The sequence below is a fragment of the Vogesella alkaliphila genome, assembly GCF_014652475.1.
Classification (GTDB): domain Bacteria; phylum Pseudomonadota; class Gammaproteobacteria; order Burkholderiales; family Chromobacteriaceae; genus Vogesella; species Vogesella alkaliphila.
This window is the reverse complement of sequence record NZ_BMYW01000007.1, coordinates 113,363-155,600: the sequence shown is the minus strand read 5'-3', so window position 1 is coordinate 155,600 and position 42,238 is coordinate 113,363. Positions and strand designations below refer to the sequence as shown.

Below are 42,238 nucleotides of genomic sequence, written 5' to 3'. Positions count from 1 at the left end.
GAATCTACAAGTCGTTGATTTCACAAGCATCCCGCCAGCAACAAAAATGAAAAAGGTTGGCCGCAATGCTTGCGGCCAACCTTGGGCGAGTCAAAACACAGTGGATTACGAAGTACGGCGGCGGCGAGGAGGACGCTTTACCCACTCCTCGGCAACCACATCCTGATTCGGCACTGTCGCGGGCACTGGAATCGACTCCGGAATTTCAGCTGGCGGCACCACAAGCTCCGGTGCAATGACGGGTGTTGCCCTGCGCCGGCGAGCTGGCACCGATGGTGGCACCTCGATCGGCGCCACTTCTTCCGCAAGAGGAGACACTTCCTCTACCGCCGTGGCCGTCACTGCCAGCGGCTTTGCCTTTGAGCGGCGGCGAGACGGCTTACGCTTGGGCGGCGTTTTCTCCTCGCCACCAGCCAGCTCACCACGAGTTGCCAGCGCAAACTCGACCTGCACCGTTTCCAGGTTCGCCCGCACCACCCGCACCTGTACCGCATCCCCCAGCCGGTAGTGCAAGCCGCTCTTCTCGCCGACGATGGCTTGCTGCTCTTTCTTGAAGTGGAAGTAGTCCTTGCCCAACTCGGAAATGTGCAACAGACCTTCCACATAAAGATCGTCCAGCAATACGAACACACCAAAACCGGTTACGGCACTGATCTTGCCGCTGAACACCTCTCCTACCTTGTCCTGCATATAGTAGGTTTTCAGCCAGGCCTGCACTTCGCGACTGGCGTCATCGGCGCGGCGCTCCGTCATCGAACAATGCTCGCCCAACGCCTGCCACTTGCCCGGCTTGTACTTCTCACCGGCCAGCACTGCCTTGATGGCACGATGCACCAGCAAGTCAGGATAGCGGCGAATCGGAGAGGTAAAGTGGGTATAGGCGTCGTACGCCAGACCGAAGTGACCGATATTGTCCGGCGCATATACCGCCTGCTGCATCGAACGCAGCATCATGGTCTGCACTACCGGTGCATCCGGGCGCAAGGCAACCTTCTCTGCCAGCTCGGCATAGTCCTTGGGCGTCGGCTTGTCTTCGCCCCCCAGCGTGAGCCCCAACAGGCGCAGGTAATTGCGCAGGTTGAGCAGTTTTTCCGGCGTCGGCCCCTCGTGAATGCGGAACAGGCATTTGTGCCGGTTCTTGAGCAGGATGTCGGCCGCACAAACGTTGGCCGCAAGCATGCACTCCTCGATCAGACGGTGGGCCTCATTACGGGATACCGGCACAATCTTGTCGATCTTGCCGTGCTCATTGAACACCATCTCCGTCTCGACACTCTCAAACTCGATGGCACCGCGCCGAGTACGCGCCCCCAACAACACCTGGAACAGCTGGTGCAGGGTCTGCAATTGCGGCAGCAATGGGCTGTCACTCCCCTGCTGCAACCAATCCCACACCTGGTTGTAGGTTAGTCGCGCCTTGGAGTTCATCACCGCAGGATAGAAGCGGTAAGCCTTGATCTTGCCTTTCGCCGAAATCTGCATATCGGCCACCATGCACAGACGATCGACATTGGCGTTCAGCGAGCAAATGCCGTTCGACAGCGCCTCCGGCAGCATCGGGATCACCCGCCGCGGGAAATACACCGAGGTACCACGTACCACGGCATCGCCATCCAGCGCATCGCCCGGCCTCACGTAGTGACTGACATCGGCAATGGCCACCACCAAGCGGAAGCCCTTACCCTGACGTTCGGCAAAAACGGCATCATCGAAGTCGCGCGCCGTTTCGCCGTCGATGGTTACCAGCGGCAAGGAGCGCAGGTCGACCCGTGATTTGTCCAGGTCCTTTTTGCGCACCTTGGTCGGCGTTGCCGCCGCTTGCGCCAGCGCGACATCGGAGAACACATGCGGTAGGTCATGCTTGCGCAGCGCCACCTCGATCTCCATGCCAGGGTCGGCGTAGTTGCCCAGCACCTCGATAACCTTGGCGATTGCCGGGCGGTGTTCGTCGGGATAGGAAACGATTTCCAGCATCACGACCTGGCCATGCCCGGCACCACCGTGCCCCTCCGGCTCCAGCAGCAACTCCTGACCGATGCGACGATCCTCGGCCTTGGCCACGCCAACACCGTGCTCGAAGTAGACGCGAGCGACCAGCGTCGTCTGCGCCCGCTCCAGCACCTCGACAATGCGCCCTTCGCGACGACCACGTCGATCGGTGCCGGCCAGCCGCACCATGACGTGATCGCCATGCATCGCCTTGCGCATCTCGCGCTCGGGCAGATAGATATCCTCACCGGTAACGCCGTCCGGCACCGCGAAGCCAAAGCCGTCCTTGTGACCGCTGACGCGGCACGGCAGCAGATCCAGCTTGTCGGCAACACAGACCTCGCCCTTGCGATTGATCAGCACTTGCCCGGCCCGCTCCATCGCGCGCAAGCGGCGCTCGAATAAGGGCTGCTCTTCTGCGGTAATCTCCAGCACGGCGGCAAGCTCGCCGAATTGCATTGGCACCCCCTGCTGCGCAAGAATTTGCAGAACAAACTCCCGACTAGGCAAGGGATTGTTATATTGGCTCTTTTCCCGCTCCAGGAACGGATCGGAGAGGCGAATTGCCGATTCAGATGAAGATTTTTTAGTAGCGACCATTGACACGTCCAGAAACTTCCTTATAATGCAGGGCTTCGTCGCAATCACTGCAACACAGTGGAAACGATGATACAGCAAATGCATAGCCCAGGTGGCGGAATTGGTAGACGCACTAGGTTCAGGTCCTAGCGCCCGCAAGGGTGTGGAAGTTCGAGTCTTCTCTTGGGCACCATTCAACTGTAGTTGATTGATGCAATATGTATAGCTGAAAATCTGGTTGGCCCAGGTGGCGGAATTGGTAGACGCACTAGGTTCAGGTCCTAGCGCCCGCAAGGGTGTGGAAGTTCGAGTCTTCTCTTGGGCACCAACACGATTTATGTAGCGCCTGTAAACGGCGCTATTGTTTGAAGCAGTAAAAGGTTTGCCCAGGTGGCGGAATTGGTAGACGCACTAGGTTCAGGTCCTAGCGCCCGCAAGGGTGTGGAAGTTCGAGTCTTCTCTTGGGCACCAACAGAATTGATACAGCACGTGTAAACGGGCTGTTGCTTGAAGCAGTAAAAGTTTTAGCCCAGGTGGCGGAATTGGTAGACGCACTAGGTTCAGGTCCTAGCGCCCGCAAGGGTGTGGAAGTTCGAGTCTTCTCTTGGGCACCAAAACAAAAACACCGTTGAGACATCTCAACGGTGTTTTTGCGTCTACTCGGCAAAAACTGCCGCAATTCGTACCTCCCTCTTCCGCCTGCACCGGCCAGCTTGCCACGCCCCTTAACTGCACCGGCGTCATACCACCAGCCTGCAACACAAGCCTGCCTCACCCCGACCATCACGTGGATATCGGCCATCACGCCGCTCTGCGACATAGCGGCACAGCAGTGGCAGTGCTGCGGCCAACCTTTGTCAGTCGCCATCCATAGCTGCAGACGCAAAAAAGCCCGCCAAAGCGGGCTTTTGCTTGAAGCAGACAACCTTACAGACCGTAAGGATGACGCAGCACGATGGTTTCCTCGCGATCCGGACCGGTCGACACGATATCCACCGGTGCGCCGCACACTTCGGCGATACGGGTCAGGTAGGCTTGCGCATTGGCAGGCAGATCTTCCCAGCGCTTGGCACCGAAGGTGGATTCGCTCCAGCCTGGCAGCGTCTCGTACACCGGCTGGCACTTGGTTACCGCATCGGAGCCGAATGGCAGGATATCAACCTGTTGGCCATCCAGGGTGTAACCGACACACAGCTTGATCTCTTCCAGGCCATCCATCACGTCCAGCTTGGTCACGCACAGGCCGGAGACGCCGTTGATCTGGATCGAGCGCTTCAGCGCTGCGGCATCGAACCAGCCGCAGCGACGCGGACGGCCGGTGACCGAACCGAACTCGTTACCACGCTTGGCCAGGAAGGCACCGATTTCGTTGTCCTGCTCGGTCGGGAACGGGCCGGAACCGACGCGGGTGGTGTAGCCCTTCACGATACCCAGCACGTAGTTGAGCATCTGCGGTGCCACACCGGCGCCCGGTGCAGCAGCACCGGCCACACAGTTGGACGAGGTGACGAACGGGTAGGTGCCGTGGTCGATGTCCAGCAGCGTGCCCTGCGCGCCTTCGAACAGCAGCGGCACGTCGGCCTGGCTCAGGTCGTACAGCGTGCGCGACACGTCGGCCACCATCGGCTTGATGCGCTCGGCCAGCAGCATGGTCTGCTCCAGGATCGCGTCGTAGCTTACCGGCTCGACCTTGAAGTACTCGGTCAGCTGGAAATTGTAGTAGTCGACGTTTTCCTTCAGCTTGGCGGCGAAGGCTTCGCGATCGAACAGGTCGATCACGCGCAGTGCGCGGCGCGCCACCTTGTCTTCGTAAGCCGGGCCGATGCCGCGACCGGTGGTACCGATCTTGCCGGCACCCTTGGCCGCTTCGCGGGCCAGATCCAGAGCCACGTGGTACGGCAGGATCAGCGGGCAGGCTTCGGCGATCTTCAGGCGGCTGGCAACATCGACGCCAGCGGTTTCCAGCTCGTCGATTTCCTTGAGCAGCGCCTCCGGCGACAGCACCACGCCGTTGCCGATGAAGCACTCGACGCCGGCACGCAGAATGCCCGACGGGATCAGGCGCAACACGGTCTTTTTGCCATTCACAACCAGAGTATGACCAGCGTTGTGACCACCCTGGAAGCGGACGACACCGCGAGCATGGTCCGTCAGCCAGTCAACAATCTTGCCCTTGCCCTCGTCACCCCACTGGGTGCCGATTACGACGACATTCTTGGACATTGGTAAACCTCTTCTCTTCAGAAATCAAATTACTTAAACGGTACAAGCTGCCAGTTTTCGCCAGCCTTGACCAGTTCACGATCACAATTCAGGGCGGCAGCAGACTCGCCCAGATAATCCACAATGACCTTCTCGCCGCGCGCACGCAGTTCGGCCACTTTTATTGTCGCTTGCGGCAACAGGTTGGCCGCAAGCTTGATTCCCTTGGCACTTTCGTTCTGCGGCAGGATACGGATCAGGTCGCGCAGATCGAGACTGAAACCGGTCGCCGGCCGGGCGCGACCGAAGCGGCGGCCAACGTTGTCGTAACGACCGCCACGGGCCAGCTCTTCCGCCCAGCCTGGGGCGTAGGCGGCAAACATCAGGCCGTTGTGGTAGTGGGTGCCACGCAATTCGGTGAGGTCAAAGTTGAGCTCGACCTCGCCTTCCAGCGAGCTGGCCACCGCGGCCAGCTGCATCAGGCCGAGTTCGACTTCCGGCAGCGACGGTAAGCGGGTACGCGCCTTGTCCAGCACCGCGCGCGAACCGTACAGCTCCGGCAGCGCGAGGAAGGCGCTGCGATACGGCTCGGCAACATCGACCAGCAACTCGCGCAGCGTCGATTGATCCTTGGCCTGCAGGACCGAGAACACCTCGGCCGACAGCTCGGCGCCAAGGCCCGCAGCCTGCACCAGACCGCGGAACAGCCCCATATGACCGACATCCAGACGCAGACCGTCAACGCCGATCTGGCGCAGCGAGGTCAGCATCAGGCGGATGATTTCCAGGTCGGCCTCGATGCCGGCGTAACCGTACAGTTCGGCCCCGACCTGCAGCGGCTCGCGCGAGCTCATCAGGCCGTCCGGACGCGAGTGCACCACGCTGCCGGCGTAGCACAGACGGGTCACACCGGTGCGCTGTGACAGCAGGTGGGCATCGATACGCGCCACCTGCGGCGTGATGTCGGCACGCAGCCCCAGCTGACGACCGGAAAAATGGTCATCCAGCTTGAAGGTCTTGATCGCCAGCGCGCCGTCTTCCGGCGTCACCAGTGCGTCGTAGTATTCAATCAGCGGCGGCAGGACCAGTTCGTAGCCGGAGGTACGAAACAGCTCAAGCATCGATGCCTTGGCAGACTCAACCTGACGGGCGGTGGCCGGCAGGATGTCCGCAACATATTCGGGTAACAGCCAATTACGCATCTATCTCTACACACAATAAAAGGCGGGATTCGCGATCCCGCCTTGTTGATAAGCTTGCCGTCTCTCCCCGGCTCGTTGCCCGCGCTTACTTGGCCGCGGGCTTGGTGCTCTTGAAGTACTTGAAGAACTCGGAGCTTGGGTCCAGCACCAGCACATCGCTCTTGTTGCGCATCGTCTGCTTGTAGGCATCCATGCTGCGCCAGAAAGCGTAGAACTCCGGATTCTTGCCGTAGGCTTGCGCGTAAATCGCACCAGCCTTGGCATCGCCCTCACCCTTCATCGTCTGCGCCTTGCGATAGGCTTCGGCCAGCAGCACTTCGCGCTGACGGTCGGCATCGGCACGGATACGTTCGGCTTCGGCCGCGCCCTCACTGCGCAACTGGCTGGCCACGGTGCGACGCTCGGAGTTCATCCGTTCAAAAACCGAAGCACTGATTTTATCCGGAAAGTCGACTCTTTTTAAGCGCACATCCAGAATTTCCATACCAATTTTTTGCGCGTCGAGGTTGGCCTTCTTGCGGACATCCTCCATGACTTGGTCGCGCTGGCCGGATACGACATCGGCAACACTCTTCTGGCCGAATTCGGCGCGCAGGCCGTCGTTGATGGTCTGCTTTAGACGCGCCACCGCGGCCAGCTCGTTGCCACCCACGCTCTTGTAGAACTGCTCGACATCACGCACGCGCCACTTGACGAAGCTGTCCACCAGCACGTTTTTCTTTTCGCGGGTGTTGAACAGCTCCGGCTCTTCCGGGTCGATCGTCTGGATGCGGCGATCGTAGTAACGCACGTTCTGCAGCACCGGCACCTTGAACTGGATGCCAGGCTGCTCGATGACCCGTACCACCTCGCCAAACTGGAACACCATCGCGAACTGGCGCTGGTCTACGGTAAACAGCGACGATGAGGCGATCAGCAACAGCACGGCCACACCGATCAAAGAAGGAAGAAGTCGTTCCATGGGGGGGCTCCTGTTATTAGTTACGCCCGCGAGTCACATCGCGGCTGGTGGAACCGGACGAAGACGGCGCGACGGGGGCCACCACCGGTGGCACCTCGGCAGGCTGTGCGGCGCTACCCGACGGGAGCGACGGTGCGGCGACACTGGATTGCTGGATCAGCTTGTCCAGCGGCAGGTACAGCAGGTTGTTGCCCCCCTTCTGGTCGACCAGCACCTTGGTGGTATTGCTCATCACCTGCTGCATCATGTCGAAGTACAGGCGGTCACGCATCACCTTCGGCGCCTTCGCATACTCGGACAGCACGCTGTTGAAACGTGCGGCGTCACCCTCGGCGGTAGCCACCACATTCTGGCGATAACCCTCGGCCTCTTCCAGCAGACGCGCTGCCATACCCTTGGCCTTCGGTACCACGTCATTGGCGTAAGCGACACCGTCGTTACGCAGCTTTTCCTTGTCCTGGCCAGCCTTTACCGCGTCATCGAACGCCGCCAGCACCGGCTCCGGCGGCTGCACGCCGTTGATGTTGACCTTGGCCACCCGCACGCCCAGCTTGTAGCGGTCCAGGATCGCCTGGATGATGCGCTGGGTATCGGCCGCGATCTGGGCCCGCCCCTCGTTCAGCACGAAATCGACCTTGTTGCGGCCAACCACTTCACGAATCGCCGTTTCCGTCGCCTGCTTCACCACGTCGCGGGCATCCGCCTCGGTGGCCAGGTTGTTGAACAGGAAGTCGCGCGCGTCCTTGACGTCGTACTGCACCGACAGCTGCACGTCGATGATGTTCTGGTCTTCGGTGAGCATCAGCGACTCTTCGTTGATGCGGTTCTTGGCACTGCCGCGGTAGCCGACCTCGATGCTGCGCACCTCGGTCAGGTTGACGATCTCCACCGTTTCGAACGGATACGGTGCGCGCCATTGCAGGCCGGAATCGGTCGTGCGGTTGAAGCTGCCCATGCGCAGCACCACCCCCTGCTCGCGGGCATCGACGATGTAGAAACCGCTCAGCAGCCACAGGCCGGTCAGTGCCGCCAGCACGCCGGCAGCGCCGAAGCGCATGCCGCGTGGCGACTCGCCACTGCCGCCGCCATTACCAACCGGCGGCTCCTCATCCGGGCCACGGTTACCCAGCAGGCGCGACAGGCGCTGATTCAGCTTGCGGAAAATTTCGTCCAGATCCGGCGGGCCATCGTTCGGACGTTTACCACCCCAGTTAGGATCATTCTGTGCCATAGCGGTCTCGATCTTCTATGTTATGGTCATTATTAAAGCCGTGCAGCCGTTCGGCAATCGCCTGCCGCAAGAGTTCCAGCCCTTCCCCGGTCAGCGCCGATACGCGGACCGCGACCGGCTCGCCATGTTCGCCGCGTTCGATCTGCGGCGGCAAGCCGCGCAGGTCGGTCTTGTTCCACACCAGTAGCTGCGGGGTGCCGCTGGCACCGATCTCGGCCAGCACCTTGTCCACCTCCTCGATCTGGCGGTCCTTGTCCGGCGATGCGGAGTCGACCACATGCAGCAGCATGTCGGCCTGGATCGTTTCTTCCAGCGTGGCGCGGAACGCCGCCACCAGCGAGTGTGGCAGGTCGCGGATGAAGCCCACGGTATCGGACAGCACGATGGACAGCTCCGGGCTGAGGTACAGCTTGCGGCTGGTGGTATCCAGTGTCGCGAACAGCTGATCCGCGGCGTAGGCCTGCGCCTTGGTCATCGCATTGAACAGGGTGGACTTGCCTGCATTGGTATAGCCGACAATCGATACCGACTGCAATCCGGAGCGTTCGCGGCTGCGGCGCTGCGTCTTGCGCTGGCGGGCAACCGCGGCCAGGCGATCTTTCAGCATCTTCACGCGCAAGCCGAGCAAGCGGCGGTCGGTTTCCAGCTGGGTCTCGCCCGGTCCGCGCAGGCCGATACCCCCCTTTTGCCGCTCCAAGTGAGTCCAGCCGCGCACGAGACGGGTAGACAAGTGGGACAACTGCGCCAGCTCGACCTGCAACTTGCCCTCGTGGCTGCGGGCGCGCTGGGCAAAGATATCCAGGATCAGGGTGACACGATCGACGACGCGGCACTGCAGCACGCGCTCCAGATTGCGCTCCTGCCCGGGCCCGAGGGCGTGATTGAAGATCACCACGTTGGCCGCCACCGCCTTGACCAAGGCCGCGATCTCCTCGACCTTGCCTTTGCCAGCGAACAGCGCGGCATCGGGACGCTGGCGTTTGCCATGGATGGTCCCGGCAACGGTGACACCGGCACTGCGCACCAGGTCCACGCATTCCTGCACGCCCTCGTCATAGTCGGGCGCGCCAAAGTCGAGACAGACCAGTACGGCGATGTCTCCTAGATCCGGGCGATCAAACACGAAAGATCTTTCTGAGAGGGGAAACCGGTCGGCAATCGCTTGCCGGACCGGCATTCAGGCGGAACAGGCAGTGACTCAAGCGTCGGCAGCGTCGGACTTGGCGCCGTGATTGTCATGCGGGATGTTTACTGGGCGCGCTGGTACCACGGTAGAAATGGCATGCTTGTAAACCATCTGGGTGACCGTGTTTTTCAGCAGCACCACATACTGGTCGAACGACTCGATCTGCCCTTGCAACTTGATGCCGTTGACGAGGTAGATGGAAACCGGCACATGCTCCTTACGCAGGATATTAAGGAACGGGTCTTGTAACATTTGCCCTTTAGAGCTCATTTTGTTCTCCGATTTCATGGAATTGTAATTTCGTTACTAGCAAGCGGCGCTAAGACTCTTTTTAGCATAAAAAAAACCGCCGTACTATTTTCGGCCCTTGTGAACCAGCAAACTCGGCTTGGTGCCTGTTGCTTCCTTCTCAAAGGGGTTGGTATTGGACTTGTATTGTACCCGCAGCGGCGTGCCTTGCAGCTGAAAAGCTTTACGGAACATGTTTTCCAGATAACGGGTGTAGCTGTCCGGAATCTTGCTCAGCGCATTGCCGTGCACCACGATGATGGGCGGGTTCATGCCGCCCTGGTGGGCGTAGCGCAGCTTCGGACGGATCGGACCGGTCCGCGGCGGCAGCTGGCGCTCGACGGCCAGTTGCAGGATGCGGGTCAGCTTCGGCGTCTGCAGCTTGGTCATCGCCGCGCGGTAGGCTTCGTCGATCGACTTGAACAGGTCGGCCACGCCCTTGCGCTCCAGCGCCGAGATGTAGTGGAACTTGGCGAAATCAAGGAAACCGAGCTTGCGCGCGATCTCGTGCTTGATGGTTTCCTTCTGGTGATTGTCGAGGTTGTCCCACTTGTTCACCGCGACCACCAGCGCCCGGCCGGCCTCCAGCGCAAAACCGGCGATGGTGGCGTCCTGCTCGGAAATGTCGAGCTGCGCGTCCAGCACCAGCACGGCCACGTTGGCGTCTTCGATCGCCTGCATGGTCTTGATCACCGAGAATTTCTCGATCGCCTCGTCCACCTTGCCGCGACGACGCACGCCGGCGGTGTCGATGATGGTGTACTGGCGACCTTCGCGCTCGAAATCGATGTAGATGCTGTCGCGGGTGGTGCCGGCCTGATCGAAGGCGATCACGCGGTCCTCACCCAGCACCGCATTCACCAGCGTCGACTTGCCGACGTTGGGGCGGCCGATGATGACGAACTTGGGATGGTTGACCTTCGGCTCTTCCTCGGCATCCGGGAAGTGCTCCAGCACCATCTCCATCAGTTCGCGCACGCCGTCGCCGTGCGAGGCGGAGATCGACAGCGGCTCGCCCAGCGCCAGCTCGTGGAACTCGGCGGTCGCCACGGCGCTGCGCATGCCTTCGGCCTTGTTCACCACCAGGTAAACCGGCTGGTTGCTGCGGCGCAGGCGGTTGGCGATGATCTTGTCCTGCGGTGTGATGCCGGTACGGCCATCCACCAGGAACACGATGGCGTCGGCCTCGTCCACTGCCTGCAGCGTCTGCTTGGCCATTTCGAACAGGATACCCTCGTCCACCACTGGCTCGAAGCCACCGGTGTCGATCACCAGGTACGGCTTGCTGCCGACACGGCCGTGGCCGTAGTGACGGTCACGGGTAAGACCCGGCTGATCCGCTACCAGCGCATCGCGCGAACGGGTCAGACGGTTGAACAGGGTCGATTTGCCCACATTGGGGCGCCCTACCAGGGCAATAGTCGGTTTCATTCAGCACTGCTTTTAGAGTGTGACCGCCGACAAGGTGCCGTTGGTGTCGAGAACGTAGGCAATATTGCCGAGCACGAGCGGGCGTGCAATGGTTCCTTCCACCTTCAGCTGGCTGCGGCCAACGATTTGTCCATCAACAGGCGAGAGCAAATGTGCATAGCCCTCGCCATCTACTGCCAGTAAGTTATTACCCAGCTTGACCGGGGCGGTCACGTTGCGATAACGCAGTGCGTCCTGTTTCCACAGGTTGCGGCCGGTATCCGGGTCGAACGCCCAGATCGAGCCGTCATCGGCCGTGGAATACACGCCCTTGGCATCCATCGACAGGCCGCGGCTGCTGGCCAGCTCGCGCGCCCAGGCTTGCTCACCGCCACGGGCCTCGAAGCAGCCGATCCGCCCCTGATAGGCCACGGCGCAAACGCGGCGGCCATCAAAGACCGGCTGACTGACCACGTCCGTCACCCGTTCCAGTTCACTTGCGCCACGCGGTGAAGCGACAACCGCCTCCCACAGCATGCGCCCCTGCTCCAGTGCATACACCGCCAGCTTGCCGGAGGCGGAGCCGACCAGCAGCACGTCGTCACCTTCCACCTTCAGCTGCGGCGTGGTCTGTTTGACGGTCAGCGCCGGCAATGGTTGCCACTCGGTCCACAACTGGCGACCGCTCTGGATATCAAAGGCACTGATGCGACCGTCGTTGCTGCGCGTCACCACCGCCTTGCCGCCGACCTGCGGCGGCTCGGCCAGCACGCTGGTCAGCGTCTGTTCCCATACGATCTTGCCGGTATCAAGGTTGGCCGCAATCAGCTTGCCCTGGTCGTTGCCGGCAAAAATCAGCTTGTCGGCGATGGCGACGCCGGCACTGAGCTTCTGTTCGAAGTCGAACCAGCGGCTCTCGTTGCCGTTCAGCACGTTGATGGCGCTGACCTTGCCGTCGCCACCGGCCACCCACAGCAAGCCCTGGTCGTAGAACGGCGTGAACAGGCCGCCCTCCGCCGCCGGCACGCTGGCCTGCCACTGCACCTTCAGCGTGCTTTGCTGCGCAATCGCCTGCAAGGGCGTCGGCTCGAAACCGACCGAACCTTCAAACCAGCTGGCGCAGCCGCCGAGCAACGGCAAGACAAGGGCGGCACAAATGAGACGTCGCTTCATGATCAATTTCCCAGGGAGTCGAGCTTGGTCTGGATAAAGTCGCGCAAAGTTGCATCCGGCGACGCCTTGGCCAGAGCGGCCTTGTAGCTGTCACGGGCGCCGGACGCATCGCCACGTGCCACCAGCACATCGCCCTTCAGGTCCAGGAACAGCGTATCGAAGCTGGCCGGATGCGCCTGTGCCAGCTCGGCCAGTGCCGCATCGTACTGCTTCTCGTCGAGCAGCACGGTCGCCAGACGCAGGCGGGCGACCGCCTGCAACGACTCGTCCTGCTGGCCGCTGGCCAGCAACCACTTCAGCTGGGCTCGGGCAAAGGCGAGGTCGCCCTTGTCGAAGGCAGCCTTGGCCGCCACCAGCGCCGCATTGGCGGCATAGGCGGAGCCAGGATGCGCGCTTTGCAGCGCGGCAGCGGTGGCCTTGACCTTGTCGAGGCTACCGGTCTGCACCTGCTGTTCCAGCTGCGAGTAGATGGTGGCCGCCTTGGCGCTTTCCGCCGCGCGGTACATCTGCCAACCCTTGTAACCGAGATAGGACAGCAACACCGCCAGCACGACAGCGGACAGCAGCTTGCCCCACTGTGCCCAGAAGGCCTTGATCCAGTCTATCTGTTCCTGCTCCTGCAAATCGAAAGCCATGCATCCCCCTCGTCAAGACTTGAAGCGGGAAACCGCCGCAACCACGTCGGCCGCGGCAACGATTTCCTGCGCGGCGTCGGCACGCAGTGGCTTGATCACCGCCTGCGCCGTCGCCACTTCGTTTTCTCCGATGATCAGTGCCACGGCGGCGCCGCAGCCATCGGCCTTTTTCATTTGCGACTTGAAGCTGGCATCGCCCATGTGCTGGATCACGCTCAGGCCAGCCTGGCGCAGCGACTGGGCCAGCTGCATGGCGTAGGCGGTGGCGCCCTGCCCCTGGTTGACGATGAACACGTCGACACTGCGACGCGCCGGCAGCAGGTCCTTCTCGGCCAGCAACAGCAGCACGCGCTCCATGCCCATGCCGAAACCGATGCCCGGCGCCGGCTTGCCGCCCAGCTGCTCGATCAGGCCGTCGTAGCGGCCGCCGGCACACACAGTGCCCTGCGCGCCCAGCTCGGTGGTCACCCACTCGAATACCGACTGGTTGTAGTAGTCGAGGCCGCGCACCAGGCGCGGGTTTTCCACGTAAGGGATGCCCAGCGCGTCGATCAGCGCCTTCCAGCCCTCGTAGTGCTCGCGCGACGTGTCACCCAGGTAGTCGCTCAGCCGCGGCGCGGCATTGGCCATCTCCTGCAGCGCCGGATTCTTGGTGTCCAGCACCCGCAGCGGGTTGCTGTACAGGCGGCGCTTGCCGTCCTCGTCCAGGATGGCGACGTGCTGCTCCAGGTAGGCGATCAGCGCCTCGCGATGCGCGGCGCGTTCTTCCTTGTTGCCCAGGGTGTTGATTTCCAGCTGCACGCTACCGGCCAGGCCCAGGCGGCGCCACAGCTCGGCGGTCATCGCGATGATCTCGGCGTCGATGTCCGGTCCGTTCATGCCCAGCGCTTCCACGCCGATCTGGTGGAACTGGCGGTAGCGGCCCTTCTGCGGGCGCTCGTGGCGGAACATCGGGCCCATGTACCACAGCTTCTGCGTGGTGTTGTACAGCAGGTTGTGCTCCACCACCGCGCGCAGGGTGCCGGCGGTGCCTTCCGGACGCAGCGTCAGCGAGTCGCCGTTCAGGCTGTCGGTGAAGGAGTACATTTCCTTCTCGACGATGTCGGTCACTTCGCCGATGGAGCGCACGAACAGCGGCGTGGACTCCACGATCGGGGTGCGGATGTTCTGGTAGCCGTAGTCCGCCAGCCAGCCGCGCAGCGTGTTTTCAAAATACTCCCACTGGTGCGACTCGGCCGGCAGCACATCATTCATGCCGCGTATCGCTTGCAACTTTTGAGCCATTACGATTGTTCTTCCGGAATTCTGTGGATTCGATTCTAAGGTTGGCCGCAAGCCCTACACGGACTTGATCGGGATGGTGCGCGCCACCACTTCGCGGCGCTTGGCACCACCCTCGCCGTATCGGGTTTGCACGTAGTTGTCGACGATGGCCTTGAACTCGGTGGCGATATTGTCGCCCTTCAGCGTCACGTCCTTGTGGCCATCGACATAGACCGGCGCCACCGGTACCTCACCGGTGCCCGGCAGGCTGATGCCGATGTCGGCGAGCTTGGACTCGCCCGGGCCGTTGACCACGCAGCCCATCACCGCCACCTTCATGTCCTCCACCCCCGGATACTGCAGACGCCAGATCGGCATCTGCTCGCGCAGATAGGTCTGGATGCTGTCCGCCAGCTCCTGGAAAAAGGTGCTGGTGGTGCGGCCACAGCCGGGACAGGCGGTCACCAGCGGCGTGAACGAGCGCAGGCCCATGGTCTGCAGTAGCTCCTGCGCCACCACCACTTCCTTGGTGCGCGCCTCGCCCGGCTGCGGGGTCAGCGAGATGCGGATGGTGTCGCCGATGCCTTCCTGCAGCAGCACCGCCAGCGCGGCGCTGGAGGCGACGATGCCCTTGCTGCCCATGCCGGCCTCGGTCAGGCCCAGGTGCAGCGGAAAATCGCAGCGGCTGCCCAGGTCGCGGTACACGGTGATCAGGTCCTGCACGTTGCTGACCTTGCACGACAGCAGGATATGGTCGGCCGGCAGCCCCAGCTCCATCGCCTTGTCGGCCGATTCCAGCGCCGACACGATCAGCGCCTCGCGCATCACCACGTCCAGCGTCTTGGGCTTGGCCGCACGGTTGTTGGCGTCCAGCATACGTGCCAGCAGCGCCTGGTCCAGACTGCCCCAGTTGACGCCGATACGCACCGGTTTGTCGTACTCGACGGCGGTACGGATCATGAACGCGAACTTGTCGTCGCCCTTGGCACCCTTGCCGACGTTGCCGGGGTTGATGCGGTACTTGCCGAGTGCACGCGCGCAGTCGGGGTAGTCTTTCAGCAGACGGTCGCCGTTGAAGTGGAAGTCGCCGACCAGCGGCACGTCGCAACCGAGGTCGTCCAGGCGCTGGCGGATTTCCGCCACGCGGGCGGCCGCCTCCGGACTATTGACGGTAATGCGCACCACCTCGGAGCCGGCCTGCGCCAGCGCCTGCACCTGCTGCACGGTGGCAGCGGCGTCGGCGGTGTCGGTATTGGTCATCGACTGCACCATCACCGGGTGCGCGGAGCCCACCATCACGTGGCCGATGGCCACCTGGCGGGTTTGACGACGTTTGATCGTTGCGTCCATCTGCGTGTTAGTTCAATTCCAGTTTGGCGGTAGTCCCGCGAATCTTGCCGGCCAGATCGACCGGCTGGCCGTTATAGGACAGCTCGGCGTTGGCCGCATTGCCGATCACCACGCGGAATGGTGGCCGGCCCTGCAGCTGGCGGCTGTCGTTGGCGGCCAGCGTGGCGTACACCAGTTTCTTGCCGTCGGCATCGGTGATCGACACCCAAGCCTCCTGGCGCACGCGCAATTCGATGCGCCCCTGCCCGGCGACCGGCGCGGCGGCACTTGGAGCCGAGGCCGCCACGGCGACCGGCGCCGTCACCGCCGGTGCGGCCGGCTGCGGCGCCGATGCAGCCACCAGCGGTGGCGTGACCGCCACCACGTCGGAGGTCGTCGGCTGCATGGCGCTGGCGTCGGGATCGGCCACCGTCGGCACCAGGGCCAGCGGCACCGAGGACTGCACCTCCGGCTCGGCGGCACCCGGCAGCAGGAACCAGCCGCCGGCAATCACCAGCAGCGCGCCCAGCGACAGCGGCAAGGCCAGCGAGGCCTTGGCCGGCTCCTCGTTCACCGGCACCAGCGCCGCCGGCGGCGTATCCAGCGGCACGCACTGGTCCAGACGCGCCACCAGTGCATCGGCATCCACTTCCATGTAACGGGCATAGCTGCGCACGAAGCCGCGGGCAAAGGTGGCCCCCGGCAGGCTGGCGAAATCGCCGCGCTCGATGGCGTTCAGCTGCTTGACCGACAGTTTCAGGCGATCAGCCACCTCGCCAATGCTCAGGCCCTTGCCCTCTCGGGCAGCACGCAACTCCTGCCCGATAGCCACGGCAGTGCTGTCTTGTTGTTGGTTATCCGCTTCCATGCTTTTCAGTTTCCGCTAAGCAACATCTGGGCTTCCCCGGTATCGGGAAAACGCGTTTTCAGATAATCGGCCAGGCGTGTCTCCATCGCCCGATCCTGTTTTAAACGTGCCAGACGAATCCCCATCATCAATTCCGCTGGCGACATGCGACGCTCGTCAAACTTCAGGCGTTCGTAATAAAAGGTCGCCAGCGTGACATTTTTATCCAACAAAGACAAGTTCAGCAGTTCGCGCAACGCGGCGCCGTCATTCGGCGCCCGGCGCAGCGCGGCCAGCAGCCACTGGTTGGCCAGCGGGCGCTGGTCCATGCGCACCAGGCAGGCCGCCTTGTTCACCATCGCCGATTGCGGCGACTGGTACAGCGGGTCGGCCAGCGCGCGATCGAAGCGCGTGATCGCCTCTTCGTAACGGCCGCGGCTGCACAGGTACCAGCCGAAATTATTGTTGACCTCGGGGTTGGTCGCATCCAGCTTCAGCGCGCGATTGAAGGCGGCTTCCGCCTCGGCATCGACCCCCAGCTGCATGTAGATCAGGGCGCGGGCGAGGTAGCCAGCCTGAAAGGTAGGATCAAACTTGATGGACTGATCGGCGTTTTCCAGCGCCACGCGCATGTTGCCGATCTTCATGTACTCGATTGCCAACAGGGCCCGTGTCTGTGCCAGTTCGCGCGGGGTAGCGCCGTCGGCGAAAGTCAGCGTACTGGCCAGCAGGGCGGCCAACAGGATGACGACACGGGTTCGCTTCATTGGTCTTTTTCCTCGGCGATGCGTATCCACTTCTCCTGGCGCCGGGTCTTGTCCTGCACCTGGCCGGCCAGCTGGCCGCAGGCGGCGTCGATGTCGTCGCCGCGCGTCTTGCGCACGGTGACGATGAAGCCGGCTTCCTGCAGGATTTCGCGGAAATTGCGGATCGCGTTGTTGCTGGAACGCTCGTAACCGGAATTCGGGAACGGGTTAAACGGAATCAGGTTGAACTTGCACGGCACGTCGCGCACCAGCGCGATCAGCTCCCGCGCATGTTCCGGTCTGTCGTTGACCCCGTCAAGCATCACGTATTCGAAGGTGATGAAGTCGCGCGGCGCCTTCACCAGGTAGCGCTGGCAGGCGGCCATCAGCTCCTTCAGCGGGTATTTCTTGTTCAGCGGTACGATCTCGTCGCGGATGCGATCATTGGAGGCGTGCAGGCTCACCGCCAGCGCCACCGGACAGGCCTCTTTCAGGCGGTCCATCTGCGGCACCATGCCCGAGGTGGACACCGTCACGCGACGGCGGGACAGGCCGTAGCCGTGGTCGTCCAGCATGATCTGCAGCGCCGACACCACGTTGTCGAAGTTGGCCAGCGGCTCGCCCATGCCCATCATCACCACGTTGGAGATCACGCGCTCGTTCTTCGGCGTCACGCCCATCGCCTTGTTCGCCCACCACAGCTGGCCGATGATCTCGGCGGTGCTGAGATTGCGGTTGAAGCCCTGGCGACCGGTGGAGCAGAAGGTGCACTCCAGCGCACAGCCGACCTGAGATGATATGCACAAGGTGCCGCGGTCATCCTCGGGGATGAATACGGTCTCCACACCGTTGCCGGTGCCGACGTCCAGCAGCCACTTGCGGGTACCATCTTCCGATTCCTGCGACACCATCAGGTCCGGCACGCCGACAATGGCCGTATCGTGCAGCTTGGCACGCAGGCTCTTGGCGATGTCGGTCATGGCGTCGAAGTCGGCTTCGCCCATCTGATGCATCCAGCGCATGATCTGCTTGGCGCGGAACGGCTTTTCGCCCATCGCGGCAAAGTGGTCGGTGAGCTGGGGAAGGTTGAAGTCGAGCAGGTTGGTCTTCATGTCAATCTCTGGAAATGGCGGCCGCCACAGGCAGCCGCCGGGTACAACTTAGCGTGCGCAGATCTCGGTCGCGGCGAAGAAGTAGGCTACTTCGATCGCGGCGTTTTCGAGGCTGTCGGAGCCGTGAACGGCGTTGGCATCGATGGAATCAGCGAAATCGGCACGGATGGTACCGGCTTCGGCTTTCTTCGGATCGGTCGCGCCCATCAGTTCGCGGTTTTTCAGGACGGCGTTTTCGCCTTCCAGCGCCTGGATCATCACCGGACCGGAGATCATGAAGCTCACCAGGTCGTTGAAGAAAGGACGCTCTTTGTGCACGGCGTAGAAGCCTTCGGCTTCGGCGCGCGACAGTTGCTTCAGCTTGGCGGCCACGACTTTCAGGCCGGCGGATTCGAAGCGGTCGTAGATCTTGCCGATAACGTTCTTGGCGACTGCGTCCGGTTTGATGATGGACAGCGTACGTTCGATTGCCATATAAATTCTCCCTGTTTACAAGCGAAATGGTTACACTTGCCAAGCTATTTTCAAGCTTGACGGGTTACCCAATTTTGAGGAACCCGGTATTTTACCAGTGTTCACCAGCGTTTGCTGCACAGAATGTAAACCGAGATGAATCCAACGCCACAACAGCGCCCCCCCGACGGCGACAGCGGGCTGTCGCCCCAGATCAAGAAACGGATTGCGATTGCCAGCGGCCTGGTTCTGGTGGCCCTGGCGGCGATACCGATCATCGACAGTTTCAATACACCGGCCACTCCGCCGACCCCGGCCAGCACCCCGATCAGCTCCGGTCGCATCATCCAGAAAGACAGCAGCGACAGCGCCTCGCTGAGCCTCAGCGCCATCGACAGCAGCGCGCCGCTGGACGCCAGTGCCGCCAGCGCCAGCGAGCCCGCCGGCAGCTCGCCGCTGGCGCCGGCGCCCGGCAGCCCGGCCAGCGTCACCCCTCTCAGCCCGCCGCAGATCCAGGCGCCCCAGCCGCGTGCACCGGCCGTCGCCATCACGACGACACCGCCGCTCAGCAACGGCAAGAGCGTCACGAGCGTCGCGCCGCGCAGCGAACCGCCACGCCGTGACGGCGCCGTGACGGCGCCGGCCATCACGGCGACACCGGCTCCCACGCCCGCCATCCGCGTGCCACTGGCCGAAAAACCGCCCGCGCCGCCGCGCCTGCCGGCCCCCGGCATCGCCCCGCAAGGCAGCTCCTTCGGCTACCAGGTGCAGCTGGGCCTGTTCTCCAGCCCGGACAATGCCGAGAAACTGGTGACCGACCTGAAAAGACACGGCATCACCGCGCACACCGAAACCCGCGTCCAGCTGGGTCCGTTCCGCACCCGCGCCGAAGCCGAGGAAGCAATGCAGCGCCTGCGTGCCCTGGGCTACCAGCCGCTGCTGATTCCGGCCGGCCAGCGCTAACCTCTCGCCAGACAAACAAAAGGTTGGCCGCAACACTGCGGCCAACCTTTTTTCATGACACACGATAACGACTGCTCAGGTCTCGGTAATGCCGTCGGCGATTCTGAAGTCGTCCACCAGGTGCGGCAGTTCCAGATAGGTGCGCGACTGCATCTCGGTCAGGCGGCTGGCGGTGCGGAAAAACTCGCTGGCCTGCGGCCCCTCGGTATAGATCAATTCCGGCGCCACCGCGCAGGACGCCACCAGCTTGACGCGGTGGTCGTAGAACACGTCCACCAGCCAGGTGAAGCGCCGCGCCATCGACGCATCGCGCACCGCCAGCTGCGGAATGCCGGACACGAACACGGTGTGGTATTCGCTGGCGATCTCCAAGTAGTCGGTCTGCGCGCGCGGGCCGTCGCAGATGGCGCGGAAATCGAACCAGATCACCCCCGGCGCGTGGCGCTTGAGCGGAATGTCGCGCCCCAGTACCGCCAGCGAGTGCTCCAGCTCGCCGGAGGCACCGGCCAGCCGCTCGAACATGTCCTGCATCTTCGTCTCGGCATCGGCATCGGCCGGCACGTGGAACAGCGGCTCGCGCGTCAGCTCGCGCAGACGGTAGTCGTTGCCGCCATCGACATTCAACACCTCCAGATGCTGCTGCAGCAAGGCGATGGTGGGCAGGAAGTTGCTGCGCATCAGGCCGTTCGGATACAGGTTTTCCGGCGGATAGTTGGAAGTCATCACGCAGATGATGCCCTGCTCGAACAAGGCGGCGAACAGGCGGCCGAGGATCATCGCATCGGCAATGTCGCTGACGTGGAACTCGTCGAAACACAGCAGGCGCACATCCTTGGCAATACGCGCCGCCACCGTTTTCAGCGGATCGGCCTCGTTGGACACCGTGCGCAGCTGCTTGTGGATTTCCGCCATGAAGTGGTGAAAGTGCACGCGGCGCTTGCGGTTATAGGGCACGCAGCCGAAGAAGGCGTCCATCAGGAAGCTCTTGCCGCGGCCGACGCCACCCCAGAAATACAGGCCGCGCGGCACTTCCGGCTTGCGCAGGCTGCGGCCGAGGAAGCGGTTGCGCTTGTCCTTGAACTCCACCAGCGTCTGCCACAGCTCGTCCAGCCGCTCGATGGCGGCGGCCTGGGCCGCGTCGTGGATAAAACCCGGCTGCTGGCTGGCCGCCTGGTACCAGGTCTTGGGGCTCATCGAGCCGTCGCTCGGCGGCGAAAAAACGTGTTGGGACATAATCGCTTCGGTTCGGGGTTGGCCGCAGCGTGCGGCCAACGTTGACTCAGGAAAACAGGCCGGTGGACAGGTAGCGGTCGCCACGGTCGCAGACGATGGACACGATCACCGCGTTCTCCAGCTGCTGGTTCAGGCGCAGCGCCACCGCCAGCGCGCCGCCGGACGACGGGCCGGCGAGGATGCCCTCCTCGCGCGCCAGCTGGCGCGCGGTGTCTTCCGCCGTCTGCTGGTCGACCAGCAGCAGCTCGTCGATGCGCGAGAAGTCGCAGATCTTGGGCAGGTATTCGTCTTCCCACTTGCGGATACCGGGAATCTGGCTGCCGGGCTGCGGCTGCACGCCGATGATCTGGATGGCCGGGTTTTGCTGCTTCAGGTAGGCGCTGGTACCCATGATGGTGCCGGTGGTGCCCATGCTGGACACGAAGTGGGTGACCGTACCGGCGGTATCGCGCCAGATCTCCGGCCCTGTACCTTCGAGGTGGGCCAGCGGATTGTCCGGGTTGCCGAACTGGTCGAGGATGCGACCGACGCCCAGCGCCTCCATGCGTCGCGCCTCGTCGATGGCGCCGGGCATCGACGCCGCCTTCGGCGTCAGGATCACCTCGGCACCGTAGGCGCGCATGGTGTCGATGCGTTCCTGGCTGGAGTTTTCCGGCATCACCAGGATCATCTTGTAGCCCATCATGGTCGCCGCCATCGCCAGCGCGATGCCGGTGTTGCCGCTGGTCGGCTCGATCAGGGTGTCGCCGGGCTTGATCTCGCCGCGCGCCTCGGCGTGGCGGATCATCGACAGTGCCGGCCTGTCCTTCACCGAGCCGGCCGGGTTGTTGCCCTCCAGCTTGACCAGCACCACGTTGCTGCTGTTACCCGGCATGCGCTTGAGGCGCACCAGCGGGGTGTTACCGACGAAATCTTCGAGATGTTTGAATACGGGCAGGGTCATTGGCGTCTCCTAGTGCGCCGCATTATACCGGCTTGCACCCCGCTGTCGCCGCCCCGCGGCCAGGCGCGCGGCGGCACGGCAAAACAAATCCATCATAATCAACGACTTGAAATCACACCGCCCTTTGGAATTTTACATGCCTTGAATATAACCGGATGTCGCAGCCGTCGCTCGGCCACACCTCACGAGGCAAAGACAAAGCCCCGTTCAAGGAACGGGGCTTGCTGTTGGCAAAGCGCGGGGCTCAGCCCTGGCGCGCGACCAGCCAGTCCACGTAACGGTCGACGCCCTGCTCCACGGTCAGCATCGGCGCGTCGTAACCCGCTTCGCGCAGCTTGCCGATGTCGGCCCGGGTGAAGCTCTGGTACTTGCCCTTCAGCGCCTCCGGGAAGTCTATGTATTCCAGGATGCCGTACTCAACCATATCCGCCAAAGACAATGCATCTTTACCTTCGTGGCGGCGGCAGGCGTTGACGGTGGCCACCGCCACGTCGTTGAACGGCTGCGCGCGGCCGGAGCCGAGGTTGAAGATGCCGGACTGGTCCGGATTGTCGAGGAAGTACAGGTTGACGTTGACCACGTCCTCCACCGACACGAAGTCGCGGCTCTGGGTGCCGTCGGCGTAGCCGTCGTAGCCGCCGAACAGCTTGACCTTGCCGGTTTCGCGGTACTGGTTGAAGTTGTGGAAGGCGACCGAGGCCATGCGCCCCTTGTGCTGCTCCTGCGGGCCGTAGACGTTGAAGTAGCGGAAGCCGGCCACCTGCGCGGTGAGGCCCTCCTTCATGCGGCGGCGCAGCACCTGGTCGAACAGGAACTTGGAGTAGCCGTAGACGTTGAGCGGGCCCTCAAACTGGCGCTCTTCCTTGAATACTGATCCCTTGCCGTAGGTGGCGGCGCTGGAGGCGTACAGGAAGGGGATTTCCTCGGCCTGGCAGAATTCGAACAGCTCCAGCGTGTACTGGTAGTTGTTCTCCATCATGTACTTGCCGTCGTGGTTCATGGTGTCCGAGCAGGCACCCTGGTGCAGGATGGCGCGGATCTCGCCGTCGAAGTCGCCGCTGCCGATCAGGCTGATGAAGTCCTGCTTGTCGAGGTAGTCGCTGATCTCGCAGTCCACCAGGTTGACGAACTTGTCGCCGCGGGTGAGGTTGTCGACGGCGATGATGTCGGTTTCGCCGCGGGCGTTGAGCGCCTTGACGATGTTGGAGCCGATAAAGCCGGCAGCGCCGGTAACGACGATGGTCATATGTATTCCTCGCTGGACGGGCCGGCCTGCGGCCAACCCATAGTCAAATTCGTTAAAAGCTGCTGCCCGGCTGCTGCAGAAAGGCGGTTTCTTCCGCGGTGTTGTCGCGTCCCAGCGCCGCGTTGCGGTGCGGGAAGCGGCCAAAGCGGGCAATGATGTCGCGGTGGCGCTGCGCGTAGTCCAGCACGCCGGCGTAGCCGGGACTGTCCGCCGGCAGCGCGGAAAAGCAGTGCACGCAGTCGTCCTGGTCGCTCAGTCGCTCGCTGTGTTCCAGTGGCAGGTAGCAAAACCAGCGCGCTACCGGCGGCAGCTGCGCGTCCAGCCCAGCCGCCAGCATCGCGTGTGCCACGTCACGCGCCTGCGCATCGCTGGCAAAGGCGCGCGCCTCGCCACGGAACAGGTTGCGCGGAAACTGGTCGGCCACGATCAGCCAGGCCAGAGTCTGGCGTGCATCGTGCAGCGGCGGATCCAGCCTGTCGGCCTGCAGCCCGTCCACCAGCGGCAGGAAACGCTCGCGGATGATGGTGTCGAAGGCCTCGTCCTTCCTGAACCAGGCTTCACGCGGAATGGCCAGCATCTCGTCGCTGTCGCCACCGAACCAGAACTGCAGGACTTCCTGGTGCCACAACATGCCGGCCTCGCTTTCTGCGACGGTTACAGTGCAAACAGTTCGCGCTGGTGGCACACCGCGGTGCCCAGCTTGGCCACCACGATGCCGGCGGCGGCATTGGCCAGGCGCATCGCCACAGGCAGCTCCAGCCCGGCAGCCAGCATCAGCCCCAGGGTGCCGATCACGGTATCGCCGGCACCGGATACGTCGTACACCTCCTGCGCCAGCGTCGGCTCGTGCACTGCGCCGTCGGCACGGTACAGCGTCATGCCCTCTTCGCTGCGCGTCACCAGCAAGGCGTCGAGATTCAGCTCGCCGCGCAAGGCTTCGGCCTTGGCGCTGAGCTGCGCCTCGTTCTGCCAGCTGCCGGCGACCTGCTTGAATTCGCTGCGATTCGGGGTCAGCAGCGTGGCGCCGGCGTACTTGCTGTAGTCGTCGCCCTTGGGGTCGATCAGCACCGGCTTGCCGGCGGCACGCGCCAGTTCGATCATCCGCGCCACGTGGGTGAGGCCGCCCTTGCCGTAGTCGGACAGGATCACCACGTCATGGGCGGCGACAATGGCGGCGTACTCGTCCAGCTTGTCGGCCAGAATCTCGTGGCTGGGCGCATCTTCGAAATCCAGGCGGATCAGCTGCTGCTGCCGCGCCACCACGCGCAGTTTCACGGTAGTGGCAATTTCCGGGTCGCGCTTGAGCGAGGCGCGGATGCCGTCCTTGACCAGCAGCCGCTCCAGCGCGGTCGCGGCCTCGTCGTCGCCGACCACCGACAGAATGGTGGCCTGGCCACCCAGGCTGGCGATATTGCGTGCCACGTTGGCCGCACCGCCGGCACGCTCTTCCATGCGGCTGATCCTGGCCACCGGCACCGGCGCCTCCGGCGAGATGCGACTGACGTCGCCGAACCAGTAGCGGTCCAGCATCACGTCACCGACCACCAGAACTTTGGCTTCGGCCAACCGTGCGGCCAACGTTGCGGGCACGAGGCCCAGCGTGTTCAACAGGTTCATGCTCACCTCAACGGCCGATGGCGTGGTATTCGAAGCCCTGCGCGCGCAGCCAGGCCGGATCGTACATATTGCGACCGTCGAAAATCAGCGGCTGCAGCAGCAGGCGTTTCAGTTCGCTGAAGTCCGGGCTGCGGAACGCCTTCCACTCGGTGGCGATCAGCAGCGCATCGGCGCCGTGCAGCGGGCTCATCATGTCGTCGGCGAAGGCAAAACCGGCGATGCCGGCCATGGTGCGCGACGCTTCGTGCATCGCCACCGGATCGAAGGCGACCACTTGCGCGCCGCGACGGGTCAGCTCGTCGACAATCACGCGGCTCGGCGCCTCGCGCATGTCGTCGGTGTTGGGCTTGAACGCCAGCCCCCACAGCGCGAAGCGGCGGCCGGAGAGGTCGGCGCCGAACTTGGCGACCACCTTTTCCACCAGTCGCAGCTTCTGCGCGTCGTTGGCGGCCTCCACTGCGGTCAGCACCCGCATCGCGTGGCCGTTGTCGCGGCCGGTGGCCACCAGCGCCTTCACGTCTTTCGGGAAGCAGGAACCGCCGTAGCCGGTACCCGGATACAGGAAGTGGTAGCCGATGCGCGGATCGGAGCCGATGCCCTTGCGCACCAGCTCGATGTCGGCGCCCAGCGTTTCCGCGAGGTTGGCCAGCTCGTTCATGAACGAGATGCGAGTCGCCAGCATCGCGTTGGCGGCGTACTTGGTCAGCTCGGCGGAGCGCACGTCCATGAACAGGATGCGCTCGTGGCTGCGCTGGAACGGCGCGTACAGGCGGCGCATCATGTCGATGGCGCGCTCTTCCCCGGCGCCGACCACGATGCGGTCCGGCTTCATGAAGTCCTCGATCGCGGCGCCCTCTTTCAGGAATTCCGGATTGGACACCACGCTGTAGTCGAGGCTGACGCCGCGTGCGGCCAACGTTGCCGCGATCGCGGCGTTGACCTTGTCGGCGGTGCCGACCGGCACCGTCGACTTGTCGACGATGACCTTGTAACCGTCCATGTGCTGGCCGATATTGCGCGCGGCGGCCAGTACGTACTGCAGGTCGGCGGAGCCATCCTCGTCCGGCGGCGTGCCGACGGCGATGAACTGGATGTCGCCGAACGCGACCGACGCGGCCACGTCGGTGGTGAAGCTGAGGCGGCCGGCGGCGACGTTGCGCTTGACCATCTCCTCCAGCCCCGGCTCGTAGATCGGGATACCGCCAGCCTGCAGCATGGCGATCTTGGCCGGATCCACGTCCAGGCACAGTACGTGATTACCCACTTCGGCAAGGCAGGTGCCGGTGACCAGGCCGACATAGCCCGATCCGATTACGGTGATGTTCATGCTTTTGTCGCCAGATAGGATTGAATGTCGACATTGATCGCCGCCAGTGCGGCCAGCGGATCGGCGGCCTGGGTGATCGGGCGGCCGATCACCAGGTAATCGGCGCCGGCCTGCAGCGCGGCGACCGGCGTCATCACCCGGCGCTGGTCGTCGGCGGCGCTGTCGGCAAGGCGGATGCCCGGCGTCACCAGCTTGAAGTCGCGGCCCAGTTCGGTTTTCAGCAGCGACGCTTCCTGCGCCGAGCACACCACGCCGTCCAGACCACTGTCTTTTGTCAGGTGCGCCAGACGCAGCACCTGTTCCTGCGGCGGCACGGTGATGCCGATTTCGGCCAGATCGCTGGCCTCCATGCTGGTCAGCACCGTGACCGCGATCAGCAGCGGGCGCTGGCTGTACTGCGCCAGCGCCTCGGCGGCGGCGGTCATCATGCGGCGGCCGCCGGAGGCGTGCACGTTGACCATCCACACCCCGGCTTCGGCCGCCATCTTGCAGGCGTGGGCCACGGTATTGGGAATGTCGTGGAATTTCAGGTCCAGGAACACCTGGAAGCCGCGCGCCTGCAACTGCTGCAGCAGCTGCGGGCCGGCAGCGGTAAACAGCTCCTTGCCAACCTTCAGCCGGCACTGCAGCGGGTCAAGACGGGAGGCAAAGGCCAGCGCGGCATCGGCGGTGGCAAAATCCAGTGCCACCAGCACCGGCGAGGTAACGTTGGCCGCAAGGCCGGGCGCCATCAGGGGATTCATGTTGTTCCAGTCTTCAATGCTTGAAATCAATGGGTTTCCGAGCGGTTGGGGGTGAAGCTCTCCCACTCGCCGCAGGCCGGGCAGTGCCAGAAGAAGGCCCGCGAGCGGAAATTGCAGCGTTTGCAGCGGTGCACGGTCAGGCGCTGCGCGTGCTTCATGATCAGCGCGCGCGCCACTTCGGCGTCCATGCGCCCTTCCGGGCTCAGCTCGTCCATCTGCGCTTCCACCAGGCGGTAGACGCCGAGCAGGTTCGGGCGCGCGTGTACCGCCTCGCGCACCGCCTCCAGCGCCTTGGCCTCGCCTTCGTAGGTGGCCACCTTCTGGTACAGCAGGTCGGTCAGTTCCAGCTGCGAAAAGGTGCGCTGGTAGCCGCGCAGCAGCGCAATGCCTTCCGCCGCCTTGCCCAGCGACTCGTAGGCGTCGAACAGGCGCTCGGCGACCATCGCCAGGTATTCGTAGTTCTGCTTCTCGATCGCCTGCCACGCGGCGATGGCGGCTTCCGGCTGGCCGGTGGCGACCTCGATGTCGCCGAGCAGGATGCTGGCGCGCACGCACTTGCGGTTGGCCGCAAACGCTTCCTGCACGTAACGGCGTGCCTTGTCGTAGTCGGACTGGTATAGCGCGCCCTGCGCCAGCTCGCAGAAAAACTGCGCCACTTCGTGCTGGAAGGAGTGGGCGTCGCTGCGCAGCTCGCGCGCGGTGGCGACCGCCTTCTCCCAGTCGCGGTCCTGCTGGTAGATGCTCAGCAGCTGTTCGCGCGCGGCGCGGCCCATGGTCTGACTGGGCAGCAGCTTGACCAGGATTTCCTCGGCGCGATCGACCAACCCGGCCTTGTGAAAGTCCTGCGACAGCTCGAAACGCACCAGCGCCTTTTGCTCGTTGCTGAGGTCGGGCAGCTCCAGCACCTGCTGGTGCAGGCGGATGGCGCGGTCGTTTTCGCCGCGGCGACGGTACAGCTTGCCCAGGCTCAGTTGCACTTCCAGCGCGTGCGGATGGGCGCGGGCCACTTCTGCCAGCGAGCGGGCGGCGACATCGGTCCTGTCATCGACCAGCGCATCCAGCCCCTTGTAAAAACCGGCCGGCACTTCGCGCGCCTGTTTCAGTACGGCGCGCATGTCGACGCGCGCGGCCAGCCAGCCCAGACCGAAAAACGCCGGGAACAGCAACAGCCACCACAGATCAATATCCAAAATCCAACCTCGGTACGGGAATGCCGGCAAACGGCAGATGCAAATCAGTCAGCCAGCGCGTCGCTCGGGTCCTTGGTGACCCGGCTGCTGGCCTGTCTGGAGCGCAGTTCCTTCTTGAGCTGCGACAGCTCGCGACGGACACGCAGGGAATAGGTAAAGGTGGCCAGCATCGCGATCAGCACGCCGACAACAAAGAACACCAGCAGCAGCAGGATCAGTGGCGCATTCCAGCTTTGTCCAAAAAACAGCTTGAACTCGACGATGGCACTGTTCTGTACGGTTACCGCCACCAGCAGCACCAGCAGCAGCAGTTCCAGCAAGCGAACGAGGTAACGCATAACGACTCCGGCCTGGGCAAAAATTATGGCAAGTTTAAACGAAAGCGTGCGCCCCCCCAAGCCGGAAGGGTAATAAAAAACGCTGCGGTAAACCGCAGCGTTTTGCAGACAGGCACATCGGAAGCTTACTCGGAAGCCCCCGGGGCAAGATCCACGCGTTCGCGCAGCTCCTTGCCTGCCTTGAAGTGAGGCACGTATTTCTCAGGAACGACAACGCTGGAGCCTGACTTGGGGTTGCGGCCAACCCGCGGCGGACGGTAGTTCAGATCGAAACTGCCGAAGCCGCGAATCTCGATTCGCTGCCCTTTTGCCAGGCTGCCGGCCATCGCATCCAGAATGGTTTTGACGGCCAGTTCAGCATCTTTGGCGACCAACTGAGGATAACGCTCGGCAAGCCTCGCAATAAGCTCAGATTTGGTCATATCCATCACTTATTCGTTGCCGCCGGACAGTTTAGCCTTGAGCAGGGCGCCCAGGCTGGTAGTACCGGCAGACACGTTCGCGCTGGCATCAGCAGAGATCGCGCCCAGGGCCGCTTTCTCTTCCTGCAGGTCCTTCGCCTTGATCGACAGGCTGATGGAGCGTGCCTTGCGGTCAACGGCGATGATCACGGTTTCAACTTCGTCACCCTCTTTAACGTGGGTGCGGATGTCTTCAACGCGGTCACGCGACACTTCGGAAGCACGCAGGTAGCCTTCAACGTCGTTATCCAGCTGGATCACGGCGCCTTTGGCGTCAGCAGACTTCACCACGCCCTTAACCAGCGCGCCCTTGTCGTTCATGGCAACGTAGTTGTTGAACGGATCACCTTCCAGCTGCTTGATGCCGAGGGAGATACGCTCTTTCTCAACGTCGATGGACATAACCACGGCTTCAACTTCGTCGCCCTTCTTGAAGCGGCGAACGGCGTCTTCACCGGTCTCGTTCCAGGACAGGTCGGACAGGTGAACCAGGCCGTCGATGCCGCCTGGCAGACCAACGAATACGCCGAAGTCGGTGATCGACTTGATGGCGCCCTTGATCTTGTCACCCTTCTTGAAGTCGTCAGCGAAGGCGTTCCATGGGTTGGCCTGGCACTGCTTCATGCCCAGGCTGATACGACGACGGTCTTCGTCGATCTCGAGGATCATGACTTCAACTTCGTCACCAACCTGAACTACCTTGGATGGGTGTACGTTCTTGTTGGTCCAGTCCATTTCGGACACGTGAACCAGACCTTCGATGCCCTGTTCGATTTCAACAAAGCCACCGTAGTCGGTCAGGTTGGTTACCTTGCCGAACAGGCGGGTGCCGGCAGGGTAACGGCGGGACAGGCCCACCCACGGATCTTCGCCCAGCTGCTTGAGACCCAGCGAAACGCGGTTCTTGTCCTGGTCGAACTTGAGAACCTTGGCTTCAACTTCGTCACCAACGGCCAGAACTTCGGACGGGTGCTTAACACGGCGCCATGCCAGGTCGGTGATGTGCAGCAGACCATCGATACCGCCCAGGTCAACGAACGCACCGTAGTCGGTGATGTTCTTGACGATACCTTTAACCACCAGGCCTTCACGCAGGGTTTCCAGCAGTGCCTTGCGCTCTTCGCCCAGGGTTTCTTCCAGAACCGCACGACGCGAAACAACCACGTTGTTGCGCTTGCGATCCAGCTTGATAACCTTGAACTCAACTTCCTTACCTTCGTAAGGAGTGGTGTCTTTCACCGGACGTACATCTACCAGCGAACCCGGCAGGAAGGCGCGGATGCCGTTAACCATAACGGTCAGACCACCCTTGACTTTGCCGCTGATCACGCCAGACAGGATCTTGCCAGCTTCCAGAGCCTCTTCCAGGTCAATCCACGCAGCCAGACGCTTGGCTTTTTCACGGGACAGCTTGGTTTCGCCAAAGCCGTTTTCCAGGGAGTCGATGGCAACAGTGACGAAATCGCCAACTGCTACTTCAACCTGGCCATTGTCACCCTTGAATTCTTCAACAGGGATCAGCGACTCGGACTTCAGACCGGCGTTAACGGTAACGAAGTTGGAGTCAATGGACACGACTTCAGCAGTGATTACTTCACCAGCACGCATTTCTTGCAGAGCAAGGCTCTCTTCAAACAGGGCGGCGAAGCTATCCATTACGAGGTTAGTCATCAGATTTACTCTTGTTGCATGCCTTGCGTCACGCGGGGTTAGGTTTGAGGACTGCCGGTGCAAGGAAACCGAAGCAGCGTGCTACAAAAATGAACAACCGGGCGCCTTTATCGTTCGCGAAACCACTGCAGCACCTGATTGACCGCCTGGTCAATGGTCAGGGCGGAGGTATCCAGCAAACGGGCATCCGGTTCTTGTCTCAACGGGGCAACGCTCCGTGCCGCGTCTCGCGCGTCACGATCACAAATATCCTGCTGAATCTGAAGGAGATTAGCAGATTCCCCTTTTGCGATCAACTGCTTATAGCGCCGCGCGGCACGTTCTTCGGCGCTGGCGGTCAGGAAAACCTTGAGCTCGGCGCGCGGAAACACCACCGAGCCCATGTCGCGGCCGTCGGCCACCAGCCCCGGCGTTTGCTGGTAGGCGCGCTGGCGCTCAAGCAGCGCGGCACGCACGCTCGGCAACGCGGCAATGCGGGAGGCGCCCATGCCGATATCCTCGGCGCGGATCGCGGCGCTGACATCGTGGCCATCCAGCCACACCTTGTCGTCGTGGAAGGCCGCCGGCAGCTGCGCGGCCAACCTGGCAACCTGGTTTTCGTCCTCCCAGCTCACGCCTTCGCGCAGCGCATACAGCGCTGCCAGGCGATACAACGCACCGGAGTCGAGATAATGGAAGCCCAGTTCACGGGCAACGAGCGCCGCCACGGTGCCCTTGCCGGACGCGGACGGGCCATCGATGGTAATAACGGGTCGGAGCATGGGCATGACAGTAAAGCCTGACTGAAAAACCGGTTATTGTAACGCAGCCGCCGTCACAGCGGATGTTTGCGCGGCAATGCACAATAACGGTACAGTCGGTACAGAGATCAGCCGATGCCGGCGCGCCACGCGCACGACCGGCGCAGACAGCGGCCAGCGCCGCCCCCCGAACAAAATCAACGAACAAGACCGCCATGGAACAACTGACGCTGCACCCGATTCCCCGCCTCGCCGGCACGGTAAAACTGCCCGGCTCGAAGAGCATCTCCAACCGCACCCTGCTGCTGGCCGCGCTGGCCGACGGCCCGACCCTGGTGCGCGAGCTGCTGGATTCCGACGACATCCGCCGCATGCTGGAGGCCCTGGCCACGCTGGGCGTACAAGTGACACAGCAAGGCGACAGCCGCGACTTCCTGGTGCAGGGCACCGGCGGTGCCTTCGCGGTGAAGGAGGCCGACCTGTTCCTCGGCAATGCCGGCACCGCCTTCCGCCCGCTGACCGCTGCGCTGGCGCTGATGCAGGGCAACTATCACCTGCACGGCGTGCCGCGCATGCACGAGCGCCCGATCGGCGACCTGGTGGATGCGCTGCGCGTGGCCGGCGCCGATATCGACTACCTCGGCAACGACGGCTTCCCGCCGCTGCAGATCAAGCCGGCCAGCATCCGCGCCGGCAAGGTGATTCCGGTGAAGGGCAATGTTTCCAGCCAGTTCCTGACCGCGCTGCTGATGGCGCTGCCGCTGACCGGCGAGAGCGTCACCATCGAGGTGGTGGGCGAGCTGATTTCCAAGCCGTATATCGAGATCACCCTCAACCTGATGGCGCGCTTCGGCGTGACCGTGCAACGCGACGGCTGGCAGCGCTTCACCATTGCCGGCGGCCAACGTTACCAGTCGCCGGGCGAGATCCACGTCGAGGGCGACGCCTCCAGCGCGTCCTACTTCCTGGCGGCCGGCGCGCTGGCCGGCGGGCCGGTCCGGGTGGAAGGGGTTGGCCGCAGCAGCATCCAGGGCGACGTGAAGTTCGCCGATGCGCTGGCGCTGATGGGCGCCGAGATCAGCATGGGCGACAACTGGATCGAGGCACGCGCACCACAGGGCGGGTTGAAGGCCATCGACGTGGACCTGAACCACATTCCGGACGCGGCGATGACCATCGCCGTGGCCGCACTGGCGGCCAAGGGCACCACCACCATCCGCAACGTGGAAAGCTGGCGCGTGAAGGAAACCGACCGCCTGGCGGCGATGGCCACCGAGCTGCGCAAGGTCGGCGCCACGGTGGTGGAAACGCAGGACAGCATCAGCGTCACCCCGCCGGCCACGCTGACGCCCAACGCCGAGATCGACACCTACGACGACCACCGCATGGCGATGTGCTTCTCGCTGGTGGCGCTGCTGGATACGCCGGTGGTGATCAACGACCCGAAGTGCGTGGCCAAGACCTTCCCCGACTACTTCGAGGTGCTGGGCAAGCTGGCCGCCGGCTAAACGCCGCCTGCAGAGCATCCAGGCCGCTGCCCTTGCTGCGGCTTTTTTCATGCCATCGACTTGCCAGCCCCCATGAGAAAACACAAAATATTGCGTTTTAAATCTACATAAAACACAAGATGAGCAATCCCTTCACCCTGCGCCGCGATTTCATGCAGCGCTTCGACATGCAGCTTCCGGCCCAGCCGCAGTATCACGCCGAGGCGCTGACCATGTGGCAGAACATGCTGCAGGAAGAGTGGCAGGAATTCATGGCTGCACTGCAGGACTACCAGCGCCTGCAGCAGGCCGACGCGACCGAGCAGACCCGGCTGCGCGCCGAACTGGCAGCCGAGGGCGTGGACGTGCTGAACGTGCTGATCGGTCTGCTGCTGTCGCAGGGCCTGCCGCTGGAAGAGATGTTCGCCGCCATCCATGCGGCCAACCTGGCCAAGTGCGTGGACGGCAAGGTGGTGCGCCGTGAAGACGGCAAGATCCTGAAACCGGCCGGCTGGCAGCCGGCGGATAAGGAGGGCGTGATTCGCCAGCACGGCGGCTAAACGCCACCCTCCCCTGATGCTGCATTGCGCCGCCTTGCCATGCGCCTGCGGCGGTCAGCGGTGCGCGCCCTGCTCAGCTACGCGGCGAGGCGATGTGGGGCGAGACCATGCGAGATTGCCAGGTTCGGCGTGACCACGACGGATCAACGACGCCTTGCGGCCAACCTTTGCAGCAGCCTGTCCAGCTGCGCGGCGAAGTTGGCGCGGTCGCGCTGGCTGAAGGCCGCCGGGCCGCCGGTCTGCACCCCGCTGTCGCGCAGCTCGGTCATGAAGTTGCGCAGCGTCAGCGCCTCGCGGATGGTGGCGTCGCTGTACAGCTCGCCGCGCGGATTGAGCGCCAGCGCGCCCTTGGCCACCACCTGCGCCGCCAGCGGAATGTCCGCCGTCACCACGATGTCGCCCGGCTGCGCATGCTGCGCGATGTGGTTGTCGGCGACGTCGAAACCGGCCGGCACCTGCTGCGCACGGATGTGCGGCGACGGCGGCACCCGCAGCAGCTGGTTGGCGACCAGCACGGTGCGGGTGGCGGTGCGGTCGGCAGCGCGGAACAGGATGTCCTTGATCACCGCCGGACAGGCGTCGGCGTCGACCCAGATGGTGGGGGCGTGCGGCGCGCTCATGCGTTGCCCCGCAGGAACTTCTGGTGCCAGCCGTGGCGCGCCTCGCGGGCACGCTCGAAGCGCGCGGTCAGCGCTGCGGCGTCGCCGCTGGCCAGCTCGGCGCGCAGGCTGTCCAGCGCCGCGCGGTAGCCGTCCAGCTCCGCCAGCAACGCGTCGCGGTTGGCCAGCGCGATGTCGCGCCACATCTCCGGATGGCTGCCGGCGATGCGGGTGAAGTCGCGAAAACCGGTGGCGGCGAAATCGAAACAGCGCTCGCCGTCCGGCTTGCCGACGATCATGTCGACGTAGGCGAAGGCCAGCAGGTGCGGCAGGTGGCTGACGGTGGCGAACACCGCGTCGTGCTCGGCGGCGCTCATCTCGTAGACGCGCGCGCCGCAGGCCTGCCACAGCTCGCGCACCAGTTCGGCGGCCGCCGGTGCGGTTTCCGGCAGCGGCGTGACCACGATGCGGCGGTTGTCGTACAGGCCGTACTGCGCGGCGGCGGCGCCGGACAGGTCGGAGCCGGCAATCGGGTGCGCCGGCACGCACTGCGCCAGGTGGCCCGGCAGATGCGCGCGCATCAGCGCCACCACGTCGCTCTTGGTGCTGCCGCCGTCGGTGACCACGCAGTGCGCCGGCAGCTGCGGCGCGATCTCGGCGAACACCCGCGCCATCTGCCCCACCGGCGTCGCCACCAGCACGATGTCGGCGTGACGCACCGCGTCGGCGGCGCTGTGGCTGGCCTCGTCGATCACGCCCAGCTCGACGGCGCGCGCCAGGTTGGCCGCAGAACGGCCGACCCCGATCACGCGGCCAACCTTGCCGGCCCGCTTCAGCGCCAGCGCAAACGAGCCGCCAATCAGGCCGACGCCGATCACCACCAGGGTCAACTTGCCCTCACCCGCCTGCATGCTACCGTCCCGTTCTGTCGCTATCGAAGCGGCTATCATAACCTTATTTTTGCACTGCAAAAGGAGTAAACATGGCCGCCGCGCTTTACCTCTACTACCGCGTGCAGGACAACATTCTGCCAATCCGGCAGCAGGCAGAGACACTGCTGGCAGAAATCGAAAAAACAACCGGCATCAAGGGCAGATTATTGCGACGCCGCGACGATGACCAGACCTGGATGGAGGTGTACGAGCCGGTGGCCGACGCCGACGCGCTGCAGCAGGCGCTGCACGACGCACTGGCGACGCGGCCGCTGCTGGCCGCGCTGGCACGGCACGCGGAGTGGTTCGTGCCGCTGGACTGAGGCGAAGCCGCCGCCCGCAAGCCTGGCCGCGATGCCAGCCGCAGCTAGCGCCAGCGGCGCAGCAGCAGGGAGTTGCTGACCACCGACACCGAGCTCAGCGCCATCGCCGCGCCGGCGATCACCGGATTGAGCAGGCCCAGCGCCGCCAGCGGGATGCCGAGCACGTTGTAGATGAAGGCGAAGAACAGGTTCTGGCGGATCTTGCGCAGCGTGGCGCGCGACAGGCGGATGGCGTCGACCAGGTGCAGCAGGTCGCCGGCCATCAGCGTCACGTCGGCGGTGTCGATGGCGACATCGGAGCCAGCGCCCATGGCAAAGCTGACGTTGGCCGCGGCCAGCGCCGGCGCGTCGTTGACGCCGTCGCCAACCATCGCCACCACCTGACCCTGTTCTTGCCACACCTTGACCAGCGCCGCCTTGTCCTCCGGCCGCAGCGCGGCGTGCACCTCGGCGATGCCCGCCTGCGCGGCGATGTGTCCGGCGCTCTCCGGCTTGTCGCCGGTCAGCATCACCACGCGGATGCCCTGCGCCTGCAGCGCAGCGACCGCCTGTGCCGAGCTGGCACGCAGCTGGTCGGCCAGCGCGATCAGCCCCAGCGCCACGCCGTCGCGGCTGACCGCCAGCACCGTCTTGCCCTGCGCGTACCACGGCTGCGCCGCCGCCGGCACGCTGCCCAGCACCCAGTCCGGCACCCCGACCCGCAGCGTGCTGCCGCCCAGCGTGACGCTGACCCCCTGCCCGACGTGCGCCCGGAAGTCGCTCACCGCCGGCAGGGACAGGCCGCGGGCGCCGGCCTCGGCCACCACCGCGCGCCCCAGCGGGTGTTCGGAGCCGGCCTCGGCGGCGGCGGCCAGCGCCAGCAGGCCGTTCTCGTCCACCTCCGCCAGCGGCAGCAGGTCGCTGACCTGCGGCTTGCCCTCGGTGAGGGTACCGGTCTTGTCCACCACCAGCAGCCGGATCCCCGCCGCGTGCTCCAGTGCCGCGGCATTGCGGAACAGCACGCCACGGCGCGCGCCGTTGCCCATGCCGACCATCACCGCGGTCGGCGTCGCCAGCCCCAGCGCGCAGGGGCAGGCGATCACCAGCACCGCCACCGCGTGGATCAGCGCCTGTTGCCAGTCGCCGGTCAGCAAGCCGGTGGCGGCGAAGGTCAGCGAGGCGATGGCGACCACCACCGGCACGAACACGCCCGAGATGCGGTCGGCCAGCTGCTGGATCGGCGCCTTGCTGCCCTGCGCCTCGGCCACGCGGCGCACGATGGCGGCCAGCTGGGTGCGCTTGCCGACCGCGGTGGCGCTCACCTTGAGCATGCCGCCCTGGTTGTGGGTGCCGGCGTAGACACGGTCGCCGGCGCGGCGCTCCACCGGCAGGCTTTCACCGGTCAGCAGGCTCTCGTCCAGCACCGCCGCGCCGTCGATCACGGTGCCGTCCACCGCCACCCGTTCGCCGTGCTGCACCAGCACCACATCGCCGGCCTGCAGTGCCGACAGCGGTTTTTCCAGCACCACGCCGTGCTGCTCGACGCGCGCGGTTTTCGGCGTCAGCGCCAGCAGGCTGCGGATGGCGCCGGCGGTGCGGCCCTTGGCGCGCGCCTCCAGCAGCTTGCCCAGCAACACCAGCGTGATCACCGCCGCGCTGGCCTCGAAATAGACGTGCTGCTGCGACCAGCCGGCCAGCGTCACCCACGCCGACCACGCCCACGCCATGCCGGTGCCCAGCGCCACCAGCACGTCCATATTGGCGCCGCCGCCGCGCAGCGCGTGCCAGGCGCCGCGGTAGAAGCGCCAGCCGACCAGCCATTGCACCGGGGTGGCCAGCAGCAGCTGCCAGTCGCGCGGCAGGTAGCCGTGATGGCTGCCCAGCAGCATAGTCACCATTTCCAGCAGGAAGGGCAGCATCAGCGCCGCCGCCAGCCAGAACCAGCGCAACTCGTGGCGGTAGCGCGCGGCCGCGCGCTGCTCGCGGCTGTCGCCATCCTGCTCCTCGGCGACGCGGGCGCCGTAGCCGGCCTGGCTCACCGCCGCCAACAGCTGCGCGGTGTCGGGGGCCCCCGGCGCCAGCTGCAGCCGCGCCGTTTCGCTGGCGAAATTGACCGTCGCACTCACCCCCGGCTGGCGGTTGAGCACTTTTTCGATGCGCGTGGCGCAGGCGGTGCAGGTCATGCCCTCGATCTCCAGCTGCAGCGTCTGCGGCGGCACGCTGAAGCCGGCCTGCTCGATCGCCGCCACCAGCTGCCCGACATTGCGCTGCTGCGGGTCGTAGCTGATCTGCGCGCTCTCGCTGGCGAAGCTGACGCTGGCGCTGACCCCCGGCTGCCGCGACAGCACCTTCTCGATGCGCAGGGCGCAGGCGGCGCAGGTCATACCCTCGACAGGCAGGGTGAGACGGGTGGCAGGCATGGCAAGGCTCCGGGGATGGTCGATACTCGCCCATGCTATACCCCAGCAGGGTATGAAGCAAGTTGCCGGCGGCGGCCCTGCTCCGCGCAAAACACGCCGGCCAAGCCTGGGACAAGGTTGGCCGCAATGGTGACGGCGGCTAGCCCATCACCCGGTTGCGGCCGCCCTGTTTCGCCAGGTACAGCTGGGTATCGGCACGGTTGAGCAGGCTCTCCACGTCCTCGCCGCTCTGGAACGCGGCCACCCCAAGGCTGGCGGTGATCTGCACCGTGCGCCCGTCGGCGAGGATCACCGAGGTGCTGATCGCCGCGCGCAGCCGCTCCGCCGTCACCAGCGCCGCGGCCAGGTCGGTCTCCGGCAGCACGATGACGAACTCCTCGCCGCCGAAGCGCACCACCCAGTCGATGTCCTGCCGAAGCTGGCTGCTGATGCGCAGCGCGATGGCGCGCAGCACCTCGTCGCCGGCGAGGTGGCCGAAGCGGTCGTTGACCGGCTTGAAGTGGTCGGCGTCGCAGAACACCACCGTCAGCGGCCGCTGGTAGCGCTGCGCGCGCTCCAGCTCCGACGGCAGCCGCTCGCTGAGCAGCGCGCGGTTGTAGCAGCCGGTCAGCCCGTCGCGGATCGACAGCTCGCGGATGTCGCTGAGCGCGGCGTCCAGCTGCCGGGTGCGCTCCTCCACCTGCTGGTCCAGGGTGTCGATGTGGCGGCTGATCGCCGCCTGCAGCGTGGCAAAGCCGCGCGCGACCAGGTCGATCTCGTCGTGATGCGGCCGCGCCGGCCGCGACAGCTGCAGCGGCACCGTCAGCGACGACGGCGCCAGCCGGCCGGCAAACTCGGCCATGCCGCGCAGCGGGCGCTCCACCTCGCGGCGCAGCACGTAGGCGACCAGGCTGCAGATCAGCAGCGTCAGCAGCAGGTAGCCGAGGAAGACGGCGAGCAGCGCCTGCGTCAGCGCCTGGTACAGCAGCGCCGGCTGCACCGCGATCAGCAGCGTGCCCAGCGCCTCGCCGCGACCGCGCGGCGGCGGGATGTCGAAGCGGCGGCCGGGCTGCTGCCGCAGCAGCCCGGCGTCGCCGGCCTCGAACACCTGGCCGGTGGCGACATTCAGCCGCGCGTAGCCGATCTCCGGCTTGGCGACGATGGTTTCCACCTGGCGGCGCACCGCCTCGGCCTCGATGTCCCAGATGCCCACCGACAGCATCGGCAGGTTGCTGCTGACGATGTCCTGCAGCGTGGCCTCGAAGCGCTGCTGCACCTGGCGGTAGGTCAGCACGCCCTGCACCGCGCTGAGCAGCAACGCGCAGGCGGTCGCCAGCAGCATGATGCGGCGGATCAGCACGTGGGCGAGCGGACGGTAGGCAGCGGTCACCATGACTCCTCTGGCATTACAGCAGCTGGCGGAAATCGAAGTTGTAGCGGCGCAGCCCGGGGTTGTGCTGCTTGCTGTAGCGGCGGAAATCGACGCGGCTGAAATCCAGCTTGCCGTAGCGCTGCATGAAGCGCGCCGCGCTGCGGTCGTCGAACAGGGTGAACATCGGCCGCACCAGCTCCAGCCCCTCCTCGGCAAAGTCGCGCCCATGATGGTAATCGTAGAGCATCACCAGCGACCAGGCACCGGCGATGAAGTGGCCGCCGGCCAGCGCACTCATGCTGCCGTCGCGCAGCGCCGCCATCGCCTGCGCCGAGGTGTTGATGCCGCTGAAGAAGGCGTCCTGGCCCGGCGTGCCGCCGCGCTGGCGCCAGGCGTCCATCGCGCCGAAGGCCATCAGGTCGTTGCCGGCCCACAGCAGCCGCGCCTGCGGATAGCGCCGGAACAGCCAGTCGGCCTGCTCCTGCGCGCGCGGCTGGCTCCAGCCGGCGTGGACCTCCTGCAGCAGCACCACGTCGCCGGCCTCGGTCACCGCGCGGCGCATGCCCTCGTCGCGCAGCAGCGAGCTGGGCGTCGAGCGGTCGCCGCCGATGGCCAGCAGCGGCAGCTTGCCACCCATGCGCGGCAGGCCGGCGCGGCGGCCGCGCTCGATCAGCGCCCGCGCGGTGAGGTAGCCGGCGTCCTCGGCGCGCGGCGCCAGCGAGCCGAGCCAGTGGCGGAATTGCATGCGCGGCAGGCCGATCGGCGGCTGGCCCGGCTGGTCGTCACGGCCGCTGAACGCCATGAAGCTGCGGATGCCGGCGGCCTCGAACAGGCGCAGCAGCTCCGGCGCGGTGCCGTAGTCGTTGCTGAACACCACGTAGTCCGGCCGCTGCGCCGCCGGCAGCGCGATGATCTGCCGCGCCAAGACCAGCACGCGCGGATGCTCGCGCTCGGCGTACAGCACCCGCAGCCGGATGCCGAGATCGCTTGCTGCCGCCTCCATCGCCCGCGTCGCGGTCAGCCAGTACACCTCGTCGTGCTTGCCGGGATTGATGAAGGTCACCGACAGCGCCATCGCGGGCAGGCTGAGGCAACACAGTAGCAGGGCAAGCATTCGGCGCATGGTGACGGACCCGTGGCGAGACGATGGCGATTGCGTTGCCGCCCCGCAACAGCGCGGGCGCGGCAACGCCGGCGAACCGCCGATTATGGCGCGCCGACCTGCCAGCGCCAACCCTGCTGCCGACAGGGTTGTCCGGACGAGGCCACAGCCTGCGGCCAACCTTGCGCGGCGCGTCAGCCGAGCAGGGCCGAGACCGCGGCCAGCGCGGGCACATTGGCGCCGGCCAGCAGGCAGGCGGCGCTGCCGCTGGCCACGGCCTGCTGCAGGTGCTGTGGCGCCGTCGCCTGGGGGCGGGTGATCAGGCTGTACAGCAGCCCGGCCATGCTGGCATCGCCGGCGCCCACGGTATCGACCACCCGCAGCGAGGGCGGCACGCAGCGGGCCAGGCAGGCGCCGCCCTGCCACAGCTCGGCCCCTGCCGCGCCCCGGGTCAGCATGATCAGCGCCTGCGGCTGCCACTGCTGCAGCGTGGCCAGCGCCGACGCCACGTCGTGGTGACGGAACAGGCCGTGCAGGTCCTCATCCGACACCTTGATCACGTCGGCCAGTCCGACCATGGTCCGCAACATCGGGTCGTATCCCTCGTCCATCAGCACCCGGAAATTCGGGTCGTAACACAGGCGCACGCCCTGCCGTTTCAGCGTTTGCGCCACCTGCAACAGCCGCGCGGCCAGCGGCGGCCGCGCCAGGCTGATGCCGCCGAACAGCGCCCACCGCGCGTGTTGCGGCCAACCTTGCGGCAGCAAGGCCGGATCGAAGTACAAGTCGGCGCTGTCGTCGCCGACGAAGAAATAGCGCGGCGGCTGCGTGCCGTACACCATCGCCAGCAACGGCGACTGGTCGTACTGCTGCAAAAAACGCAGGTCCAGGCCGGCGTCGCGGCTGGCCGCCAGGATGCGCTCGCCGAAGCAGTCGCGGCTGACCGCGCCGGCAAAGGCGCTGCTCACCCCCCACTGCGCCATGATGCGCGCCACATTCCACGGCGCGCCGCCGCAGCGCTCCAGCCAGCGGCCCTCGCCGTCGTCGATCAGATCGGTCAGCGCCTCGCCCAGTGCGACCAGTTGCGGCCATTGCGTGTTCATCGTGTTGTCCTCCCTGGCCTGCGCGGATGCCGGCCGTTGCCAAATAAAAAACGCCTGCCGCAACGGCAGGCGTGCTTGCCGCACGGCGTCGCTCAGAAGCCGATGTGCACGCCGGCGATCAGGTCGCGCTTGCGTTCGGCGCCGTCCAGCTTGTCCGAGCGGGCCTCCAGGAACAGGCGGGCCTGGAAGCGGCTGTCCCTGGCAGACAGATCGTAGTCCATCCCCAGCAAGGCGGTACGCTGCCGGCTGCCGACCACGAAGCCGGCATCGCTGGCGGTCAGGTAACCGGCACGCAGCCCCAGCCGCGCCGGCTTGTACTCCGCATAGGTGGCGCTGGCGAACTGGCGCTGCCCCGACTCGTTGCGGGCGCGATCCAGCTCCAGCGACAGCGTGAGGCCGGGCTGCGGCTGCAGCTTGAAGGCCAACAGCGTGTCCTGCTTGCTGCGGCCATCGACACTGCTTTGCCCGGCCTGCGACAGGCGCATGCCGAAGCGGCCCTTTTCGTAGGTGCCGCTGACCGCCCAGGCGTCGGTGGCACGGCTGCTCTCAGTCTTGTCCTTGCCCGGCGCGTAGCTCAGCGACAGCGCCAGGCCGTCCAGCAACGGCGCTTCGTACTTGAAGGCGCCGCGGTTGTCGCCGCCGCCGGACGGAATGCCGGCACTGGCCGGGCTGATGTCGTACTTGTAGAAATTGGCCTTGAAGTAGCCGTCGCCGTAGGCGTTGATGCCGCGGCCCAGCTTGACGGTGCCGAAGTCGCCGCGCAGGCCGACAAAGGTATCGCCATTGGCGAAATGGTCGCTGCCCTTGCTGTTGTCGAGCTTGACGTCGGTGTTGACCTGCAGCAAGGCGGTCAGGCCGTTGCCGATGTCGGCCTGGCCGACGACATTCAATTCGGAACCGGCGTCCTGGAATTCGCGTTTCGATACGCCGTTTTCCCTGAAGGCGTGAAACCCTATTTCCGCCTTGCCGGTCAGCTTGATGAAATCCTCCGCCATCGCGGCAGAAGAAAAGGCGCCCATGATCATCAGTGCAATACAGCTGCTTTTCATTTTGTCTCTCCATGTTTTTATATTGGCCGATCAAGCGGCCGAGAGACATTAAAAGCAACAAGACCCGTGTACACAATTCATTACACGAGAAAATCATTAATAAACAAAAACCGCTTGGTTAAACACAACATAATTTAAATAACAAAATTAACGCGATATTAATATTTGAAATAAAGCAGGTAAAACAAAAGGCGCGACGCGCCTTTTGCCGTTTTCATGCCGCCAGTCAGGCCGCAGCGCCGACCGCCCGCGTCG

40 protein-coding genes and 4 tRNA genes (1 of these 44 only partly in view) are annotated in these 42,238 nt (G+C 64.5%); 8 read left to right on the top strand and 36 right to left on the bottom strand.

The window, feature by feature from the left end; genetic code table 11:
* Positions 1-105: 105 nt before the first annotated feature.
* A complete protein-coding gene (rnr, locus tag IE100_RS11950) occupies positions 106-2,589 on the bottom strand; it encodes a ribonuclease R (RefSeq protein WP_189374490.1) in 2,484 nt (827 codons plus the stop codon).
* 85 nt (positions 2,590-2,674) lie between these two features.
* On the opposite strand from rnr, the gene IE100_RS11945 reads away from it, so the two are divergent.
* From IE100_RS11945 to IE100_RS11930, 4 genes are all read left to right on the top strand, one after another.
* Positions 2,675-2,761, top strand: a tRNA-Leu gene (locus IE100_RS11945).
* A 48-nt stretch (positions 2,762-2,809) separates the two neighbouring features.
* Positions 2,810-2,896: transfer RNA gene (locus tag IE100_RS11940), tRNA-Leu, on the top strand.
* 56 nt (positions 2,897-2,952) lie between these two features.
* Positions 2,953-3,039, top strand: a tRNA-Leu gene (locus tag IE100_RS11935).
* A gap of 56 nt (positions 3,040-3,095) precedes the next feature.
* Positions 3,096-3,182, top strand: a tRNA-Leu gene (locus IE100_RS11930).
* Positions 3,183-3,495: 313 nt separating this feature from the next.
* Here IE100_RS11930 and IE100_RS11925 read toward each other — a convergent pair.
* From IE100_RS11925 to ndk, 15 genes are all read right to left on the bottom strand, one after another.
* Positions 3,496-4,791 carry an adenylosuccinate synthase gene (locus IE100_RS11925; protein WP_189374489.1) on the bottom strand — a complete coding sequence of 432 codons (1,296 nt, stop codon included), beginning with the start codon at positions 4,789-4,791 and terminating at the stop codon, positions 3,496-3,498.
* Between the two features lie 29 nt (positions 4,792-4,820).
* Positions 4,821-5,972 carry an ATP phosphoribosyltransferase regulatory subunit gene (locus IE100_RS11920; protein ID WP_189374488.1) on the bottom strand — a complete coding sequence of 384 codons (1,152 nt, stop codon included), beginning with the start codon at positions 5,970-5,972 and terminating at the stop codon, positions 4,821-4,823.
* Between the two features lie 85 nt (positions 5,973-6,057).
* Complete coding sequence (gene hflC / locus IE100_RS11915) at positions 6,058-6,933, bottom strand: protease modulator HflC (RefSeq protein ID WP_189374487.1); 876 nt, start codon at positions 6,931-6,933, stop codon at positions 6,058-6,060.
* Between the two features lie 16 nt (positions 6,934-6,949).
* The gene (hflK, locus tag IE100_RS11910) at positions 6,950-8,164 is read right to left on the bottom strand and encodes an FtsH protease activity modulator HflK (RefSeq protein WP_189374486.1); all 1,215 of its coding nucleotides are present in this window, start codon (positions 8,162-8,164) and stop codon (positions 6,950-6,952) included.
* The gene (gene hflX / locus IE100_RS11905) at positions 8,151-9,287 is read right to left on the bottom strand and encodes a ribosome rescue GTPase HflX (protein ID WP_189374485.1); all 1,137 of its coding nucleotides are present in this window, start codon (positions 9,285-9,287) and stop codon (positions 8,151-8,153) included. The genes hflK and hflX overlap by 14 nt, the downstream gene beginning before the upstream one ends.
* Before the next feature lie 75 nt (positions 9,288-9,362).
* Positions 9,363-9,620, bottom strand: coding sequence for an RNA chaperone Hfq (gene hfq / locus IE100_RS11900; protein WP_047966110.1), 258 nt, complete (start codon positions 9,618-9,620; stop codon positions 9,363-9,365).
* A gap of 84 nt (positions 9,621-9,704) precedes the next feature.
* The gene (gene der, locus IE100_RS11895; RefSeq protein WP_189374483.1) at positions 9,705-11,069 is read right to left on the bottom strand and encodes a ribosome biogenesis GTPase Der; all 1,365 of its coding nucleotides are present in this window, start codon (positions 11,067-11,069) and stop codon (positions 9,705-9,707) included.
* Positions 11,070-11,081: 12 nt separating this feature from the next.
* Positions 11,082-12,221, bottom strand: a complete 1,140-nt coding sequence (bamB, locus tag IE100_RS11890; RefSeq protein ID WP_189374481.1) for an outer membrane protein assembly factor BamB — start codon at positions 12,219-12,221, stop codon at positions 11,082-11,084.
* A gap of 2 nt (positions 12,222-12,223) precedes the next feature.
* Complete coding sequence (locus IE100_RS11885; protein ID WP_189374479.1) at positions 12,224-12,856, bottom strand: YfgM family protein; 633 nt, start codon at positions 12,854-12,856, stop codon at positions 12,224-12,226.
* 12 nt (positions 12,857-12,868) lie between these two features.
* Positions 12,869-14,140 (bottom strand): histidine--tRNA ligase, encoded by a 1,272-nt coding sequence (gene hisS / locus IE100_RS11880; protein WP_189374477.1) that lies wholly within the window; start codon positions 14,138-14,140, stop codon positions 12,869-12,871.
* A gap of 54 nt (positions 14,141-14,194) precedes the next feature.
* Positions 14,195-15,469, bottom strand: a complete 1,275-nt coding sequence (gene ispG, locus IE100_RS11875) for a flavodoxin-dependent (E)-4-hydroxy-3-methylbut-2-enyl-diphosphate synthase (RefSeq protein WP_189374476.1) — start codon at positions 15,467-15,469, stop codon at positions 14,195-14,197.
* Between the two features lie 7 nt (positions 15,470-15,476).
* The gene (locus tag IE100_RS11870) at positions 15,477-16,316 is read right to left on the bottom strand and encodes a RodZ domain-containing protein (protein WP_189374474.1); all 840 of its coding nucleotides are present in this window, start codon (positions 16,314-16,316) and stop codon (positions 15,477-15,479) included.
* Between the two features lie 5 nt (positions 16,317-16,321).
* Positions 16,322-17,062: a type IV pilus biogenesis/stability protein PilW gene (gene pilW / locus IE100_RS11865; protein WP_189374472.1), complete on the bottom strand. Its 741-nt coding sequence runs from the start codon at positions 17,060-17,062 to the stop codon at positions 16,322-16,324.
* Positions 17,059-18,153, bottom strand: a complete 1,095-nt coding sequence (gene rlmN / locus IE100_RS11860) for a dual-specificity RNA methyltransferase RlmN (protein ID WP_189374471.1) — start codon at positions 18,151-18,153, stop codon at positions 17,059-17,061. Before rlmN ends, pilW begins: the two co-directional genes overlap by 4 nt.
* Positions 18,154-18,201: 48 nt before the next feature.
* The gene (gene ndk, locus IE100_RS11855; protein ID WP_047966118.1) at positions 18,202-18,627 is read right to left on the bottom strand and encodes a nucleoside-diphosphate kinase; all 426 of its coding nucleotides are present in this window, start codon (positions 18,625-18,627) and stop codon (positions 18,202-18,204) included.
* Positions 18,628-18,762: 135 nt separating this feature from the next.
* Here ndk and IE100_RS11850 point away from each other — a divergent pair, with 135 nt between their 5' ends.
* Positions 18,763-19,569, top strand: coding sequence for an SPOR domain-containing protein (locus IE100_RS11850; protein ID WP_189374469.1), 807 nt, complete (start codon positions 18,763-18,765; stop codon positions 19,567-19,569).
* 75 nt (positions 19,570-19,644) lie between these two features.
* On the opposite strand, the gene zapE is transcribed toward IE100_RS11850, so the two are convergent.
* From zapE to cmk, 12 genes are all read right to left on the bottom strand, one after another.
* Positions 19,645-20,802 carry a cell division protein ZapE gene (gene zapE, locus IE100_RS11845; protein ID WP_229800362.1) on the bottom strand — a complete coding sequence of 386 codons (1,158 nt, stop codon included), beginning with the start codon at positions 20,800-20,802 and terminating at the stop codon, positions 19,645-19,647.
* A gap of 46 nt (positions 20,803-20,848) precedes the next feature.
* Complete coding sequence (gene cysM / locus IE100_RS11840) at positions 20,849-21,745, bottom strand: cysteine synthase CysM (RefSeq protein WP_189374467.1); 897 nt, start codon at positions 21,743-21,745, stop codon at positions 20,849-20,851.
* 244 nt (positions 21,746-21,989) lie between these two features.
* A complete protein-coding gene (rfaD, locus tag IE100_RS11835; protein ID WP_189374465.1) occupies positions 21,990-22,991 on the bottom strand; it encodes an ADP-glyceromanno-heptose 6-epimerase in 1,002 nt (333 codons plus the stop codon).
* A gap of 52 nt (positions 22,992-23,043) precedes the next feature.
* Positions 23,044-23,622 carry a DUF924 family protein gene (locus IE100_RS11830; RefSeq protein ID WP_189374463.1) on the bottom strand — a complete coding sequence of 193 codons (579 nt, stop codon included), beginning with the start codon at positions 23,620-23,622 and terminating at the stop codon, positions 23,044-23,046.
* Positions 23,623-23,645: 23 nt separating this feature from the next.
* Positions 23,646-24,608, bottom strand: a complete 963-nt coding sequence (gene rfaE1 / locus IE100_RS11825; RefSeq protein ID WP_189374461.1) for a D-glycero-beta-D-manno-heptose-7-phosphate kinase — start codon at positions 24,606-24,608, stop codon at positions 23,646-23,648.
* Between the two features lie 7 nt (positions 24,609-24,615).
* The gene (locus tag IE100_RS11820) at positions 24,616-25,935 is read right to left on the bottom strand and encodes a UDP-glucose dehydrogenase family protein (protein WP_189374459.1); all 1,320 of its coding nucleotides are present in this window, start codon (positions 25,933-25,935) and stop codon (positions 24,616-24,618) included.
* A complete protein-coding gene (pyrF, locus tag IE100_RS11815; RefSeq protein ID WP_189374457.1) occupies positions 25,932-26,678 on the bottom strand; it encodes an orotidine-5'-phosphate decarboxylase in 747 nt (248 codons plus the stop codon). Before pyrF ends, IE100_RS11820 begins: the two co-directional genes overlap by 4 nt.
* 26 nt (positions 26,679-26,704) lie before the next feature.
* A complete protein-coding gene (lapB, locus tag IE100_RS11810; protein WP_189374455.1) occupies positions 26,705-27,868 on the bottom strand; it encodes a lipopolysaccharide assembly protein LapB in 1,164 nt (387 codons plus the stop codon).
* A 44-nt stretch (positions 27,869-27,912) separates the two neighbouring features.
* Positions 27,913-28,206, bottom strand: coding sequence for a lipopolysaccharide assembly protein LapA domain-containing protein (locus tag IE100_RS11805; RefSeq protein ID WP_189374453.1), 294 nt, complete (start codon positions 28,204-28,206; stop codon positions 27,913-27,915).
* Positions 28,207-28,331: 125 nt separating this feature from the next.
* Positions 28,332-28,628 (bottom strand): integration host factor subunit beta, encoded by a 297-nt coding sequence (locus tag IE100_RS11800; protein ID WP_047966245.1) that lies wholly within the window; start codon positions 28,626-28,628, stop codon positions 28,332-28,334.
* A 9-nt stretch (positions 28,629-28,637) separates the two neighbouring features.
* Positions 28,638-30,338 carry a 30S ribosomal protein S1 gene (gene rpsA, locus IE100_RS11795; RefSeq protein WP_229800361.1) on the bottom strand — a complete coding sequence of 567 codons (1,701 nt, stop codon included), beginning with the start codon at positions 30,336-30,338 and terminating at the stop codon, positions 28,638-28,640.
* 107 nt (positions 30,339-30,445) lie between these two features.
* A complete protein-coding gene (cmk, locus tag IE100_RS11790; RefSeq protein ID WP_189374496.1) occupies positions 30,446-31,099 on the bottom strand; it encodes a (d)CMP kinase in 654 nt (217 codons plus the stop codon).
* Positions 31,100-31,293: 194 nt separating this feature from the next.
* On the opposite strand from cmk, the gene aroA reads away from it, so the two are divergent.
* Together aroA and IE100_RS11780 are read left to right on the top strand one after the other, a co-directional pair.
* Entirely contained in the window at positions 31,294-32,586 is a 1,293-nt protein-coding gene (aroA, locus tag IE100_RS11785; protein ID WP_189374452.1) for a 3-phosphoshikimate 1-carboxyvinyltransferase, read from the top strand.
* Positions 32,587-32,705: 119 nt separating this feature from the next.
* Entirely contained in the window at positions 32,706-33,125 is a 420-nt protein-coding gene (locus IE100_RS11780; RefSeq protein ID WP_189374450.1) for a pyrophosphohydrolase domain-containing protein, read from the top strand.
* A gap of 143 nt (positions 33,126-33,268) precedes the next feature.
* Here IE100_RS11780 and IE100_RS11775 read toward each other — a convergent pair whose 3' ends face one another.
* Both IE100_RS11775 and IE100_RS11770 read right to left on the bottom strand, forming a co-directional pair.
* Positions 33,269-33,745 carry a YaiI/YqxD family protein gene (locus IE100_RS11775; RefSeq protein WP_189374449.1) on the bottom strand — a complete coding sequence of 159 codons (477 nt, stop codon included), beginning with the start codon at positions 33,743-33,745 and terminating at the stop codon, positions 33,269-33,271.
* The gene (locus IE100_RS11770; RefSeq protein WP_189374447.1) at positions 33,742-34,635 is read right to left on the bottom strand and encodes a prephenate dehydrogenase; all 894 of its coding nucleotides are present in this window, start codon (positions 34,633-34,635) and stop codon (positions 33,742-33,744) included. Before IE100_RS11770 ends, IE100_RS11775 begins: the two co-directional genes overlap by 4 nt.
* Positions 34,636-34,706: 71 nt before the next feature.
* On the opposite strand from IE100_RS11770, the gene IE100_RS11765 reads away from it, so the two are divergent.
* Positions 34,707-34,979, top strand: coding sequence for a DUF4936 family protein (locus tag IE100_RS11765; protein WP_189374445.1), 273 nt, complete (start codon positions 34,707-34,709; stop codon positions 34,977-34,979).
* A 44-nt stretch (positions 34,980-35,023) separates the two neighbouring features.
* Here IE100_RS11765 and IE100_RS11760 read toward each other — a convergent pair whose 3' ends face one another.
* The 6 genes from IE100_RS11760 to IE100_RS11735 form a co-directional block, all read right to left on the bottom strand.
* Positions 35,024-37,378 carry a heavy metal translocating P-type ATPase gene (locus IE100_RS11760; RefSeq protein ID WP_189374443.1) on the bottom strand — a complete coding sequence of 785 codons (2,355 nt, stop codon included), beginning with the start codon at positions 37,376-37,378 and terminating at the stop codon, positions 35,024-35,026.
* A 139-nt stretch (positions 37,379-37,517) separates the two neighbouring features.
* Positions 37,518-38,750, bottom strand: a complete 1,233-nt coding sequence (locus IE100_RS11755) for a GGDEF domain-containing protein (RefSeq protein ID WP_189374441.1) — start codon at positions 38,748-38,750, stop codon at positions 37,518-37,520.
* Between the two features lie 13 nt (positions 38,751-38,763).
* Positions 38,764-39,843, bottom strand: coding sequence for an ABC transporter substrate-binding protein (locus IE100_RS11750; RefSeq protein WP_229800360.1), 1,080 nt, complete (start codon positions 39,841-39,843; stop codon positions 38,764-38,766).
* A gap of 182 nt (positions 39,844-40,025) precedes the next feature.
* Positions 40,026-40,934, bottom strand: a complete 909-nt coding sequence (locus tag IE100_RS11745) for a carbohydrate kinase family protein (protein ID WP_189374437.1) — start codon at positions 40,932-40,934, stop codon at positions 40,026-40,028.
* Between the two features lie 92 nt (positions 40,935-41,026).
* Entirely contained in the window at positions 41,027-41,983 is a 957-nt protein-coding gene (locus IE100_RS11740) for a porin (RefSeq protein WP_189374436.1), read from the bottom strand.
* A 226-nt stretch (positions 41,984-42,209) separates the two neighbouring features.
* Positions 42,210-42,238, bottom strand: partial view of an ABC transporter ATP-binding protein gene (locus tag IE100_RS11735; RefSeq protein WP_189374433.1) — the final stretch only. Its footprint extends 1,114 nt past the window's final position; only the last 29 of its 1,143 coding nucleotides appear in the window; its start codon lies off the right edge, out of view; the stop codon is at positions 42,210-42,212.

Bases quoted from the DNA above. Each gene is read 5' to 3' on its own strand.
- rnr (WP_189374490.1), bottom strand. From the start codon at position 2,589: ATGGTCGCTACTAAAAAATCTTCATCTGAATCGGCAATTCGCCTCTCC.
- IE100_RS11925 (WP_189374489.1), bottom strand. From the start codon at position 4,791: ATGTCCAAGAATGTCGTCGTAATCGGCACCCAGTGGGGTGACGAGGGC.
- IE100_RS11920 (WP_189374488.1), bottom strand. From the start codon at position 5,972: ATGCGTAATTGGCTGTTACCCGAATATGTTGCGGACATCCTGCCGGCC.
- hflC (WP_189374487.1), bottom strand. From the start codon at position 6,933: ATGGAACGACTTCTTCCTTCTTTGATCGGTGTGGCCGTGCTGTTGCTG.
- hflK (WP_189374486.1), bottom strand. From the start codon at position 8,164: ATGGCACAGAATGATCCTAACTGGGGTGGTAAACGTCCGAACGATGGC.
- hfq (WP_047966110.1), bottom strand. From the start codon at position 9,620: ATGAGCTCTAAAGGGCAAATGTTACAAGACCCGTTCCTTAATATCCTG.
- der (WP_189374483.1), bottom strand. From the start codon at position 11,069: ATGAAACCGACTATTGCCCTGGTAGGGCGCCCCAATGTGGGCAAATCG.
- bamB (WP_189374481.1), bottom strand. From the start codon at position 12,221: ATGAAGCGACGTCTCATTTGTGCCGCCCTTGTCTTGCCGTTGCTCGGC.
- IE100_RS11885 (WP_189374479.1), bottom strand. From the start codon at position 12,856: ATGGCTTTCGATTTGCAGGAGCAGGAACAGATAGACTGGATCAAGGCC.
- hisS (WP_189374477.1), bottom strand. From the start codon at position 14,140: ATGGCTCAAAAGTTGCAAGCGATACGCGGCATGAATGATGTGCTGCCG.
- ispG (WP_189374476.1), bottom strand. From the start codon at position 15,469: ATGGACGCAACGATCAAACGTCGTCAAACCCGCCAGGTGGCCATCGGC.
- IE100_RS11870 (WP_189374474.1), bottom strand. From the start codon at position 16,316: ATGGAAGCGGATAACCAACAACAAGACAGCACTGCCGTGGCTATCGGG.
- pilW (WP_189374472.1), bottom strand. From the start codon at position 17,062: ATGAAGCGAACCCGTGTCGTCATCCTGTTGGCCGCCCTGCTGGCCAGT.
- rlmN (WP_189374471.1), bottom strand. From the start codon at position 18,153: ATGAAGACCAACCTGCTCGACTTCAACCTTCCCCAGCTCACCGACCAC.
- ndk (WP_047966118.1), bottom strand. From the start codon at position 18,627: ATGGCAATCGAACGTACGCTGTCCATCATCAAACCGGACGCAGTCGCC.
- IE100_RS11850 (WP_189374469.1), top strand. From the start codon at position 18,763: ATGAATCCAACGCCACAACAGCGCCCCCCCGACGGCGACAGCGGGCTG.
- zapE (WP_229800362.1), bottom strand. From the start codon at position 20,802: ATGTCCCAACACGTTTTTTCGCCGCCGAGCGACGGCTCGATGAGCCCC.
- cysM (WP_189374467.1), bottom strand. From the start codon at position 21,745: ATGACCCTGCCCGTATTCAAACATCTCGAAGATTTCGTCGGTAACACC.
- rfaD (WP_189374465.1), bottom strand. From the start codon at position 22,991: ATGACCATCGTCGTTACCGGCGCTGCCGGCTTTATCGGCTCCAACATC.
- IE100_RS11830 (WP_189374463.1), bottom strand. From the start codon at position 23,622: ATGTTGTGGCACCAGGAAGTCCTGCAGTTCTGGTTCGGTGGCGACAGC.
- rfaE1 (WP_189374461.1), bottom strand. From the start codon at position 24,608: ATGAACCTGTTGAACACGCTGGGCCTCGTGCCCGCAACGTTGGCCGCA.
- IE100_RS11820 (WP_189374459.1), bottom strand. From the start codon at position 25,935: ATGAACATCACCGTAATCGGATCGGGCTATGTCGGCCTGGTCACCGGC.
- pyrF (WP_189374457.1), bottom strand. From the start codon at position 26,678: ATGAATCCCCTGATGGCGCCCGGCCTTGCGGCCAACGTTACCTCGCCG.
- IE100_RS11805 (WP_189374453.1), bottom strand. From the start codon at position 28,206: ATGCGTTACCTCGTTCGCTTGCTGGAACTGCTGCTGCTGGTGCTGCTG.
- IE100_RS11800 (WP_047966245.1), bottom strand. From the start codon at position 28,628: ATGACCAAATCTGAGCTTATTGCGAGGCTTGCCGAGCGTTATCCTCAG.
- rpsA (WP_229800361.1), bottom strand. From the start codon at position 30,338: ATGACTAACCTCGTAATGGATAGCTTCGCCGCCCTGTTTGAAGAGAGC.
- cmk (WP_189374496.1), bottom strand. From the start codon at position 31,099: ATGCTCCGACCCGTTATTACCATCGATGGCCCGTCCGCGTCCGGCAAG.
- aroA (WP_189374452.1), top strand. From the start codon at position 31,294: ATGGAACAACTGACGCTGCACCCGATTCCCCGCCTCGCCGGCACGGTA.
- IE100_RS11780 (WP_189374450.1), top strand. From the start codon at position 32,706: ATGAGCAATCCCTTCACCCTGCGCCGCGATTTCATGCAGCGCTTCGAC.
- IE100_RS11775 (WP_189374449.1), bottom strand. From the start codon at position 33,745: ATGAGCGCGCCGCACGCCCCCACCATCTGGGTCGACGCCGACGCCTGT.
- IE100_RS11770 (WP_189374447.1), bottom strand. From the start codon at position 34,635: ATGCAGGCGGGTGAGGGCAAGTTGACCCTGGTGGTGATCGGCGTCGGC.
- IE100_RS11765 (WP_189374445.1), top strand. From the start codon at position 34,707: ATGGCCGCCGCGCTTTACCTCTACTACCGCGTGCAGGACAACATTCTG.
- IE100_RS11760 (WP_189374443.1), bottom strand. From the start codon at position 37,378: ATGCCTGCCACCCGTCTCACCCTGCCTGTCGAGGGTATGACCTGCGCC.
- IE100_RS11755 (WP_189374441.1), bottom strand. From the start codon at position 38,750: ATGGTGACCGCTGCCTACCGTCCGCTCGCCCACGTGCTGATCCGCCGC.
- IE100_RS11750 (WP_229800360.1), bottom strand. From the start codon at position 39,843: ATGCTTGCCCTGCTACTGTGTTGCCTCAGCCTGCCCGCGATGGCGCTG.
- IE100_RS11745 (WP_189374437.1), bottom strand. From the start codon at position 40,934: ATGAACACGCAATGGCCGCAACTGGTCGCACTGGGCGAGGCGCTGACC.
- IE100_RS11740 (WP_189374436.1), bottom strand. From the start codon at position 41,983: ATGAAAAGCAGCTGTATTGCACTGATGATCATGGGCGCCTTTTCTTCT.